42 protein-coding genes, 1 tRNA gene and 1 other RNA gene (2 of these 44 cut by a window edge) are annotated in these 57,671 nt (G+C 46.1%); 25 read left to right on the top strand and 19 right to left on the bottom strand.

The features are described 5' to 3' along the window. The 5 genes from QUB11_RS02500 to QUB11_RS02480 all read left to right on the top strand — a co-directional run. On the top strand, positions 1-2,338 hold the 3' portion of the coding sequence (locus QUB11_RS02500; RefSeq protein ID WP_333202820.1) for a PAS domain-containing protein. Its footprint begins 1,898 nt before the window's first position; only the last 2,338 of its 4,236 coding nucleotides appear in the window; its start codon lies off the left edge, out of view; the stop codon is at positions 2,336-2,338. A 69-nt stretch (positions 2,339-2,407) separates the two neighbouring features. Continuing rightward, positions 2,408-3,592: a magnesium/cobalt transporter CorA gene (corA, locus tag QUB11_RS02495; protein WP_333202818.1), complete on the top strand. Its 1,185-nt coding sequence runs from the start codon at positions 2,408-2,410 to the stop codon at positions 3,590-3,592. A gap of 459 nt (positions 3,593-4,051) precedes the next feature. Continuing rightward, an RNA gene (gene rnpB, locus QUB11_RS02490) (RNase P RNA component class A) lies at positions 4,052-4,485 on the top strand. A gap of 133 nt (positions 4,486-4,618) precedes the next feature. Next, on the top strand, positions 4,619-5,332 hold the full coding sequence (rnc, locus tag QUB11_RS02485) for a ribonuclease III (RefSeq protein ID WP_333202816.1): 714 nt from the start codon (positions 4,619-4,621) through the stop codon (positions 5,330-5,332). Positions 5,333-5,449: 117 nt separating this feature from the next. Beyond that, positions 5,450-6,697: a Gfo/Idh/MocA family oxidoreductase gene (locus QUB11_RS02480; RefSeq protein ID WP_333202814.1), complete on the top strand. Its 1,248-nt coding sequence runs from the start codon at positions 5,450-5,452 to the stop codon at positions 6,695-6,697. Between the two features lie 45 nt (positions 6,698-6,742). Here QUB11_RS02480 and QUB11_RS02475 read toward each other — a convergent pair whose 3' ends face one another. Then, positions 6,743-8,788 (bottom strand): sensor histidine kinase, encoded by a 2,046-nt coding sequence (locus tag QUB11_RS02475; RefSeq protein WP_333202812.1) that lies wholly within the window; start codon positions 8,786-8,788, stop codon positions 6,743-6,745. 733 nt (positions 8,789-9,521) lie between these two features. Between QUB11_RS02475 and QUB11_RS02470 the strand changes: the two genes are divergently transcribed. From QUB11_RS02470 to QUB11_RS02460, 3 genes are all read left to right on the top strand, one after another. Next, positions 9,522-10,097, top strand: a complete 576-nt coding sequence (locus QUB11_RS02470; RefSeq protein WP_333389619.1) for a class I SAM-dependent methyltransferase — start codon at positions 9,522-9,524, stop codon at positions 10,095-10,097. Between the two features lie 104 nt (positions 10,098-10,201). Then, entirely contained in the window at positions 10,202-11,710 is a 1,509-nt protein-coding gene (locus QUB11_RS02465) for a cryptochrome/photolyase family protein (RefSeq protein WP_333202808.1), read from the top strand. A gap of 493 nt (positions 11,711-12,203) precedes the next feature. Beyond that, entirely contained in the window at positions 12,204-12,461 is a 258-nt protein-coding gene (locus tag QUB11_RS02460; RefSeq protein ID WP_050813024.1) for a DUF2811 domain-containing protein, read from the top strand. 401 nt (positions 12,462-12,862) lie between these two features. On the opposite strand, the gene groL is transcribed toward QUB11_RS02460, so the two are convergent. Then, positions 12,863-14,554, bottom strand: a complete 1,692-nt coding sequence (groL, locus tag QUB11_RS02455; protein ID WP_333084624.1) for a chaperonin GroEL — start codon at positions 14,552-14,554, stop codon at positions 12,863-12,865. A gap of 626 nt (positions 14,555-15,180) precedes the next feature. Here groL and QUB11_RS02450 point away from each other — a divergent pair. Continuing rightward, positions 15,181-16,929, top strand: a complete 1,749-nt coding sequence (locus QUB11_RS02450) for an ABC transporter ATP-binding protein (RefSeq protein ID WP_333202865.1) — start codon at positions 15,181-15,183, stop codon at positions 16,927-16,929. A 390-nt stretch (positions 16,930-17,319) separates the two neighbouring features. On the opposite strand, the gene QUB11_RS02445 is transcribed toward QUB11_RS02450, so the two are convergent. After that, a complete protein-coding gene (locus QUB11_RS02445) occupies positions 17,320-18,435 on the bottom strand; it encodes a fatty acid desaturase (RefSeq protein ID WP_333202804.1) in 1,116 nt (371 codons plus the stop codon). A gap of 219 nt (positions 18,436-18,654) precedes the next feature. Here QUB11_RS02445 and QUB11_RS02440 point away from each other — a divergent pair, with 219 nt between their 5' ends. Together QUB11_RS02440 and QUB11_RS02435 are read left to right on the top strand one after the other, a co-directional pair. Then, positions 18,655-18,903 (top strand): hypothetical protein, encoded by a 249-nt coding sequence (locus QUB11_RS02440; RefSeq protein ID WP_333389617.1) that lies wholly within the window; start codon positions 18,655-18,657, stop codon positions 18,901-18,903. Positions 18,904-18,996: 93 nt separating this feature from the next. Continuing rightward, positions 18,997-19,464, top strand: coding sequence for a hypothetical protein (locus QUB11_RS02435; RefSeq protein WP_333051426.1), 468 nt, complete (start codon positions 18,997-18,999; stop codon positions 19,462-19,464). Between the two features lie 336 nt (positions 19,465-19,800). On the opposite strand, the gene QUB11_RS02430 is transcribed toward QUB11_RS02435, so the two are convergent. From QUB11_RS02430 to QUB11_RS02420, 3 genes are all read right to left on the bottom strand, one after another. Next, on the bottom strand, positions 19,801-20,007 hold the full coding sequence (locus QUB11_RS02430; protein WP_333148050.1) for a hypothetical protein: 207 nt from the start codon (positions 20,005-20,007) through the stop codon (positions 19,801-19,803). A gap of 125 nt (positions 20,008-20,132) precedes the next feature. Continuing rightward, entirely contained in the window at positions 20,133-21,230 is a 1,098-nt protein-coding gene (gene thiO, locus QUB11_RS02425; RefSeq protein ID WP_333202798.1) for a glycine oxidase ThiO, read from the bottom strand. A gap of 151 nt (positions 21,231-21,381) precedes the next feature. Further along, on the bottom strand, positions 21,382-21,720 hold the full coding sequence (locus tag QUB11_RS02420) for a 2Fe-2S iron-sulfur cluster-binding protein (RefSeq protein ID WP_333144333.1): 339 nt from the start codon (positions 21,718-21,720) through the stop codon (positions 21,382-21,384). A 75-nt stretch (positions 21,721-21,795) separates the two neighbouring features. Here QUB11_RS02420 and cimA point away from each other — a divergent pair, with 75 nt between their 5' ends. Continuing rightward, a complete protein-coding gene (gene cimA / locus QUB11_RS02415; RefSeq protein ID WP_333389615.1) occupies positions 21,796-23,571 on the top strand; it encodes a citramalate synthase in 1,776 nt (591 codons plus the stop codon). 308 nt (positions 23,572-23,879) lie between these two features. Here the strand turns inward: cimA and QUB11_RS02410 are convergent, their stop codons facing one another. Next, entirely contained in the window at positions 23,880-24,848 is a 969-nt protein-coding gene (locus QUB11_RS02410) for an SPFH domain-containing protein (protein WP_333202794.1), read from the bottom strand. Between the two features lie 190 nt (positions 24,849-25,038). Beyond that, a complete protein-coding gene (locus QUB11_RS02405) occupies positions 25,039-25,470 on the bottom strand; it encodes an NfeD family protein (protein ID WP_333389614.1) in 432 nt (143 codons plus the stop codon). 334 nt (positions 25,471-25,804) lie between these two features. On the opposite strand from QUB11_RS02405, the gene QUB11_RS02400 reads away from it, so the two are divergent. From QUB11_RS02400 to QUB11_RS02380, 5 genes are all read left to right on the top strand, one after another. Continuing rightward, entirely contained in the window at positions 25,805-27,946 is a 2,142-nt protein-coding gene (locus tag QUB11_RS02400; protein ID WP_333389612.1) for a protein phosphatase 2C domain-containing protein, read from the top strand. A gap of 532 nt (positions 27,947-28,478) precedes the next feature. Next, the gene (dxs, locus tag QUB11_RS02395) at positions 28,479-30,386 is read left to right on the top strand and encodes a 1-deoxy-D-xylulose-5-phosphate synthase (RefSeq protein WP_333202790.1); all 1,908 of its coding nucleotides are present in this window, start codon (positions 28,479-28,481) and stop codon (positions 30,384-30,386) included. A gap of 109 nt (positions 30,387-30,495) precedes the next feature. After that, positions 30,496-30,813 (top strand): hypothetical protein, encoded by a 318-nt coding sequence (locus tag QUB11_RS02390; protein ID WP_333202788.1) that lies wholly within the window; start codon positions 30,496-30,498, stop codon positions 30,811-30,813. Next, complete coding sequence (locus QUB11_RS02385) at positions 30,810-31,178, top strand: aspartyl protease (protein WP_333202786.1); 369 nt, start codon at positions 30,810-30,812, stop codon at positions 31,176-31,178. The genes QUB11_RS02390 and QUB11_RS02385 overlap by 4 nt, the downstream gene beginning before the upstream one ends. A gap of 7 nt (positions 31,179-31,185) precedes the next feature. Next, positions 31,186-32,406: an NAD(P)/FAD-dependent oxidoreductase gene (locus tag QUB11_RS02380; RefSeq protein WP_333389610.1), complete on the top strand. Its 1,221-nt coding sequence runs from the start codon at positions 31,186-31,188 to the stop codon at positions 32,404-32,406. A gap of 227 nt (positions 32,407-32,633) precedes the next feature. Here the strand turns inward: QUB11_RS02380 and QUB11_RS02375 are convergent, their stop codons facing one another. From QUB11_RS02375 to QUB11_RS02345, 7 genes are all read right to left on the bottom strand, one after another. Beyond that, positions 32,634-35,051 carry a sulfotransferase gene (locus QUB11_RS02375; RefSeq protein ID WP_333389608.1) on the bottom strand — a complete coding sequence of 806 codons (2,418 nt, stop codon included), beginning with the start codon at positions 35,049-35,051 and terminating at the stop codon, positions 32,634-32,636. A 131-nt stretch (positions 35,052-35,182) separates the two neighbouring features. After that, complete coding sequence (locus QUB11_RS02370) at positions 35,183-37,255, bottom strand: Wzt carbohydrate-binding domain-containing protein (protein WP_333389606.1); 2,073 nt, start codon at positions 37,253-37,255, stop codon at positions 35,183-35,185. After that, on the bottom strand, positions 37,256-38,047 hold the full coding sequence (locus QUB11_RS02365; protein WP_333389604.1) for an ABC transporter permease: 792 nt from the start codon (positions 38,045-38,047) through the stop codon (positions 37,256-37,258). Next, entirely contained in the window at positions 38,044-39,294 is a 1,251-nt protein-coding gene (locus tag QUB11_RS02360; protein ID WP_333389602.1) for a glycosyltransferase, read from the bottom strand. The genes QUB11_RS02365 and QUB11_RS02360 overlap by 4 nt, the downstream gene beginning before the upstream one ends. Before the next feature lie 256 nt (positions 39,295-39,550). Continuing rightward, the gene (locus QUB11_RS02355; protein WP_333389600.1) at positions 39,551-40,861 is read right to left on the bottom strand and encodes a glycosyltransferase family 2 protein; all 1,311 of its coding nucleotides are present in this window, start codon (positions 40,859-40,861) and stop codon (positions 39,551-39,553) included. A gap of 74 nt (positions 40,862-40,935) precedes the next feature. Continuing rightward, positions 40,936-42,126: a glycosyltransferase gene (locus QUB11_RS02350; protein ID WP_333389598.1), complete on the bottom strand. Its 1,191-nt coding sequence runs from the start codon at positions 42,124-42,126 to the stop codon at positions 40,936-40,938. Positions 42,127-43,133: 1,007 nt separating this feature from the next. Continuing rightward, positions 43,134-44,570, bottom strand: a complete 1,437-nt coding sequence (locus QUB11_RS02345; protein WP_333389631.1) for a transposase — start codon at positions 44,568-44,570, stop codon at positions 43,134-43,136. A gap of 1,485 nt (positions 44,571-46,055) precedes the next feature. Between QUB11_RS02345 and QUB11_RS02340 the strand changes: the two genes are divergently transcribed. Beyond that, positions 46,056-47,693: an MBL fold metallo-hydrolase gene (locus tag QUB11_RS02340; RefSeq protein ID WP_333389629.1), complete on the top strand. Its 1,638-nt coding sequence runs from the start codon at positions 46,056-46,058 to the stop codon at positions 47,691-47,693. 322 nt (positions 47,694-48,015) lie between these two features. Here QUB11_RS02340 and QUB11_RS02335 read toward each other — a convergent pair whose 3' ends face one another. Further along, positions 48,016-48,327 carry a DUF6679 family protein gene (locus tag QUB11_RS02335; RefSeq protein ID WP_006633466.1) on the bottom strand — a complete coding sequence of 104 codons (312 nt, stop codon included), beginning with the start codon at positions 48,325-48,327 and terminating at the stop codon, positions 48,016-48,018. An 833-nt stretch (positions 48,328-49,160) separates the two neighbouring features. Here QUB11_RS02335 and QUB11_RS02330 point away from each other — a divergent pair. From QUB11_RS02330 to fba, 5 genes are all read left to right on the top strand, one after another. Then, positions 49,161-49,316, top strand: a complete 156-nt coding sequence (locus tag QUB11_RS02330; protein ID WP_158307982.1) for a hypothetical protein — start codon at positions 49,161-49,163, stop codon at positions 49,314-49,316. 12 nt (positions 49,317-49,328) lie between these two features. Then, entirely contained in the window at positions 49,329-51,407 is a 2,079-nt protein-coding gene (locus tag QUB11_RS02325; RefSeq protein WP_333389596.1) for a CapA family protein, read from the top strand. Positions 51,408-51,541: 134 nt separating this feature from the next. Continuing rightward, positions 51,542-52,411 (top strand): aldose epimerase family protein, encoded by an 870-nt coding sequence (locus QUB11_RS02320; protein ID WP_445300847.1) that lies wholly within the window; start codon positions 51,542-51,544, stop codon positions 52,409-52,411. A 68-nt stretch (positions 52,412-52,479) separates the two neighbouring features. Then, a tRNA-Lys gene (locus QUB11_RS02315) sits at positions 52,480-52,551 on the top strand. 627 nt (positions 52,552-53,178) lie between these two features. Next, on the top strand, positions 53,179-54,255 hold the full coding sequence (fba, locus tag QUB11_RS02310; protein WP_333151971.1) for a class II fructose-bisphosphate aldolase: 1,077 nt from the start codon (positions 53,179-53,181) through the stop codon (positions 54,253-54,255). Between the two features lie 192 nt (positions 54,256-54,447). Here fba and QUB11_RS02305 read toward each other — a convergent pair whose 3' ends face one another. From QUB11_RS02305 to QUB11_RS02295, 3 genes are all read right to left on the bottom strand, one after another. Beyond that, the gene (locus QUB11_RS02305; RefSeq protein ID WP_333389593.1) at positions 54,448-54,795 is read right to left on the bottom strand and encodes a DUF5615 family PIN-like protein; all 348 of its coding nucleotides are present in this window, start codon (positions 54,793-54,795) and stop codon (positions 54,448-54,450) included. Positions 54,796-54,798: 3 nt separating this feature from the next. Further along, on the bottom strand, positions 54,799-55,140 hold the full coding sequence (locus tag QUB11_RS02300; protein WP_333389591.1) for a DUF433 domain-containing protein: 342 nt from the start codon (positions 55,138-55,140) through the stop codon (positions 54,799-54,801). A 125-nt stretch (positions 55,141-55,265) separates the two neighbouring features. Beyond that, positions 55,266-56,648 (bottom strand): NB-ARC domain-containing protein, encoded by a 1,383-nt coding sequence (locus QUB11_RS02295; protein WP_333389588.1) that lies wholly within the window; start codon positions 56,646-56,648, stop codon positions 55,266-55,268. A gap of 197 nt (positions 56,649-56,845) precedes the next feature. Here QUB11_RS02295 and QUB11_RS02290 point away from each other — a divergent pair, with 197 nt between their 5' ends. After that, on the top strand, positions 56,846-57,328 hold the full coding sequence (locus tag QUB11_RS02290) for a tetratricopeptide repeat protein (RefSeq protein WP_333389587.1): 483 nt from the start codon (positions 56,846-56,848) through the stop codon (positions 57,326-57,328). A gap of 50 nt (positions 57,329-57,378) precedes the next feature. Then, a protein-coding gene (locus QUB11_RS02285; protein WP_333246884.1) for a hypothetical protein crosses the window boundary here: on the top strand, positions 57,379-57,671 show its 5' portion. The gene runs 58 nt beyond the window's last position; the window shows 293 of its 351 coding nt (coding positions 1-293); the start codon lies at positions 57,379-57,381; the stop codon falls past the right edge of the window.

Raw genomic sequence — 57,671 nt, 5'->3', positions numbered from 1 at the left:
GACAATCGACGAGATTTTTCCCCATCTGCGATCGAAAAACATTCCCCAAGCATTTGCTTCGGTAATTCGCACCCAGAAAGCCGTAGAACTTGAAGATATTGAGTGCGATGAAGGTGGCCGCATAACTCGCGCTTTTTCTATTAAAGCTTTTCCATTACCCAACAACTGCGTCGGTGTTGCTTTTGAAAACATTACTACCCGCAAGTGCCTAGAACTAGAACTGCAGGCGTCTTTGGAAAAAACCGAACGTTCCGAACAACTCCTGCGTACAGTAATAGACAAAACTAGCGACTGGATTTTGGCAAAAGACAAAAATTTTCGCTGTATTTTGGCAAACAAGAGTTTCGCTCAAGCAATTGGTAAAACCGTCGAAGAAATTATTGGCAAATCTGATTTAGAATTAGGATTTTCAGAAGAACTCGTGTTTGGGAATTGGGCCAAAAATATCCGAGGATTCCGCACAGACGACTCTGCTGTAATGGCCGGCGAAATCATCCACAATCCCTGCGATCCGGCAACTCTTGCTGACGGTTCAGTACATATTTTTGATACCCAAAAACTTCCCCTGCGCGACGCTGAGGGTAATGTATTTGCAGTGCTAGCTTTCGCTCACGATATTACAGAACGACATGAATCGGAAGCAGCTTTGCGTAGAAGTGAATCAAGATTTAGGTCTTTGGTAGCTAATATTCCCGGAGTGGTTTATCGCTGGAAGTGCGATTTTTCGACTAATTTTATTAGCGATGCCGTTTACTTATTAACGGGCTACCATGCGGCAGATTTTATTTGGGTTTTGGACAGGGGAAACCGGACTTTTGCTAGCATTATTTACGCGGAAGATTTGGCAAAAGTAGAAGCAACTATGCGGCAAAGCATAGAAAAAAAAGAGTCTTATAACTTGGAATATCGCTTGCTAGCAGCAGACGGCACGGTTAAATGGGTGTGGGATAAAGGTTCTCCTATGTTCGACGCAGATGGAAACGTTTGCTATTTGGACGGGGTGATTTTTGATATTAGCGATCGGTACTACGCCGAGGAAGCATTGCGCCAAAAAACTTTAGAGTTAGAAGCTGTTTTTCGCGCTTTACCTGATTTGTATTTTCGACTAGATGCTGACGGTATAATCGTGGATTATTTGTCAGGAACTTCCTCGAGTTTATACGTACCTCCCGAACATTTTATGGGTCAACGAATGACAGACATATTGCCACACAATGTCGCCTGCCAATTTGCCCAAGCAATCTTTGAAGTTTCCGAAACAAGAAATTCCATCGATATAGAATATTCGCTTTCCATGTCGGAAGGAGAAACAACTTATGAAGCCCGACTGTTGCCGTTTAATTCCGATCAGATTATTATTCTAGCTCGCAATATTACCAAGCGCAAACAAGCCGAAGCTCAATTAAAACATAAAAATCGCCAGTTAGAGCAAACATTGAAACAATTAGGTAGGACTCAAGCTCAACTAATTCAAGCGGAAAAAATGTCTGGTTTGGGACAGCTAGTGGCGGGAATTGCTCACGAAATCAATAATCCTGTCAGTTTTATTTATGGTAATATCACTTACGCTAGTGAGTATGCGAAAAACTTGCTGGAACTGTGCAGTTTGTACCAGGCACACTACCCGGAACCTGTTGCGGTTATCCAAGATTTGGCAGAAGAAATAGAACTGGAATTCATGAAAGAGGATTTCCCGCACCTCCTGACTTCAATTCAAACTGGAGCCGATCGCATTCGCCAAATAGTTCTGTCTTTGCGTAACTTTTCCCGCCTGGAAGAATCAGATCTTAAGCGTGTTAATATTCACGAAGGAATAGACAGTGCTCTGTTGATTTTGCAACACAAGATTAAAGAAAATGGCAGAACTCGTCATATTCAAATAGTTAAAGAATATGGGAAATTGCCGCAGATACAGTGCTACGTGGGACAGTTAAATCAAGTGTTTATGAATATTTTAAATAATGCGATTGATGCTTTAGCGAATGTCAGGCATAGGAAGTTGGAATTGGCGAGTTATTCGGAAGAGGAACGGCAAGATTTTGATAGTTTACCTTTAAGTTGTGAGACATTGCCTTGGATTCGGATTCGCACGGAGGTGTTGGAGAATAATCGGGTGGCGATCGTAATTTCAGATAACGGGTGTGGCATGGCAGAGTCTGTTAAGTGTCGGGTATTTGACCCGTTTTTTACTACTAAACCAGTAGGCAAAGGTACAGGTTTGGGACTGTCTATCTCCTATCAGATTGTGGTGGAAAGACACGGAGGGACGCTGCAGTGCATTTCCGCGCCGGGTGAGGGAACTGAATTTGCGATCGAGATTCCAATTCGGCAGAGGTAATGGGTAATGGGTAGTTGTACGATAAAAATGATAACCTAATTAAAGATACTAAAAGTCAGGAATATTAGCATGGTATACAAAAGCATACATACTTCTAGTGCAGTTGCAAAACAAATTAAAGAAGAAGAAGATGATGATGATTCCTATGTTGACTATTTTTATGATGATCCGGGGGCTCCGCCGGGAACTCTCGACTTAGAACCAGATGCGCCGCCCCCGGAGATTGTATTAATTGACTATTGCGACACAGCAGCTACTCGCGCCAACTTGGCAAACCCTCAAGAAGCTTCGGCCTATTTAGATACAGCATCTGTTTCTTGGGTTGATATGTTGGGATTAGGAAACAAAGAAACTTGGCGCCACCTGGGCCAAGTATTTAATTTGCATCTTATGGCTCAAGAAGATGTGGTTAATGTACCACAGCGCCCTAAAGTGGTAGATTACGAAGATCACATTTTAATCATTGCCTGGATGGTGATACTTAAGCCGAATTCAGATAAGTTTCATAAAGAACAAGTTAGTTTAATTTTGGGTAAACATTACCTCTTAACAGTTCAGGAAGAACCGGACTATGATTGCTTTGGCCCCGTGCGCGATCGCATTCGTAAAGGACAAGGAAATATTCGGAAACACGGAGCCGATTATCTGGCTTATACTCTGTTAGATTCGATTATAGATGGATTCTTCCCAGTATTAGAAGTCTACGGAGAGCGCATAGAAGAACTAGAGGATGAAGTGGTGGAGAACCCCACCCGCAGAACCCTGGAAAAAATTTATAAAATCCGGCGAGAACTGCTGACGCTGCGCCGCGCAATTTGGCCGCAGCGGGATGCAATTAATGTTTTGATTCGAGATAGCAGTGATTTGATTAGTCCAGAGGTGCGAATTTACCTGCGCGACTGTTACGATCACACGGTGCAGGTGATGGATATGGTGGAAACCTATCGAGAGTTGTCTTCGGGTTTAATGGATGTTTATCTGTCATCTGTGGGAAATAAAATGAATGAAATTATGAAATTGCTGACAGTAATTTCTAGTATCTTTATTCCTCTAACTTTTGTGGCGGGAGTATACGGGATGAATTTCAATACAGAGAAATCGCCCTTGAATATGCCGGAACTGAATTGGTATTTTGGCTATCCGCTTTGTTGGGCACTTATGCTAGCGATCGCCTCGGCTTTAGTTTACTTCTTCTGGCGACGCGGCTGGTTTGATAATTTTTCTACTGTGGTGAAAGATGACTCAGTAAAGTAACCGGATTTAAGAGTTGAGGTTTGAGATTTTGGATTGAGGATTGAATAATTCAAAATCCTGTTAGGTAAAAAGGTTTCCTGTCTCTAGTTGAAGCCGTTTCATAAATCCTTGCATCATAATTCCCAAATTTTCAGCCTCCTGATTCATCCGTGAGTGAATTTAAGGGGATTTGCATGGCAATTTAATTGTTGGGCGGGCTTTCGTGGCCACCGCACAAGAGTTTGAATGGGAGCATCTCAATGAAAGCAGCCTAGCCCAAAATTGGAGTTAGGAGCCAGGAGTCAAGAGTCAGGAGGAAAGAGTCAGAAGGAAGGACGAAGAAGAAGTGTTTTTACAAATATGAGATGCTCCCAGTTTGAATAAACACAAATTTTCAAATTAAGTGGGCGACAACTTAAAATCGTAAATCTAAAATTCCAAATTGATTGACGAACGATCGCGTACAATAAATCTGGGGAAAAAGTAGGCGCAGGCGGTTGCGGATTAGCGAAAGCTTGTCTGAGGAAAGTCCGGGCTCCCGAAAAACCAAACTTGCTGGGTAACGCCCAGTGCGAGCGATCGTGAGGATAGTGCCACAGAAAGATACCGCCCCCCGATTTGAGATTGGAGATTGGAGATTTGAGATTGAATCAAAAATCAAGCATCGAAAATCGCAAAGTGTTAGGGGGTAAGGGTGCAAAGGTGCGGTAAGAGCGCACCAGCAGCATCGAGAGGTGCTGGCTCGGTAAACCCCAGTTGGGAGCAAGGTCGGAGGGACTATGGTTGGTTTTTTACCAGTTCCGTTTTTTGGTACCGCTTGAGGCGTCTGGTAACAGGCGTCCCAGATAGATAACTGCCCTCGAAAACTGCTTGCAGTTGAGAGAACAGAACCCGGCTTATGTCCGACTTTTTCCCCCCCAAAAATCCCAGACTTGGGGAGGGGGAGAGTGGGAGAGTGGGAGAATTTTTAGATATTTTTAGAATAAGGTGAGATACACCAGATACATCCCCAATGCCCAATGCCCAATGCCCAATGCCCAATGCCCTATGAATCTAATTTATCCGGGTCGCCAAAAGCAACTTGAAACAGTAATTCAAAAATTGGGACTGACGAAGAATGCTTCGATAAAATGGCATCTCCTCGATTTAGCTTTGACTCATGCGAGCGCGTCAGCTAAGGCGAATTACGAGCAACTAGAGTTTGTCGGGGACGCAGTTGTGCGGCTGGCTGCGTCGGAATTGTTGTTTGAGACTTATCCTGACTGTACAGTGGGAGAATTTGCTGCTATTCGATCGATCTTGGTGAGCGATCGCATTCTTGCTAAAATCGCTGAAAGTTACGGGTTCGATCGCTATTTAATTGTTTCCAGCAGCGCCGCCTCGGACAAAACAGGCGCTGAACCCCGACTGGCCGATGCTTTGGAAGCGGTACTGGCTGCGCTTTATTTGAGTACCCAGAGCTTAGAATTAATTCGCCCTTGGCTAGATTTTCACTTTCAACGCTTAGCGACAGAAATCCGCAGCGATCCGGCCCGCCAAAACTACAAAGCTGCTCTCCAAGAGTTGACTCAAGGCAAATACAAAACTTTGCCCAAATATAGCGTGCAAGAAACCGGGACAGTGCAGGGCGGGGAGGATCGTTTTACCGCAGCAGTTCTCATTCAGGGAAAGTTGGTAGCAGAGGGAAAAGGTCGATCGATCAAAGCGGCCGAACAAGCAGCGGCTCAGGTAGCTTTCAATAAATTAGTTGGTAGTCAGTAGTCAGTTGACGGTTGACTGTCAAGAGTCAACAGTCAACAGTGATTTTTTTGAGTTAAAACATAGATAATAATAACAAAATATGCTATAATTAATGTGCGATTTTTGAAATTATAATTAATGAAAATCGGAATAGCTGTATTGGGTGCAGGCCGCTGGGGAGTTAACCTCATTCGCAACTTTCTAGAACATCCCAACAGCGAAGTTTTAGCGGTGGTAGACCCGAATCGAGAGTCATTGGCGGCCGTTGAAAAACAGTTTAATCTTGATGCCTCGGTGATTCTAGCTACCGATTGGTCTCAAGTGCAAGCCTTGCCGGGACTGCAAGCTGTGGCGATCGCCACTCCAGCTTCCACACACTACACCCTCGCAGCAGCAGCGCTGAAACAAGGCTACCACGTCTTAGCAGAAAAACCCCTCGCCCTCAACCTCACTGAAGCCATAGAACTCTGTCAATTAGCCGAAAAACAGCAGCGGCAACTCTTCGTTGACCACACTTATCTGTTTCATCCAGCAGTCGATCGAGGCCAAAGAATTATTCAACAGCATCAACTGGGAAAATTGCGCTACGGTTACGCCCAGCGCACGCATTTTGAACCGGTGCGCCATGACGTTGATGCCCTTTGGGACTTGGCAGTTCACGATATCGCTATTTTCAATACTTGGTTGGAACAAACGCCAATTGAAGTAAGGGCGATCGGCACTGTTTTTCCAAAGGAAGAAGGAAGTTGGGCAACGGATTCTGTAACGGATGTAACGGATGTAACGGATGTAATGGATGTCAGGAACAAGGAACAAGGAACAAGGAACAAGGAACAAGGAATAAATAAAGAAGCAGCAGAAATTGAAAATCAATTTTCTCATTCACTGCTGACTACTAATCCTGCAGAAAAACTAGCAGATTTGGTTTGGGTAACGCTTACCTATCCCGACGGATTTCAAGCATTTATTCACCTGTGCTGGCTAAATCCCGACAAACAACGGCGCTTAACAGTTGTTGGCAGTTTGGGAACCTTGATTTTTGATGAAATGTCGCCAGAAACTCCCCTGATTTTGCAGCGCGGCAATCACAATTGCGGGGGGGAAGAGAATAACTCTTTTGAAAGTGCGTTAGCGAAGCCCGCCCCTACGGGGGCTACGCCAACGAAGAGGATCGCGCCGCAGCGAACAAGCATCAGACACCGCGAAGTGTTGAGTTTAGAACCAGTAGAACCGCTGAGGAGAGTGTGCGATCGCTTCCTCAACTGCGTGCAAACAAATACCCCCTGTCTTACCTCTTCCGGCTCCGCCTCCGTCGAATTAATCCGCATTCTCAGCACTTTGAGCAAATCCCTCGAACTCGGCGGACAGCCCCTAATACCATTTTAGATTTTAGATTTTAGATTTTAGATTTTAGATTGGGAAAATCACTCCTCAACTTTTGAAATGTCCCTTTTCCGTTACTAAGTCCGGGCTGTGAAAATAAAAACTTGACTGCTGATTAACAGGCAAAGAAATCATCACCGTAGTACCTTGATTCACGCCCGCGCTGTGCAGGGTAATGCTTCCGATCATAGATTCCATTATCCTTCGCGAGATAGCCAAGCCCAAACCGTTACCGCCAAACTTGCGAGTTGTAGAACCATCAGCCATCACAAAAGGTTGAAACAATTTCTGCTGGTGCTCGGGATCGATACCAATTCCCGTATCTTTAATTTTCACCACCACCCAATCGCTTTGACCGCTGATGCCAGTCGTAGTTTCCCCACTGCCGTTAAAACTACCAGAATTAGTCCTCGATTCTAGTCGCACAGATATATTAATGCTCCCCGACTCTGTAAACTTAACGGCATTGCTCAAAACATTTAAAAACACCTGTTTTAGCTTCTCCGGATCGGCATGAACAATAATCGGATCATGAGGCTCTGGCAAACTTAACTTCAAGCCTTTTTCCTCGATTGGAGCCGCTTGCAAATCAATCGCGTCTTCAAGTACCTGGGTAATGTCAACTACTTCTAACATCATGGAGAAGGTGCCGGATTCTATTTTAGCAATGTCCAAAATATCATTAATAATATTGAGCAATTGCATTGACGAGTCGTGGGCCCGCTGTAAAAATTCCATTTCTTCATCTCGGTCATCGCAGTAGCCGTCCCGCACAATTTGAATAAAACCAATAATCCCGTTGAGGGGCGTTCTCAACTCGTGAGAAATATTGCCCAAAAATTCATTTTTTAATTGATTGGCAACTTGCGCTTCCTTGGTTGCGACTTCCAATGCTTTTGCCCTGGATCTGAGACCCTGCACCATGCTGTTTAGTGCTTCTGATAGTTGATTGAATTCCCTAATTTGGAAATTTTGTGGCACTGTCTGCGACGCTTCTGTATCTACTTTCATCGCGTAGTCTCTCAGTTTTTCCACAGGACGCGCCAAGTCGCGAGACAGATATAAAGTCGCGATGATACTAGCAGCAACCAAACCTACAATTAAATTAAATAAAACTTGCTGAATTTCTTCCAAACCAGACAGAGCGTAATCTAAACGAGAGACAGCTAAAATAATCCACTTGCTGTTCTCCTGTGTAGTTGAAGGACTCGGGATAGCGGCGTATCCTGCTAGCAACTCTACACCATTTCTTTCAAAGGAAAATAGGTGGAGAAAAGCTTGTCCGCCGGCGATCGCCCTTCTGACAATACTTTTTAGTCGAGCGGCATCTGCCTCTTGGTCAATATTGCGGCCCACGCGATTGATATTCGGGTGCGCCAAAATCGTCCCATCTTGATCGATCGCCACCGTATAGCCGGCTAAAGAACCCTTGGGAGCGCTGGTTTGCACAGGCAATGCCGACTGCAAACTCAAAGCATAACTCAACTGCAGGGTATTGCCACGACGAATGTAAACAGGAGCGCTCAACACCAAACTCGCTTGGCTATCGGAGCCTTCTTTACCCGCATCGGGAAAATCCTCAGCCCCCAAAGCCACCTTCTGATCGTTTGCTGTCCCCTGTCGCTGCGGAGGTAAGGACAGACTGATGTAAACGCTCTTCTCGTCCAGCAGCGTTTGCTGCTGCTGTACGGGCGGCCAAAATTTTGCCGGCAACGACTGAATCGGCTGCTGCCCGCAAGTGCTTGCTATCACTTGATTTGTCTTTAAATTAGTCAATTGCAAGCAATCAACCTGCGCTGGCAACCGCTGCCCTAATTGGGCGATAAACTTTTGATAATCCTTCGGATCTACCGACTGCAACATCGAGCTTTCCGAAGCGCCGATCAGATTCGACTTCAGCGATTTCGCCCACTGTTCAATAGTTTCTGCTTTTCTGACTGCACTTTCTGTCAAGTTTTGACGAGCAGTTTCCAGAAGCGTCGAGCGTGCCTTGCGATAGGTAACATACTCCCCCACCAGTAGAACCGGTACGCTGAGCAACAAAATCCGCGACAGTAAAATACGGCGAAAGGAGGATTGACCTAACTTAACCATAGGAAATATCTAAATTAAGGTGCAACACCCAACAGCGACCATTAAAGTGAAATAAACCAGACCGAAAGCGCGAATCTGTCTAGGGGGCTCTGCTGACTGGACAACACAGCTTCAGAACAACATTTAAACACAATTATAGAAGCCACTGTAGTAATCTCGATTCTAAGTGTGTGGACTTAAAGATACTCAGCAATTTGTTTGGCAACTGCCTGTGATCTAGGTCACACTTCCCTCTTCAATTCTCGGCTCGACTTGCGCCCCATCGCCCCAAGGCACATTTTTCCGGCTGGAAAAAGCGTCGGGTGGACATACCGCAGTTGCTTGAAGCTAGAATCGCATAGATGCCTTCACCCCAAATTAACAGGCAAAAAGTTCGGTTTCCGGCTAGTGTACAGAGATAATTCTTGCTAGATCGGACTTTTTCTTTCCGAATGCCTTCGAGAGATGGGCCAGAGATGGGCGATGCGAGATTTGGCATCCTGTCAAAGATTTCTTTTGCCATCCGATTGATTCGGTGACAATAATTCACCGGTCAAACAAAAAGAATGAGACGATCGAGCTGCCGATCGACTCTGACAACCCTAATGTGGGGAACCTTGGCCCAAACAGTGCACCCACGCTCCGTAAATTCGCGGTCTCGGCAATAATCTCCATAGCTTAATCAATGAAAAAAAACTTTAGCAATTATACGTATTATTACACAAACAACCGTCCGAGATATCATCACGCATATTTGATATCTCCCCTTTTAGAAATGCTGGCGACACTTCAGCAGACCAGCAAGACAAAACTCCGAGTTTTGGATCTCGGCTGCGGCAATGGCAGCCTCAGTCACGTTATCGCAGAGCACGGCTGCGAAGTTGTCGGCGTTGACACTTCTGCGCCCGGAATTGCCATCTCCCGTCAAAGTTTCCCCGATTGTCAGTTTATCCAAGCAGATATTTACGACCTTCCAGATACCGATATTCTGAACTCATTTGATGTTGTCTTAGCTATTGAAGTAATCGAACACTTGCTTTATCCTAAAGAACTAGCAAAAACTGCAAAAAAATGCCTCAATCCGGGAGGAAGACTAATTATTTCCACACCCTATCACGGCTATTTAAAAAATCTGGCTTTAGCGGTTTCTGGCCAACTAGATAAACATTTTACCGTGCTTTGGGATAACGGTCACATTAAATTTTTCTCAGTAGATACGCTGACCAAGTTATTAACATCTGAAGGATACACGGACATAAAATTTAAATTTGCTGGTCGGTGTCCCTATCTTTGGAAATCAATGTTATGCTCTAGTAAGTTTTCAGGATAACCTGAAAACTTATGAGTTGTGAGTTGTCAATAAATTAAGTTTCTTGACTAGACCACCAGGCATCATAAAAAGTAAAAAATAAGTTTCACTAAAAAACAAGTAAAATGACTGTTGGCGTTTGGATATTAGGCGATCAACTGTGGGAGAACCAAGCTGCTCTCAACCGCACAGATGATAAACCCTCCCTACCGATAATTTTAATTGAATCTTGGCAGCACGTTCAACAGCGGCGCTACCACCAACAAAAATTAGTATTAATTTGGTCGGCCATGCGGCACTTCGCTAAAGAATTGCGCGGCAGTGGATGGCAAGTTACTTACACAAAATCGGAGGACTTTGAAGCACCTCTCAAAGCTTGGATACAAGCTCACAACATCACCGAAGTGCGGGTGATGGCTCCGAACGATCGACCTTTTTTACAGCTCGTTCAAAACTTGCAACTCCCCTGTCAAATAACCCTAATTCCCAACAATCAATTCCTCTGGACAGAAACAGAATTCAAAGATTGGGCTTCAAGCCGCAAACGTTTGTTAATGGAAGACTTCTATCGAGCCAGCCGCCAACGTTTTCAAGTTTTAATGGATAGCAGCAATAAACCTGTGGGAGGGAAGTGGAATTTTGACAAAGAAAATCGTCAGCCACCCAAAGGAAAACTGGATACCCCGAAACCTCTCTGGTTTGAACCAGACGCCATAACTCAAGAAGTTATCGCACAAGTTAAGTCTCTATCTTTCCCAACTTACGGAAACATTGAACCTTTTCGCTGGGCGGTTACACGAGAGCAAGCACTGCAAGTATTAGATAATTTCATCGAACAGTGTCTCCCCGCTTTTGGCCCTTATCAAGACGCGATGGTAACGGGGGAGGAAACAATGTGGCATTCCCTAATTTCTCCGTATCTCAATATTGGATTACTTCATCCTTTAGAAGTTATTCAAGCCGCCGAAACAGCCTACCTCGAAAAAAACTTAAATTTAAACGGCGTCGAAGGTTTTATCCGCCAAATTATGGGCTGGCGAGAATACATTCGCGGTGTGTATTTTTACGTGGATGCTGATTATTTTGAAAAGAATTGGTTCAACCACACTCAGCCGCTGCCGGAGTTTTTTTGGGACGCTAGTAAAACAGATATGAACTGTTTGCGCCAAGTTTTAACTCAAGTCGAAGGCAGCGGTTACGCGCACCATATCCAGCGGTTGATGATTTTGAGCAATTTTGGTCTAATTGCGGGAATCTCGCCCCAGGAGCTAGAAAAATGGTTCCACAGTGCGTTTGTGGATGCCTATGACTGGGTAATGCAGACTAATGTGCTGGGCATGGGTTTGTTTGCTGACGGCGGTGTGTTGGCCTCGAAGCCCTATGCTGCTTCTGCCAATTACATTAATAAAATGAGCGATTATTGTCGGGGGTGCAAATTCGATCGCACTGTGCGATCGGGCGAAAATGCCTGTCCCTTCAACTTCTTCTACTGGGATTTCCTAGCGCGCCACCGGGACAAACTTCAGTCGATCGGTCGCATGAGCTTTATTTTAGCCAATCTCGACAAAATGCCGCCGGAAGAATTGGCAACCATCCGCCAAAAAGCGGCAGAGTGGCACTTAGGAAGTCATTAGTCAGCAGTCAGTAGTCAGTAGTCAGTAGTCAGTAGTCAGCAGTCATTTGTTATTTGCTACCCATGCCCCATGCCCCATGCCCTTTGCAATTCTTATTTTTTCCCTGACTTTTCCCTAAACATTCCACAGCGTTTCCACAGGCAAGTCTGAGGTTTTCCACAGATCCCACAAAGTTTTCCACAGAAATTAACGGCACGGTAGCATCTTGCTGGGGAATTGGGGATTTCCTTAACTTGCTGGCTAATTGCTCATAAACCGCCCAACACATAAAGATATGTAACAAAAAATGCCCTAAAAAGCTGATTCTTTGGTAAACCTTTTTTTTATCTAAAGGACTTTGTAATATTTCGCAACATTGACAAACCCACCCCCTCATAGCGCACAATGATGCGACCGACCTAAAAAAAAGCGCTCTGATTTCGGCTGTGCCTGCACCTGTATCCGGCCGAAGGGGGGTTCTGTTTTCAATTTATTAGCGAGACTAAACAAAATGATCAACCCAACAGTCAGTATTTTTGCTGAAATTCCCGAAACGCTGCACGATTCTCTCAAAACTTACCTAGAAACCCATCCCGAATGGGATCTAGACCGAGTATTTTGCGCGGCCCTGTCGCTGTTTTTGTTGCAGAATGCCGATAGCGGTACGCCTGAAGCTTCGCGCAGCTATCGCCAGGCTGCGAGAGTTTATCTCGAAACTCTGTTTCAATCTCCTCAAGACTTGCACAGCAACAATGTAACTCCCTCGTCCTGAGAACTATCGCTTATAGCTTAATGCCGAGCCCCATTGCATGTCCCTTAAGAAGCAGGGCGGTTTCATTCTCACGAAAATCGCGATTTTGTAGGGGTAGTGCTACCCCTACTCCCCGTGCCTACCCCCTCCACTGACGAGGGAATCGGTGTTTCAAATATTGGGGCAACCACGGGGGGATTGGGGCAACCACGGGGGGATTGGGGCAACCACGGGGGGATTGGGGCAACCACGGGGGGATTGCCCCTACAAGAGAATGAAAAATCCCCCCGGACAATCAGGGGATGCCGGGGGGATAAACTGCCTTAATCGTCAAACAGTAGACGGGTAGTACATAAGACGCGCTTGTTTACACGCATGGTGCTTATGGCGCAGTCTACACACTACAAACTAATGGCTGAAGACTACATCATGCCCATGCCGCCCATGCCGCCCATGCCGCCCATGCCGCCCATGCCGCCCATGCCGCCCATGCCGCCCATGCCGCCCATGTCGCCCATGTCGCCGCCGGCTTTTTTCTTCTCGGGTTTTTCGACAATCACAGCTTCAGTGGTCAAAACCATACCAGCGATGGAACCGGCATTTTGCAAAGCCGATCGCACCACCTTAGCCGGGTCAATAATCCCGGCGGCAATCATATCTTCGTACACGTCGGTGAGTGCGTTGTAGCCAATGTTGAATTCGCTCGCCCGCACTCGTTCGATGACGATCGAACCTTCAACGCCGGCATTATCAGCGATTTGACGCAAAGGTGCTTCCAAAGCTTTCTTCACCAAGTCAGCGCCTACTTGTTCTTCGGCGTCTAAAGTATTTCTGATCGCATCTATTTTTGTAATCAGGTGAATTAGCGTCGTGCCACCGCCGGCAACGATACCTTCTTCCACAGCAGCTTTAGTAGCGTTCAAAGCGTCTTCAATACGCAGTTTACGGTCTTTGAGCTCGGTTTCGGTAGCTGCGCCGACTTTAATTACAGCGATGCCGCCGGCGAGTTTGGCGATGCGTTCGGTTAGCTTTTCCTTGTCGTAGTCGGAATCCGTCGCTTCTAGCTGCTTGCGGATTTGCTCGATCCGTTTTAGCACGTCAGCTTTGTGTTCTTCGCCAGCAACAACGATCGTGTTTTCTTTGTCGATCGTAATTTTGCGGGCGGTACCGAGCATTTCTAGGGTTGCGGTATCGATGCTGAGTCCGACTTCTTCGGAGATCAGTTGACCGCCAGTGAGAACGGCGATATCTTGAAGCATAGCTTTGCGCCGCTCACCAAAACCAGGAGATTTCGTTGCTGCGATGTTCAATACGCCGCGGGCTTTGTTGACTACCAGAGTTGCCAAAGCTTCGCCTTCAATATCTTCGGCGATAATTAGCAGCGGTTGACCGGTGCGGGCGATTTTTTCGAGAACTGGAATTAGTTCTTGAATCGAGCTAATTTTTTTGTCGGTAATCAGGATGCGAGCGTTTTCGTACTCAACTTCCATGCGATCGGTGTTAGTGACGAAATACGGAGAAAGATATCCGCGATCGTACTGCATCCCTTCGACCACTTCCAATTCCGTTGTCAGAGATTTCGACTCTTCAACAGTAATTACGCCGTCTTTCGTGACTTTTTCCATGGCTTGGGCAATCATGGCGCCGACTTCTTCGTCGTTACCGGCGGAGACAGTGGCGACTTGAGCAATTGCAGCCCCTTCGACGGGTTTCGCCAATTTCTCGATTTCCAGCACCAAGTGGGCGATCGTTTTTTCAATACCCCGGCGCAGCGCGACTGGGTTTGCGCCTGCAGCGACATTCTTCAAACCTTCGCGAATGAGGGATTGAGCTAGAACCGTTGCGGTTGTTGTGCCGTCGCCTGCGATATCTTTAGTTTTGGAGGCGACTTCTTGAATTAAGCGAGCGCCAGCATTTTCCAGGGGGTCTTCGAGCTCGATATCCCTAGCAACGGTGATACCGTCGTTAACGATTTGGGGAGCGCCGTATTTCTTTTCCAATAGGACATTCCGGCCTTTCGGGCCCAAGGTGATGCGGACAGCATCGGCGAGTTGATTGACGCCGCGTTCTAGTGCCCGCCGAGATTTGTCGCTAAATGCAACTATTTTGGTCATGTTTGTCTCCAATCACTTACATTAGCAAATTTAGCACTCTCTGAGTCTGAGTGCTAAGTCGATCGATTTTTGATTGTAGCGCGACTCAACGCTCGGCGGGATTGCGGGGGCGGATTGGGATTTGGGCGATCGTTCCGGGTGGCTAAGGACAGGGCATTGCCGTGTCCCCACATATCTCGTGTCCCCACAGATATAATGTGGTTTGTTACATATCGATATACTCAGGTTTTGGTTGAGGTCAAAACCTAATTTTGATGGCGCGTTATCCCAAAGCAGAATTTTTATTAAAAATTTCTTAACTTGTGTTTTCCGTCATCTACCTTTCGATAGAGCTTCTATTCTTTTTTCAGATTTCTACCTTCTATGGATCGTCAATTAAATAATTTCCCTTTTTTCTTGTGGGATGGGCGTCCCGCCCGCCCCAAATACACGGGCGCCACCCCCACCCCACAACAGTCATGAAAAGTGGATTTTATTTAATTATCATCCCTATAGCAACCGCCAAGACTATTAGCACGTTCTTAATTGCTGAAAACCTTGGGGAAAACTCCTTCTTCCTTCAGCATCCATCCGTTACATCCCGTACATTGCTCGTTGCCGAACCTTCTTCCTTCTTCCTTCTTCCTATGGCTCGTTATTCTCGACTGCAAAAACTCGGCTCTTATATGCGCCCGCACTGGAAACCAACCTTCTGGGGCGTTTTTTCGCTATTAGTTGTCAATGCTGTGGGCGTTTACATTCCCCTGCTGATTCGGAATTCAGTTGACACTCTGCAAATTGCGACAAAATTTGACGAAGTTTTCAACTTCGTGGGACTAATTCTGATTCTCGCCTCAATTATGTGGGTAATTCGGATGGTTTCGCGGATTCTGCTGTTTGGCGTCGGGCGTCAAGTCGAATTTGACCTCAAACAGCAAATATTTAATCATTTATTAACATTAGAACCGTCTTATTTTGCAGCCAATACGGTAGGAGATTTAATTAACCGCGCTACTTCCGATTTGGACAATATTCGGCGCTTGGTGGGGTTTGCGGTGCTGAGTTTGGCGAATACAGCTTTTGCTTATGCTTTGACTTTGCCGGTGATGCTGGGGATTAATGTAAGGTTGACACTGTTTGCGATCGCCGTTTATCCTTTAATGCTGGTTTTGGTACAGTTATTTAGCGACAAACTTCGCATCCAACAGTTAGCCGTGCAAGAGGAATTGTCGGCGATGAGCGATTTAATTCAGGAAGATATGAGCGGGATGTCCGTAATTAAAATCTACGCTCAAGAAGAGAACGAACGCCGAGCTTTTCGCAATTCCAATGCGAAGTTGCTATCAGCAAATTTAGAATTAGCAAAAACTAGAAACTTTATTTTTCCGCTGCTGGGCGGTTTGGCAAGCATTAGTTTGTTGGTGCTGCTTTCTGCTGGTGGCGGGGCAATTGCTAATGGTCAAATTAGCATTGGCGATTTTGTGGCGTTGCTGATTTATGTCGAGCGTTTGGTGTTTCCGACGGCGCTGTTGGGTTTCACAATTACTGCTTACCAGCGGGGAGAAGTGAGTGTCGATCGCATCGAATCAATTCTGACTGTGGAACCGCAAATTAAGGATACTGCCGATGCAGTTGAACTGGCAACTCCAGTCAAAGGAGAAATTGTGGCTCGCCATCTAAATTATACTTATCCCGGTGCTAAGACACCCGCGCTTAAAGATGTTGATTTTACCATAAAACCGGGAGAAACTGTCGCAATTGTGGGAGCGATCGGCTCAGGAAAATCAACTTTAGCTAATGCACTGCCACGCTTGCTAGATATCGATCCGGGCGAGTTATTTGTAGACGGACAGGATATTACCAAGGTAAAGTTGACCGAATTGCGCGGGGCGATCGCCTACGTTCCGCAAGAAAGTTTTCTGTTCGGCACTACCATCAAGAATAACATCCGCTACGGAAACCCTTTAGCGGAACAGCCGGAGATTGAAGCCGCGGCAAAACAAGCACAAATTCACGCCGAAATCCTCAACTTTCCGCAGCAGTACAAAACAGTTGTCGGCGAGCGCGGCATTACTTTATCCGGCGGACAGCGGCAGCGGACAGCACTTGCTCGCGCTTTGTTAGTTGACGCCCCGGTGTTAATTTTGGATGACGCTCTTTCCAGTGTTGACAATCAAACTGCTACCGACATTTTGCGAAACTTGGCAACGGGAACCGATCGCAAAACAGTAATTTTTATCTCCCATCAAATGTCAGCGGCGGCCAGTGCCGATCGCATTTTTGTGATGGAGAGAGGAGAAATAGTTCAGAGTGGCACTCACCTTGAATTGGTAGGGCAAACAGGGCTTTATCAGTATTTGTGGAACCAGCAAAAATTAGAGGAATTGCTGCATTGACAAAGGATATCATGTCCGGTCGATTACCCTGATTCCTGTAGGGGCGGGTTCACCAATAATATTTGCCAAAAACGGACAATCTCACAAACCCGCCCCGGCAATTGTATTATGGGCGATCGGACATCATATGATAAATACTTTTAGTCATCTATACTTAGACCCTAGATAAGTAGGTTGGTGCAAATAAACTGGTCACGAGGAGGGCGGGTTTTGTGAGAATAAATTGGCTGCTAGCATAGCTCCCGGCTAAACCCGCCCGACCCATCTAATGTTTATTTGTAACCACCTAGTTAACTAGGAAAGTTACTGTTAAAATTGCTCCCACTAACTGCATCCCTAATCATAGGATTTTGGTGCTAAAAAAGCGACCAAATTTATTGCTAACCGATTTTAATTAGCTACATTACTGAATGGAATTTCTTCTGCTTCTTGAAATAATTTAATCGATTGCAGACTATCTGAAGCAGCATCCCAAAGAATGAATTGGAAGCAGTCAGGAATATCGCGAATTGTTAGGGATTTTGAATTAGCCAGCAGGTGAATATTAGCATTGTGACAAGCCCGAAGATTATAGTTAGGTATTCGCTCAGAGAGATGATGAATATTGTGGTAAGCAATATCAGCAGAAAACCAATTGAGAATAGTCGGTAATTTTAGGTAACTACTGCCTTCTATTGCGCCCAGCAGATAGTCCCAGCCCTCTGTTTTGTGGGCGTAAGAACCCTCAAAGTTATGCTGTACAAAGAAAATACAGATAAATATTGCCGCAGAACAGGTCATGACAATTGAGTAAACACTCCAGAAAAAGCCAAACCCCAGTAAGTTGCTCAGATAAATCCAGCTACCAACAACACAAATATTGTTGAACAGTAAATCCCAAAACTCAGCCGTCGTATACCAATGTTTGGATTTATAAGAAGCAATGATTGCAGATATACCCATGCCCAAATCTTGATTGAGACAAGCAAAAATATGTCTGATAAAACCAGTAATTCCCAAGATTAGCGCGAGTCGGGGCTTAATAATTAGATAGAAAAAGCCACCGGGAAACAGCATCAATGGGTATCTGAGTAACTGATATATCTTTTGACTAAAGGGGCTTAGCGCCGCAAATTTTTCGGTGGAGATCAACGCCGAAGGGCCTCGGTACATATCCCAATTACCATTATGTTTGTGGTGATAAGCGTGCCCCCTCGACCAGGGGTACTGAGGAATCGCATTGATGATACCTAGCAGAAAACCCATAAGGCGATTGACTTTTTTGGAACTAAAAAGAGAATAGTGTCCGCAATCGTGCATCAAAGAGAAACAACGTCCTGAAAAAAGTGTCATCAACACCATTATTGGCGGCAGCAGGAATACAGAAATGGCAGCAGCTTTAAAGGCTAAAAACCATAAAAATGTATAAGGAATCACTGTATTGAGTATTTGGCAACTAGCTTTAAAGTTGTTGCTTTTCATATAAGGAGTTAGCACAAAATCCGACTTTTTAATCGCGCTTTTCATTCAGGATATCTATGGTGTGTGGATAAGTGCTTAGCTTAGCATCACAGTTGGGGGACAGCGACGGATTTACCCCGGACTTTCCCCGTTTCTTCCAAAGGTTTTTTTTGTGGGAACCGATTTTTGCACATTTATGAGGTTATCACAACTCTGGTTTGTTTACAAAAAAAACTGTGAAGCCTGTTAGCAGCCGAACAAATAGCTGCACCGGAAGGCATTAATATGATTGATTGGTTGCCCGATCGACCTTCGGTGATGTATGCCGCTATTTTTGCTTGCATCGTCTGTGCCACACTTTACTGTACCGGGTTCTACCCCCAACTCGATCGCACGCTCAAAAGTTGGGATACTGGCGAAAACTTTTTATTGGCGGGCTATAGGGGCGATCGACAAACCGCCCGCCCCGGAAACCAAAGCTGGCACAACATCCAGAAGCGCAGAGGATTTTGGATCAACTCCTTGAGAATATAATTTGAAGGACGATCGCAATTGCCTGCGTTTTTTGTGCTCGGAGATAGCTCGGATTTGCTACAATCTAATCGCACACGCGACTAGAAATGGGTTATGACCGAACTATTAGATGAGGCGCTTTCTATTGAAATGGCGACTCGCATCAAAAGCAACCGTAAAAACTGCTTTGACAACGCCTGTAAAGCAGCGTTGGCCACAGAGGGCGCAATTTATGTTCAAGGCTTTTTAGCTGTGCCGGGAGTGCCATATAAACCCATCGAGTATAGCTGGATTGAACTCGACGAGCGAATTGTTGACCCAACCTTTCCCCATCTCGGTTTCATCGCTCAAGACATTCATTACTTCCCAGTCCAGCGCTTCAGCGTCAAGAAACTCAAAGCAATCCTAGAAGAATCAAAAGAAGATTATCCTGAAGACGACCCGCTGCCGATTTATGGCAATCAACCTTATGAATATTACGGCGATTTGATGTTAGGCGGTAGCGATTACCAAAATGCTTACGATTTGGCTGCCGCTAAATGCAGAGAATTAAACCAACCCAAAAAACAGGATGCAAACTAATTGAGGACTTACAAAAAAATGGTTAGGCGCGCTACTTACAGCGGTACTTTAGCCACTGTTGTGTCGATTAATATACTTCATCATGACTTCCCAAATCTACAAACACGGCTTTTCCGTCTTCTGTAAAGTAGAAAAGTACCCTTTCGTCGTAATCTACGCTAAAGCTCCAAAAATCCTTGAGCCTACCGGACAATTTATGAGTTTTTAAGCTTGGTTCAAACGGCTATCTGATGAACTGTTCCAGCTTTTGCCAAAACCTAGCCTCCAAATCAGCATCGCCTTTGATCCGCTTTTTGAAAGCACGCTTGAATGAAGAACTGAAACTGACTTCCACGATTATTCCTCTATCATTACTCTGAGTTCATTGATGTTAGCCGAAAATTTCAGTTCACCTTTTTGTTGTTCAATCTGCGCTGACTTAAAGTTTTGATATATCTCTTCGCGACGTTCTTCCCGGAGATATTGCTTCAACAACAGTTGAAGCTCTTGCTTTTCGTCAGTAGAAAGATTTTTGATCGTCTCGACCACATCACTGAAAGTCATAACTTACAAAACCCTATTGTGCTGATTAGATTATAGCAAAAAATATCCTTTTGGTTGACTTTTGTTTCTCGTTATGCGGCTCTGCCTCGTCTTAAAAAAAGCAACAAATCTCACTATTTACCATTTTAAACCTTCCAAGATTCAGGAAACCTCGAATAATGAAAAGCAGCCAATAACGGATCTGATTTCTGATTCCCAATCAAATCAGCCAACAATTTAGCCGTCACCGGAGCCAACAAAATGCCATTGCGGTAATGCCCCGTAGCCCATGTCAAATTCTCCCAAGCACTATCACCCAAAATCGGCAATTCATCGGTCGTAGCCGGCCGGAATCCCCACCAAAACTCCAGAATCGGATAATTTTGTAATTCGGGATATAACTTAATCGCTCCTGCTAGCAAACTTTGCATTCCCGCAGGCGTATTTCCCGGCGTGAAATCGACATTTTCGCTAGTTGCGCCAATAATAATTCGGCCATCTTGACGTGGCACAATATAAATGCCAGTCCCGAATAGAACGGTTTGCAGGGGCTGGATAACTCCCCTATCTTCTGGTACACATACTGACAGCATTTGTCCCTTTCTTGGAAAAACAGGAATATCCAATAATTTCTCAGACCAAGGGCCCGCAGCCAAAACATAACGGTCAGCTTGTAATTTTCCTGCCGTTGTTTCCACTCCAAAAACTCGGTTTTTCTGCCGAATGATTTCCTCTGCACTGCCTTGAATAATCTCAATCTGCAATTCTTTAGCTGCGGTCTGAAGCGTCCGAAATAAAGCGCGGTTGTCTACTTGAGCGTCGTCAGGATACCACCAACCGCCAATTACTTCTTGACCTAATCCAAACTGGTGCTGGCGAACAGTATCTCTGTCCAACCATTGATAATTAAGGTTTGACAAAAGTGGCTTTTCTTGAGGCTCATTTTGACAAACTGGTGCGAGAATTCCCGATCGCCAATATCCCGTTTTTAATCCGGTAATATCTTCTAGCCGTTCCACCCAGGCAGGATACAGTGCGCGACTTTGCACGCACAAATCCAACATCGGACTGGGGGGAATTCGTTCGGCTTGCGGGGCAAGCATTCCAGCGGCAGCCCGGGCCGTCGGTTGTTTAGAATCGGCGGTGAGAACCGCGACAGATGCCCCTCGCAATTTCAGTTCTACTGCTAGCGAAAGACCAATTATTCCGCCGCCAATAATCAGAATATCTTTAGATGAATTCATTAACTTTTATATGGACTTTCTGGCTTTTTTGACCTCTCGGCTTTCTTTAGGGTAAGGTGCGCTAAGCACACCTTACAGTTAGAATTATTATGCAAGTCTTACAGATTATCTGGCAGGGCGATCGTCCTATCAGCCTTTCTTAACAAAAAATCTATGCTTGGGGTTTCCACACAGTTTCAGAACCCTGACCCCAGAAACCGTCATATTTTGTCACCTTAATATCGCCTAAAACCTTGGTTTGGCAGGACAAACGGCGGTTGGAGGCGGGAGAATGGGGAGGAACCGAAAGTCGGGCTTTTTCGCGCCACTGGGACTCGGAAACTTCGCCCTCGACGGTGACGGCGCAGGTGCCGCAAGTGCCGAGGCCGTGGCAGTTGATGACTTTGGCGTTGCCGTTGTAGAGATCGATGCCGTTTTTGAGCAATACTTCACGGAGATTGGCTCCGCGATCGCACTCAAATGTTTTTCCTTGCGCTTGTACCTTGACCACAGCAATTTACCCCAGTTAGATTTATGTTAATTTTCCTATATATTATCGCATTAAATTCAAATAAATTCATCTAATATGGTAAGTGATATATTACCAATTTCTCGATCGCAATTTCCCATGACAAATCGGCTCTGGATCTACGATACCACGCTGCGAGACGGTGCTCAGTGCGAGGGACTCTCCTTATCTCTCGAAGACAAACTGCGAATTGCTCGACAGTTAGACAGTTTAGGAATTCCCTTTATTGAAGGCGGCTGGCCGGGGGCGAATCCTAAAGACGTACAATTTTTTTGGCGTCTCAAAGAACAGCCCCTAACTCAAGCAGAAGTTGTAGCTTTTTGTTCGACTAGGCGGCCGGGAACTACGGCAGCTAATGATGAAATGTTGCAGGCTATTTTGTCCGCCGGTACTCGCTGGGTGACGCTGTTTGGTAAGTCGTGGGATTTGCACGTTATTGAAAGTTTGAAGACGACGCTAGAAGAAAATCTGGCGATGATTCGAGATACAATTGAATATTTGCGGAGTCAGGGAAGGCGCGTTATTTACGATGCCGAACACTGGTTTGACGGCTACAAACACAATCGAGATTATGCTATTAAAACTTTAGAAGTGGCCGCGGATGCAGGTGCAGAATGGCTAGTGCTTTGCGATACTAACGGCGGTACTTTGCCTCACGAAGTCAGTCAGGTTGTTGGCGAGGTGGCAGAAATAATAGAAAGTTGGGATATTTCGGAATCGGAAATTCACCCCCCCCTTATTAAGGGGGGGAGAAAGCCTCAAATTCAACCCCTTATTAAGGGGGGGAGAAAGTCTCAAATTCAACCCCTTATTAAGGAGGGGAGAAAGTCTCAAATTCAACTGGGAGTTCACACTCACAACGACTCAGGAGTTGCGGTTGCTAATGCTTTGGCTGCTGTGCGGGAAGGAGTGAGGATGGTACAGGGAACTATTAACGGTTACGGCGAACGCTGCGGCAATGCCGATTTATGTTCCTTGATTCCTAATTTTCAGCTAAAATTGGGTTATGATTGCATTCAAGATGAGCAATTAGTTAGATTAACTCAAGTCAGTCGATCTGTCAGCGAAATTGTCAATCTTGCTCCCGATGACCGTGCTCCTTTTGTCGGTCTTTCGGCTTTTGCTCACAAAGGCGGAATTCATGTATCGGCGGTTGAGAAAAATCCGTTAACTTACGAACATTTGGAACCGGAAAAAATTGGCAACAGGCGGCGAATTGTGATTTCGGATCAAGCTGGTTTGAGCAATGTTTTGGCGAAGGCGCGCACTTTTGGCATGGATCTCGATCGCAAAAATCCTGCTTGTCGCCAAATTTTGGAAAAATTGAAAGATTTGGAAAGTCAGGGATATCAATTTGAGGGTGCTGAGGCTTCTTTTGAATTGTTAATGCGGGAGGCATTGGGAAAGCGCAAGCGTTTATTTGAAATCAAAGGTTTTCAAGTTCACTGCGATAAAGGTAGGGAGGAAACAGTTAATTCTTTAGCAACGGTGAAAGTGACTGTTAACGGTCAAGATATTCTGGAATGCGCGGAAGGAAACGGGCCTGTTTCGGCACTTGATGCGGCTTTGCGGAAGGCTTTGCGGAATTTTTATCCGGCAATTACTGATTTTAACTTAACAGATTATAAGGTGCGGATTCTCGACTCCGGTGCGGGAACTTCTGCTAAAACTCGCGTGTTGGTTGAGTTTAGCAACGGTCAAGACCGCTGGACGACTGTTGGGGTTTCTGGTAATATTTTGGATGCTTCTTATCAAGCGGTTGTTGAAGGTTTGGAGTATGGTTTGGTGTTGGGAGATAGGGAGGCGATCGTTTTAACTGTGTCGAGTTATTAGACTAACGGCGAAGAGAAGTTGCCTGAATATCGATGTTTAAATAGATACCAAGGGGAGCATCTCAATGAAAGCAGTCAAGCTAGAAAATTGGAGTTTTGAGGCAGGAGGAAAGAGTCAGAAGGAAGGAGCCAAAAGAAGTGTTTTTACAAATATGAGATGCTCCCCTACTTTTGGGAGCATCTCAATGAAAGCAGCCAAGCTAGTCGAAATTTGAGTTTTGAGGCAGGAGGCTCTCTTGCTGCGAGGCAGGAGGAAAGAGTCAGAAGGAAGGAGCCAGAAGAAGTGTTTTTACAAATATGAGATGCTCCCTACTTTTTTACCTCATTATTATTACCTTCCCCAACGATCGATCGCATTCCTTCGAGCGTAGCCGGAATGCTGCGCGGGTCCATAAACATCACCTTGCTGCTGTCGCTGGTGCCAATTTTTAGACCCATATCCAGATAGTTTTGAGCTAACAAAAATTGTAAAGCTTCCCGGGCATTGGGGTCATTTTGCAGAGTTTTGCCGATAATTTGCAAGGCCTCAGAAGTAGCTTGAGCTTTCAAAACCTGACTTTGGCGTTCTGCTTGAGCTTTCAGGACGATCGCCTTTTGTTGAGCTTCCGCTTCCAAAATAGTCGCTTTTTGGCGCGCTTCTGCATCCAGAACTTGCGCTTCTGCTTTACCTTTGGCGCTGTTAACTGCTGACTCGCGTTCGCCCTCGGATGTCAGAATTGCCGCCCGCTTGCGTCGATCGGCTGCCATCTGCAATTCCATCGATTCCTGTACAGTTTTAGAAGGGATAATATCGCGCAATTCTACCCGCGTTACTTTCACTCCCCAAGGATCGGTAACAATATCTAAATCTCTGAGCAAGATTTCATTAATTTGAGAACGAGCAGTAAAGGTTTGTTCTAGATCCAGTTGACCCATTTCGGCGCGAATTTGAGTCAGCACCATATTTACCATTGCTGACTGGAGATTTTCTACTTTGTAACAAGCTTTTTCCAAGTCTACAATGCGCCAGTAAACCACAGCATCAACGGTGAAGGAAACGTTGTCGCGGGTAATACAAGCTTGCGGAGGAATATCTAAGACTTTTTCCCGAATTGTTTGCTCGTACACGACGCGATCGAGAAACGGCGTGACAAAATTTAAACCTGGTTCCAGTTTCTTGCCACTGTATTTACCTAAAGTTTCCACCAGCGCTTCATTTCCCTGATTGATAATCTTGACGGAACCTGCGAGGGCTGAGCCACCGAGTGCTAAAAATACAAGTAAAAAAAATTGTTCCACGGTTGCCTCCTATAAATGTTGACTGTTGACTGTTGACTGTTGACTGTTAAATGTTTGTGGACTAATGACTAATGACTAATGACTAATGACTGATGACTAATGACTAATGACTAATGACTGATGACTAATGACTACTGACTAATGACTGATGACTAACTACTAATTGCCTGTGATTAATTACGCATTTTGTTTAAGAATGCAATAAATTTTCTGGCAAAACTATCAGAGTAGTGCCTTTCCGTCCCACGACAATTACGTTTTGGTTGGGGGGGATAGTGGCCTTCGTGTCTTCGCAGCGAGCTTGCCAAGAATTCCCCTCATAAATGACTCTGCCGACTTCTCCGGGGGGAATTTCTGTTAAAGTTTTTGCTTCCTGAGAATCTGCGATCACCCTTGCCGTGCCTTTTGGTATCAACCGCCGAGACAGCAGCACAAAAACTGTCGAAAATACCATCCAGAGGAATATTTGTAAATTAACGTAAGGTAGAACTAGAGAGCATCCAGCTACGGCGAAGGCGCTCAGTCCCATCATAAAAGCGACAAAAGCAGTGGGGAGAAATATCTCTGCCAAACAGAGCAAAGACCCAGCTATCAGCCAAAGGAGCGTCGGAGTCCAGATCATAAAAAGAATAGGTGATACTATTTAGATCTTAGATTGGAAATTTAAGATTTAAGAAATGCAAACAACTGACTCTGCAAGGGTTTGCGACTTGCTGGCCCTCAGAGCGATTTTTCGCGCCGTGGTACCAGGTTGAGGATTCCATCGTACTCCAAGTCTGAGTTAAGTAACTTAAATTACAATTTAAGCCGGTGCAGGCTGGCAGAAACTACAATTTCTAGGGGCCCAAAGGCAGTTAAGAAATTGATAGGGGCTAAAATCAGTTTATTCTCAAGCTCATGAATTTGGGCTGGCGAATCAAATATCTTCAGAATGTTTTTACACAAACTATTTCGATATGATCAGCAGTTTCTCCGAACCCATTTATTGCCCGAATCTTAGCTGTCCCGATCCCCGCAATACCTTTGGCCGCCAGCACTGTGCAGCGTGCGAAACGGATTTAATTTATCGCTATGTGTGGGCGGTGGGGCAAGCAGCCGAGGAAGTGCCGGCGGGTAAGGTAATAGCCGATCGATACTTTGTCATTGCACCCCAAATCTGGCTCGACAGCCGTCCAGCTTTGCCTCCCAGCGTCCCGGAACAACTGCCGGATAGCATTATGCCTTACCTGCATTTGTATCCCCAACGGCTGCATACGCCGGAAGTATACGGTTTTTGTTCGCTAGGGGAAGCACCGGAAGCGACAGAGGTGCTGTTGTTGGAAAATGTGCCTATCAATAATTTCGGCAGCCTGTATCCTTCTATTTTACAAGCTTGGTCGGGGACAACCGCCGCGCGCCAAGTTTACTGGCTGTGGCAAATGCTCCAACTGTGGGCGCCGCTGTCGGAACAGGGAGTCGCTTCGAGTTTGCTGGTACCGGAAAATTTGCGGGTGGAAGGTTGGCGGGTACGCCTGCTGGAACTGCACCGGGGCAATTTTGTACCGACTCTGCGGGATTTGGGAGATGTGTGGTCAGGTTTGGTGGAATCAGCGCAACCCGAGGTGCAGTCGAAACTCGGAGAAATTTGTCAGTTTATGCGCCGCAGCAGCATGAATTTCGACGCGATCGCCCTGGAACTAAACGATTTACTATTAGAACAAGCCGCTAAATTGCCTCTGCACTTAGAAGTAGTCGGCATGACTGATACCGGGCCACAGCGCTCCCAAAATGAAGACAGTTGCTATCCGGTTGCTGCTGATTTTCAATTTAGCAAAACTTCAGGGGGCGAGAAATTAATTCCTTACTTAACAATGGTTTGCGACGGGGTTGGAGGCCACGAAGGAGGAGAAGTTGCCAGTCAATTAGCCGTGCAATCCCTGAAAGCTTTAATCCAAAATTTGCTCTCAGAAATTGCTCAACAAGAAGAGTTGATGACGCCAACAATGGTAATCAAGCAACTCGAAGAAATAGTCAGAGTTGTGAATAATGTGATTTCTGCTCAAAATAATGAGCAGGGAAAAGAGTTGCGGCAACGGATGGGGACGACTTTGGTGATGGCCCTCCAGTTGCCTCAAAAAGTGAAAATTTCCGAGGATTTGCCCTCGAATAACAGCCACGAACTTTATTTAGTCAATGTTGGAGACAGCCGCGCTTATTGGATTGGCAAAAATTACTGTCACCGGCTGACTGTGGACGACGACGTAGCCTCAAGGGAAGTCCAGCTAGGACACAGTTTATACTGGGAGACTCAACTGCGATCGGATGCCGGAGCCCTGACTCAAGCTTTGGGCACGCGGGATGCCGATTTCCTGCGCCCGACGATTCAGCGATTTATTGTCGAAGAGGAAGGCTTACTGCTGCTGTGTTCCGACGGTTTGAGCGACAACGACTGGGTAGAGAAATCTTGGGAGAATTATGGCCCAGAGGTGCTTGAGGGCAAAATGTCTTTGGAAGCGGCAGTTCAGTCTTGGATTCGTCTCGCCAACGAGAAAAATGGTTATGACAACACCTCCGTGGTGGCGACTCACTGTCGGATGTCGCCGGAGAGATTGGTACTGTTTGATCCGGCGGTGGCCTCAGCGCCGGCGTCAGCGCCAGTGTCAGCCTCGGTGTCGCTGCCGCCTTCCCTCGTCGCTGCGTCCCTCCAGAAGTCCGGGAGGATTCCAGAATCTCAGCTTTCAGAATCGTCCAAACAGTTGTTGTACCCCGAAACTTCCCCCGCCCCGGAACCCGTTCAAAAACGGCGATCCAACCTGCCGCTGCCCCTACTGGCGGTGTTGGGGCTGATATTAGCCGCCGGCGGTTTAGGTTTGTGGGTGCAAAGCCGCCAAAGCCCCCAGCCAGAGCCCGCACAACTTCCACCACCGCCGGAAACTCCCGCCCCAAGTCCTTCGGAGACTCCCTCGCCCGGGGCCGAGAGTCCCTCGCCGTCGCCGGAATCGACTCCAGCAGAAATTCCGCCCCCCGATAGCGAGAGTCTCTCGCCGTCGCCGGAATCGACTCCTGCGGAAATTCCGCCGCCCGAAGAAGCGGAAACTCCTTTGCCATCAGCGGAGTAAGGGAGATTAGACCTCTTGCAAAAATCCTTTCCCTCAATTGATGGGACGGGCTCTGGGGCCCATCCCACAAGAGTTATTTTTTCTTGTGGGATGGGCCCCAGAACCCGTCCTCATTATTTTTGCAAGAGGTCTATTGAATTAATTTGAGGCAGAAGGAAAGAGGCAGAAGAAGTGTTTTTACAAATATGAGATGCTTCCATCACAGTTAATGATTTTGTATCATAGTCCGCTTGCAGAAACAAGATGGCTAAAAAGTCAGCCATTCACTACAAAAAGTAGTTAAAAATGCTTAAGAATCTCCATGCAGCTAACAACTAGCCATTAGCAACTAACAACATAAGCTTTTTTTATCTTGACGGCGCACAATTTATTAACTATAATTACCAGGCCAAAAATAACAAAAATCTTACGCCTAACAGTTTTTCTCAAATAACCGTTAAACTATTCTAACGTTTGCGCGTACCCAACCTCGCAGGCACAACCTATATCTGTTAAGGATTCGTCCTGATTCACAGGAGCAAGATTTTAAAATATGCATCTCAGCGAACTGACTCACCCAAACCAATTACACGGCCTCTCGATTCATCAACTCGAACAAATTGCCCGACAAATTCGAGAAAAGCATTTAGAAACTGTAGCCGCTAGCGGCGGCCACCTCGGCCCAGGATTGGGTGTAGTCGAACTGACCTTAGCACTCTACCAAACACTTGACCTCGATCGCGACAAAGTTACTTGGGATGTCGGGCACCAAGCTTATCCTCACAAATTAATCACCGGGCGCTACAACCAATTCCACACCCTGCGCCAAAAAGACGGCGTTGCAGGCTATCTCAAGCGCTGCGAGAGCAAATTTGACCACTTCGGCGCTGGCCACGCTTCCACAAGCATTTCCGCAGCGTTAGGGATGGCGATGGCGCGGGACCTCAAGGGGGAAAACTTTAAAACTGTAGCAGTCATCGGCGACGGCGCATTGACGGGCGGCATGGCACTCGAAGCGATTAACCACGCGGGCCATATGCCGAAAACCAATTTGTTAGTTGTGCTCAACGACAACGAGATGTCAATCTCGCCCAACGTCGGCGCAATTACGCGCTATTTGAACAAGATGCGATTGTCGCCACCGGTGCAGTTTCTCAAAGATAACTTAGAGGAACAATTCAAACACATTCCCTTTGTCGGCGAAACTTTTACTCCAGAAATGGAACGCCTCAAAGAAGGGATGAAACGCTTGGCTGTCTCGAAAGTTGGAGCAGTAATTGAAGAATTGGGCTTTACTTACATGGGCCCGGTAGATGGACACAATTTGGAAGAGTTAATTACCACTTTCAAACAAGCTCATACCATTCAAGGGCCGGTGCTGGTTCACGTTGTGACGGTGAAAGGCAAAGGATATGCGATCGCCGAAAAAGACCAAGTAGGATATCATGCCCAAAATCCCTTTAACTTAGCCACCGGCAAAGGCATTCCCTCCACTAAACCCAAGCCTCCAGCTTACTCGAAAGTCTTTGCCCACGCCCTAGTCAAGCTAGCAGAAGATAATCCCAAAATTGTCGGCATTACCGCTGCAATGGCAACCGGAACAGGCCTGGATAAACTTCATGAAAAACTGCCTAAACAGTACATTGATGTCGGGATTGCCGAACAGCACGCCGTGACTTTATCCGCTGGTTTAGCCTGCGAAGGAATGCGCCCAGTTGTGGCAATTTACTCGACATTTGTCCAGCGGGGATACGACCAAATAATTCACGATGTTTGTATCCAAAATTTGCCCGTTTTCTTCTGTTTGGATCGCGCCGGCATTGTCGGTGCTGACGGCCCAACTCACCAAGGAATGTACGACATTGCCTTCTTGCGGTGCCTGCCAAATATGGTAGTTATGGCACCAAAAGATGAGGCAGAATTGCAGCGGATGATAGTCACGGGAATCAACCACACCAGCGGCCCGATCACCATGCGTTACCCGCGCGGCAACGGTTACGGCGTGCCTTTGATGGAGGAAGGTTGGGAAGAATTGCCGATCGGCAAAGCCGAAATTCTCCGCAACGGCGACGATGTGCTGATTTTGGGTTATGGTTCAATGGTTTATCCGGCAATGCAAACTGCCGAGATGCTGAGCGAGCACGGTATTGAAGCAACTGTCATCAATGCGCGTTTTGTCAAGCCTTTGGACACCGAATTAATCTTGCCTTTAGCACAGCGAATCGGCAAAGTTGTCACAATGGAAGAAGGCTGTTTGATGGGAGGCTTCGGTTCAGCAGTAGCCGAAGCTTTGTTGGACAATAATGTTGTTGTTCCAGTGATGCGGTTGGGTGTACCCGATACATTGGTAGATCATGCAACGCCTGAACAATCATTTGCCAGTTTGGGATTAAATCCATCGCAAATGTGCGATCGTATCTTAGCAACCTTCAGCCGCAAACAGTCTCCTGTTAGCGTGTAATTAGCTAGAATCGTAGGGTGCGCCTAGCGCACCTTACTCTTGATTCGATCTATGACAGTGAAAGAGCAGCATGATTGAAGGAAGATTTGAGGATAAGGGAGAAATAATAATGACTAACGTGAAACCAAATCGTACCGTTCGGCGGGGAAGATTGTTCCCAGAGATTCAGTGGTCCGAAGAAAAAAAAGCCCAGTGGCGAGCCGAAAGAGCGGCATTTCGCAAGCGTTGCAAAGTAATTTTCGATCGCCTTAAACCAGAATTAATTGACACTCACTACAACTGGTACATGGCGGTTGAACCTGATAGCGGGGAATATTTTATCGACAAGGATGATATGGCGGCTACCAAAATGTGCCGCCAGAAACACCCAAATGCTATCCCCTACCTTTTCCGCATCAACAATACAGGGACGTGCGGCTCAATATGATTGAAGGAAGATTTGGTGATGAGGACGAGCTATTTTTTGAAGTTGAATTGATTGCTAATAACGGCTTAGAATTACCTGTTGATGCTCTGCTCGATACAGGTTTTTCGGGCTGGTTAGCAATGGACGAGCAAGATTTCGAGGGACTTGATTGGATTTATATTAGGCGACAAGAAATGCGGACAGCAAAGGGAGAATTTGATTTCGATCTTTATGCAGGAAAAGTACGCATAGATGAGCAAGAATTTGACATTCCCGTTCATGTGGGTGACGGAGTACCGGAAATTTTAATAGGTCGCCAGTGGCTGAAAACTCGGCGGTTAGTAGTTGATATGTCTGCGGGTATTTTGACATTGGAAGCGAATTAAAAGCAAAATGAATTTAAAAAGTTTTGACATAGTAATAGTAGGAGCAGGCCCTGCAGGCGGTCACTGTGCGAGAATCCTAGCCCAATCCGGCCACAAAGTCTTGCTGGCAGAGCAAAACGACAATTTTAATAAAAATGACTTTTCTAGCGCCGCTACACCTCTAGAAACCCTCTCTAAATTCGATTTACCTGAATCCGTTATCGGCAGTTTTTGGCACAAACTTACTATTGAAACTAGCAAAGTCAGTCAAACTTGGGAGTCTCCCGAAAGCTTGGGAGTTGTTCTCAACTTTGCTAAATTTAGAGCATTTTTGGCTAGCGAAGTTGAGGGATTTGGCGGTGAAGTTTGGCTTGGTTATCGCTACATTCGAGACTCACAAGAAAACGGCGAAACAACAGTCGAATTTAAACAGTTATCCGACGGTAAACTTATCACAGTTAGCACGAAAGTATTGGTTGATGCTACTGGCTTTGCTAGGGCGATTATGTACGAAAAAGAGAATGATAAGCCCGATTTTTTGTCGGGAACCGGAATCGAATATTTAATTGAAGTTGAGCCAGAAATTTACAATAAATACAGCGGTGATTTAATCTTCTTTTTGGGCGATAAATGGATGCCGAAGGGTTATTCGTGGATATTCCCAATGGAACAAAACAGGCTGAAAGTTGGTGCGGGGCGCATTTTTTTAGATCCGAAAACGGTGAGGCATTTGTCACCGCTGAAAAAATATATTGATTTACTGATTGATGAATATCTGAAGTCTAAAAATTATAAAATTATTGACAAACACGGTTCGACGCTGCAGTACAGTCGCGGCTTGAAGGATATTTATTGCAAGGATAATATAATTGCGATCGGCGATAGTGTTTCGACAGTAAATTTTTTGGGTGGCGAAGGGATTAGACACGGGATGGATGGTGCCCAAATCGCGGGGAAATATATTCAAAGGTATTTGGAGGGGAAAATCTCAGATTTTCGGGATTATGAGACGGAAATGCACCGCAAGTTTGATCGGAAATGGAATATTTCGGAAAGGTTGGCGGTGAGAAAGTATATCGATGATGTTAATGATGAACTAACCGATAAAATGATTTCTTATTTAAAGTATATGAAAACTGAAGATGTTATGGATATTTTATTTTATTATAAATTTGAGAAAATTTCCAGAGGGTTAGGCGGTTATTTGCAGAGAAAAATCAAGGGATTGATTGAGAAATTTCACTTGTAAGGTGCGTCCGTTGAGAGATTGTTAGTTTAGGAGAAATTTTGGCTGATTGACCGAAAGCATCCAGGATACCCGCCACGTGATTCATTCCTTCGCAGACTCAGGACCCAGGAATAAAAAACCTGTATCCAATGAAACTTGCCGAACGTATTTATCTCGCGCAAGTCAATGCTTCAATCCTTTAATCTAAAATCTAAAATCTAAAATCTAAAATCGATTGACGTACCTTACTAAGCTAATCTTAAGGCATTTTCTGCGGTGACTTGAATGCGCGGCAGCGACAATAAAGAATCGTCAAAACTGCTAAAATTTAATGTATAGGATACACCAAAAGTATATCCACTCGCTCCAATTAAATGCGCTACAATGGGATCGACATCCCCGTAAGGATAGGCAAAACATTTAACAGGTTTCTCTAATCCCCGTTCCAAGATAGCACGGGATTTGCCTGCCTCCCGCACAATTTCTGTCGGCGACAATGCAGTCAAAGGTTGATGAGTAGCAGACATAGAACCGAATTCAATCCCTGCATCCCGCAGTTGCAAAATTTCCGGCCATCCCATTAACTGCACTTCTTCAAATTCGGCTTTTTCCCAACTATTTGTCTTTCCTATTGACTCCGCTACGAGAAAAACAGTTGCTGTAAAATCAAAGCGTTTTAGCAGAGGCCAAGCATATTGGAAAAAGTCGAGATAGCCGCCGTCAAAAGTCATCAATATAGCTTTACCGGGTAAAGGAGTTTTAGCCTGTTTCGCGTTTCGCCAATTTTCCCAACTCGCACTGTAATAACCCAGATTTTTGAGATTGTGTAACTGTTGTTCAAAAATCTGGGGAGTAACTGCGTCTAAACCGTCAGGAGAAATGCGGCGGTAGGAGAGAATCGGGAGTTTGTGTGTACGGCTATGATTGTCCAAAACTTGAGGTTTCACCGAGTGAGAAACTTCCCGATAAGAAGATTTTGAGCCAATGATTTCCGGTGCGTAAAATACTTGCTTTGGAAACTCGTTTTCTTGGGGAATTTGCATTGTCGGTTCCCCAGCGATTGCCGCGGCTGACTCGATTTCCGGCAGCGCCGCCGCCGGGAGTGCGGCCCGGCGGCTGACACTCGTCCCGATCGCACCCGATCGCCTGCCGAACATCACCGCATTTTGGGGATAAATGCCCCCAGCACCCGGTGCATTCAAACTGTCGGGCAAATTAGATCTTTGTTGAGCACAAGAGGCTAAGCGCGATCGTAGCCATTGCTTGCCGTTGAGTGGTTTTCCCAGCAAAGCTTCTCGCACGGCGGCGACGCACAACTCAAAACCCATATTTCGAGTAATTGTCGATCGCAATTTTTGAGCCGAAACAAAATTATTTTCCACCGCAACAGTGACAATACCGACAGCAACGCCGCCTACTTTCACCAGCACGTCAATTTCCGAAAGCTCAACTTTTATATTAGCAAAATCATCGCTAATTTCTAAGACAATCAAATCTTTTTCGAGGGTAATTGTTGAGACTTCCTCAGCTATTTCTGGCTTGTAGAAATCCTCCAACTGCAAATGCGGGCGCCCCCATAATTCTTGCAGAAATAGCCTCCAGTCATGTTTACGGTGCAATGGTTCTAGCAAAGTTTCCCACAATTTATTGCCTTTTTCGCAGCGATTGCGTCGAAAGAAGCGATCGAGAATTGGCCAAGCAAACTGGGCTGCCACCGCATCCGCCAACACCGAAGCCGCAACCATACCATCGCAAATCGGCAATTCAATAATACCGAGTTGAATTCCTTCTAGTTTGATCGTACAGCACAGGCGATCGCATATTTGCAAAGCGTAAATATCCGAAATTGGTTCGCTCACTTCCACTGTAACTTTCCCGGCAATTTCACCATTGACGCGCTGAATTTTATCTAAAATATATCTGATTTCATTCCTATTAAAAATTTTATGACATTTGTGAACGTTACTACTTTTGACATCTCTCTCAATTCCTTTGTGCCAAGGTAGATTTAAACTGAGCTTCGCCGCTTTTTCTTGATAGTTAACAAGCATTGTACCGTCATATTCAATGCCCATGAAGTTACAAATTTCTCCTAGAATTTGTGTTTTGTTATCTAAAAGCTCCTCATATTTAACTAATATATGATTGGATTTATTAATATATTTGTGGCTAGTTAACATCGCGTGTTCCCAGCGATTGATACAGTGGTTTAAATCCCAACCCGCGCCCCACAATTCGTTGAAACTCCTAGTAGCATCATACATAGAAGCTATTGTATCCATACCGTTTCGCAAAATATGTATGAATTTCGCATCCGGCAAAAAGCGCTCTATGTCATCAATAAAATATATGTGTTCCGGCGTTTTTTCCAACCAAACGCTGTTTTTTTGTTCAGCAGCCAAACCATCCAAAACTCTCACAAACCAACTAGCTTTAGCTTCCACAGTTTGGCTGTCATCAAAATCTTTCAAAAGTTCAGGACGTTTAATCTCATCCTTAAAAAAAGCTTCCATTCTACCTGGCAACTTTCCCGCAAACTGATCGTACAGCAAATAGTGAAAAAACTTAGATTCTGGAAAAGAAATAACTTCGGGATGAGCGGCTAATAAGCTTTGAAGAATTGTTGTGCCGCTGCGAGGAGATCCCACTAGAAATATTCGTTTCATTTTTATACTTTATAAGTTGTTTGTGAATGAGATTTTTTTAACCGCAGAGAGCGCAGAGGGCACAGAGGGAGAGAATAAAGAGGTAGGATTCCTGTTCCTCTGTGCCATGTCTGCGGTTAAAAACTCTTTTCCTAACTCCAAGTAAAATCCTGTTTTAACAAATCCGAAAGTTCCTGATTGTAAGGCTTGAAATAATCTCTCAGTTGTTGTTCGATTGCTGGTGGTATTTGGCTGTATTGCTCGATCGTATTAATCTCATATTCTTTACTTGCGATCGCACTAATCTCCAAGAAATCTAACACCTCGGAAAAAACTTTGTCGGTATGTGCCTCAAAATCTTCGCTTTTGAGAATTAGCAACTGTTCTCTCGGAAAATAATCGAGCCAATTCTTGATTTGTTCAACATAAATTCCTTGCGATAAATAAGAATAATGTTGGTGGTTGAAACTATAATAACTGCGATCGGCTTTGATGTTTTCAATTTCACCTTTTAGGCGATCGGGCTCGGAAGCGATCGCCTTTTCAAAATCCAGCTTTTCGCAGCCGAGCGCCACTTCTAAATGATAGTGCAGCCAAGCTCGTTTTACCGGGTTTCGCAGCATTACAATTAGCTTAACATCCGGGAAGCACTTGTAAACCCGCTCTGCCACTAACGGATGATAAATATAGTAAGCAGTCATCTCCCACAGCAACACCTTTTCACCCGCCACACTGCGAGTCAACTGCTTGCTGTACCAATCAACGCCCCGCTCAAAATTCAAATCAAAAAAGTGAATTTCGCGGGAACCTTCTTTGAGAATTTGCAAGTGATTTGCGAGATAGCCGGAGAGAGGTTCCGTGCCACACTTTTGAGCGCCAATAATTAAAAAATCTGGTTCCTGCTTATTTTTCAACTGATCCGAAATTTTGGCATAGGCGGGATTATCATTATTCAATGCGTGAACTTTCTCGGCTGGTTCTGGTAAATCCGCCACCTGCATTTTGCCATCAAATTCCCAGCGGTAGGGCGGACAAAGAATCGTTTTTTGGCTTACAGTCGATCGCACGTACAGCGGATAAAGGTGCCAATGATAATCATAGGCGTAAGCCAAACTCTTCTCGTAAACCCCAGCATTCACGTAATACTGACCATTGCCTAAATCCAACCTGTCTACGTGCAGGCGGATTGTGCCTTTACCTTCCGCCAGTGGCAGCAATCTGCCCATTTGATTAGTATTAGTCTCAAAACAACTTTGACCGTCTTCCCGGCTGATTGTCACGCCAAAAATAGCAGCCGAAATTGGCTTCGTGGCAGAATAATTAATTTCCACAGTAATAGGATCACCACTGTTTATCTCCTCATCCGGCAACACTTTAACATCCGTAATTTCTACTTCTAAAGAACCGAATCGATTGTCATTAATTCGCAGTTGCGAACCCGTACTCGTCACTTCAGGAGGACGCATGGGAGTGCGTTTTTCGGTTGCTGGGCGCATTTCCGACAAATACTGACCGACTACCACTTCTGGTTCCCCGTAAGCCACGATTTCACCTGATTTCAGCCACAAAGCCCGATCGCACAGTTTATGAATTTGCGCCGCGTTGTGAGAAATCAAAACAATCGCGCATCCTTGATTCTTAAACTCCGTGATTCTGTTCAAACATTTATTTTGAAAAGCCACATCACCAACCGACAAATGTTCATCAACTAACAGCACTTCTGGATCGGTGTGTACCGCCACCGAAAAAGCCAGCCGCATTTGCATCCCGGTACTGTAAGTCCGCAGCGGACTATCAATAAACTGTTGCAATTCCGCAAATTCAACAATATCATCAAACCTGCGGGCCGCTTCCCGACGAGTCAAACCGGCCACCACCGCACCCACAAACACATTTTCTCTGCCCGTTAAATCCCAGTGAAAACCCGCACCCAAATCCAACAAACCACCAATTCTGCCATTAACTTCAATAGTTCCTTCTTGAGCATGGCCGATACCGCCAACAAGTTGCAGCAGCGTCGATTTTCCCGCGCCATTCTTGCCGAGAATTCCCAGCATTTCGCCGGGAGAAACAGTGAAATTGATATCCCGCAGGGCCCAAAAAGTCGCCTGCGGTTTCATCCGCCGAAAACCCGCCAAAGCGGCCTGCATAATCGTATAAGGTCGATCGGCAGAGTAGCGGTTGAAACGTTTCCCCAAACCCTTGACCACAATAGCTTGACGCATTTACAATTCCTCCACAAAAGTATTGCTTTGCCGTCTAAAAATTCCCAGTCCGATCGGCAAAAGAGCAGCCACAACCAAGCTAAGAATTAACAGCGCCAGCCAATCCGGCTGCGTACCTTTGAGCAGTATGGCGCGGTAAGCTCCCAGCAGTGGCACCATAGGATTTAACTGATAAAGAGGCTGAAATTGTTTCGGTACGCTGTTGAGGTCGTAGAAAATCGGAGTCAGGTAAAACAGCATCTGCAAAACTACGCCCAAAGTGTGCTGAGTATCGCGAAAAGTGACATTCAAAGCGGCGAGGGGGTAGGCCAAACTGACAGTCAAAATAAACTGAATAGCCATCAGCAGCGGCAACACAAACAGCACTGCACTCGGCGGAACTCCATCAAGTGCCAGAAAGATAATTAACACCGGCAAAGCTAACAGAAAGTGAATTAGCCCCGTCATAGTCGTGACTACCGGCAAAATTGCCGTGGGAAAATTAGGCTGTCTGATTAGCGCTTTATTGTTGGTAATTAATCCCGTTGCTTGAAATAATGCGGTTTGAGACCAACTCCAGATTAACAAACCGCTGAAAGCAAAGGAAGAAAATTTCGGAACGTTAATCGGTATAACAGAACGAAATACAAATGAAAATACAGCTAACTGCAACAGCGGATTGATTAAAGTCCAAGCAATCCCCAAAGTCGATCGCTTGTAAAGTAATTTTATATCGCGATCAACCAACACCCGCAGCAAATCGAAGAAATGAGCGATTTTGCGCCTGTAACCCACCCTTGGAACACTTCTCATCGCACACCTCCGGCGACTTGCTCAGGTTCCGACTGTAGCTGCTCTTCCGGCTCAATCTCAGCTAACTGCTGCGCCTGCAACTGCGCTTTTCTGTAAGCAAAAGGACTGTCGAGAGCTCCCAGCAACTCGCTGACTACCAACTTGCGCGGCAGCAAACCCGGAACCCCCAAGCGGCGCACCAGCCACCAACCAAGCCACTGAAACATAGCAAATTTCCAAATTTCCCAGCGCGGCACAGTGCGGTTGCGATCGCACGTCAGTAAAAAAGCCCCAAAGCTGCGCCCGTTGTCCTGTAACTGCCGGCTCAAAGCCTCGGCGCTGCGTCTGTGGCGATGCCACACAAAAGCTCTCGGCTCATAAAAAGTCGAGTATCCCTTCGCCAGAATCCGATGAAACATCTCAATATCCCCAGCACCGCAAGTCGCAGTACCCACATCGAGAGCAACGTCAAAATTGCCCACAGCCTCGAAAACTTGCCGCCGGAAAGCCATATTCGCCCCCACCCCGTATTTGCTCGCCCACAGCAACTCCCGCGTCGAGAGCTTGCTACCATCAAATTTAAAACTGTCGAGGTATTGCAGCATTCCCCCGTAGCGGAGTTCAAATTGAATTTGAGCCTCTGTTTCTAGTTCCGCCGGCGCGACTAAACCGCTAACTGCCATAATTTCTGGGTCAGCAAACGCCGCAGCAATACCCCGCAGCCAACGGCGATCGGGCCGCACGTCGTCGTCAGTAAAAGCAATAATCTCATGCCGCGCTTCCGCGATCCCGCGATTGCGCGCCCAGTCCAATCCGGGCCGTTCTTCCTTGACGTAGCGTACCGGTAATCGCGCGACTAATTCAGCGGTGCTGCTGGTTGCAGGAGCGTTGTCTATAACGATAATTTCGCGGTGCGGATAGTCGAGGGCGAGCAGAGCTTCCAGAGCGCCTTTGAGCAAATCTGTGCGATCGCGCGTGCAGATGACAACGCTAATTGACGGCAGGTAGCGATCCGCCACTGCTTGAGAAACAGCGCCGAACTGCTCTCCTAAAGTCGATCGCACCAACTCTTTTCCTAACTGATCCACAATTGTTTGTCGCACTCGCTCAGCGGAAATTGTTTGTTCCCAGGGATTGTTACTAACAGAAGCCCAGCCCAGAAGCCGTCCCCGGTAGCGAACTAAAATGCGAACTCCTTCGTATTGTTCGAGTTGCCTAATCGGATTAATCTGTTCGGTAAACTCAATCTCCATCACTTTTATTGCCATAACTTGCTCCTGAAAATTTTGCAGCGGGCACTAGATAGAAAACTTTTGACTTGGGACTTTTAACTTTGGGGTCGCAACTTTCCAATTTCCCAACTTTTGAGGTTTGAGTTTTTGGCTTCACTTCCCCGAATTCAGTAGATATGAACGAAAAAAAAATCTTCTAGAGGCTAGTTTAGCTAAGCATAACCAGATATAAGCGAGAAGATGAAGGCACTCACCTGGCCGAATCATGTAATCTTTATTTGTACCTATTTACTTAGCTCTTAATTGCTAACTCGTAACTTTCAAAAGCAACTAAAGGTTTTTCTTCAAGCGTTTCAGCAGTGCGGGGCATACCGTTAACCGCGATCGCCCCAGCCAGCGGTTGAGCAAAGTGAAGCGCCAGAATCGATCGCAAGTGAGCGCCTCGCAGCGGTTCCGCGCCTGCTTGCGGAAAAATATGGCCGACTGCTAGTTGGTCGTAATACAGGTAAACCCCAGCAGGTCGTTCCGCATCCAGCAGACTTTCTGCCACTTCCCAACCTTGCTGCAAATCAATGTTAATTTCATATCCGCCCAAATCAGCACGGGCCGGGCCTCCTTGCATAAAACTAGAAATAGCAGAGCGACTTTTTAGCTCATCAATCACACCCCGCAAATACCAATAACCGCGCAATTTTGCCCGCAACCACCGCCAAGTTCCCCGCATCCCCAAGCTTTCCAGCAAATCCAGAGATTTCCTGACTCCTACAGCCAGCCAATCCAGAACCGCCGGCCAGAAAAACGCGATCGCCACCACAATCTTGTCTACCAAAAAAGCAGGAGTTTCGTAGTCTTTTATTTGCAGCGTCGGTCTGAGTTCGGGGTGTCGGCGGCCGATTAAAACATCAGATCGCCCTTCCTGACGACATCGGCCAAAAGAGCGATCGAGATTATTAGTTTCGTGTTCGTAATGATAGCCCACAGCATCCTCCGCTACAGCAAAAGGTACACCAGCTTTCAGCAAACGCATCCCAAACTCGTAATCTTCTCCGCCGCAGTTCCCAAAAGCCGAATCAAACCCATCGACACGAGCAAACAGTTCTGCATCCAAAGAAAGGTTGCCGCTGAGCAAATCTAGATAAGTAAATCGGTGATCGGGTTGGCTCATCTGATAAAACTTCTCTTCCCACCACGAGCGCACTTCCACGTCAAAAAACGTAGTTCCTCCGTGCAACTTAGGCGGATAGGGGCCCATGACAGCCGCTCCCGGACGCAAAGAGTGAACCCGCGCATGGCTTTCCACCAAAGGTGGCAGCGCTTCGATATCGTCGTCGAGAAACAGCAGCAATTTCCCGGTAGCCGAAGCCGCTCCCGTATTGCGGGCGATGGCAGCACTCCGGCAATTTACCTCGATCACCTGCAGTTTAAACTGAGGTTTGTAGTCTTGTAGCATTGCCAAAGTATCGTCAATGCAGCTATCTGCCACTACAATAATTTCCATCAGGTCGATCGGATAAGTCTGCGAGTGCAAAGCATCAAGAGCGCGCCGCAGCGAAGAACTTCGATTGTGGCTAGGAATAATTATGCTAACTGTTAGATTTTCCATATTTACATTACAACAATTAACTTCATCTGCATTTCATCTCCCTTCTTCTGCCGTTAAAAATAATCTAAAAATCCCTATTCATTGCTCCCCTTAATTTTTTGTAACAACTTCCGAGAAGCAAAATAAGCCCTCGGCCCGCTAATGCAGCCCCTGAATTGAGCCCACAGCAAATCCCTCGGAACCGCATCCGGTTGCTTTCGCAAAGAAGCAATAAATTCAGGAATTTGCTTATACCGCAGCCATCCCCAAGCTAATAGAGGCACACTGAATTCTCTGTTGATTACAAACAGCCGCGTCCAGAAAGCATAGACTCCGATTCCGTAGCCTCGGAGCGTTTTTTGCAATTCTTCCCAAGTGCGGCGATGGCGGTGCCAGCTCAATGCTCTCGGCTCGTAGACAATGCAGTAGCCCGCGCGCAAAATGCGGGCAAAGAGTTCACAGTCTTCGCCACCCACCGTGGGTGTTCCCGCCCCCAAAGCTTCGTCAAACAGGCCAATGTAGTCGATCGAACTTTTCCGCAAAGCCATACTCGCCGAAACTCCCACAAGATGCACAATCAGAGGATTGCACTGCGCCCCATCAAAAACTCGGCGCTCAAATCCCCGCCCGTGGGGGCTGTACCACTCAAACCATTCTTGCGCTTCGGTTTCCAGTTCCAAGGGCATCACCAGCCCCGTGACGCACATAACTCGCGGATCGCTAAAATTCCACAAGAGCGATCGCAGCCAGTTCGGATCGGGGGCAGCATCGTCATCTGTAAACGCTACGAATTCGTGTTTAGCTTCGCGTAAAGCTCGGTTACGGGCAGCGCTGGAGCCTGGTACGTCTTCGCGCACATAGCGGACTTGTGGGTAATTTTTGATTAGTTCCTTGGTAGCGTCCGTGCTGGGACAATTGTCAATTACTAAGTATTCCTGACCCTCGTCTGGGAGCTGCATCAGCGCGTCAAGAGTGCGCCGCAAATCTTCCGGGCGATCGCGCGTGCAAACTGCTACTGTGGCGATCGGCATTGCCTGCACAGGCCCGCGTTCGTCCCATGCGAGGGTATCGTAGAGCCAATTTTTCCACAAGTTGTCCCCCGCAGCTTTCATCAGTGTTTCCCGCAATTGGGAGCCGTCGGCGCGACCTCCGACGAGCGACAATAGAGCTTGGCCGATCGGTTTTCCGTGCAGTCGAATTAAAACCAAGGCTTTGCTGTAACGCTCCTCAACCGTAATTTCTGGCGGGAGTTTGGAGATTTCCAGCTCAAGAATAGCTGTTGCCATTTTAGATTTTAGATTTTAGATTTTAGATTGCGAAAAAATCCTAGATACTCCGTATATTACCGGATGTATTTTAGCAGAAATTGTTTTAGGGGATAGCAACTTCTCAATGCCATACTTGCCGAGATTCGCGATCGCGAATCAAACATAAAGCCTCATTTTGTTATGGCTATTATTTATTTTTACTTTCGATGACCCGCTGATGTCAAGTTTTTTTCCTACATAATATTTTTTAGCGAAAACCTTCGCACCTCGATGCCCGTGTCAATTGCAGGCGTTATTGGCCGTCTGCGCCATCCCCAGTCTCCCCATTAATACCAAATCTAAAAACCCGATTTTTTGATAAAACCCGGTTTGTGCGATCGCCCCTCATTTCAGCTTTAATTGCGATCGGGTACTATTCTCTAAAACATACCAAACAATTAAACACTCTCGCCCTTAAAACTTTCGCAATTAGTAATTATTCTATAACAATCCCAAGCCCTTTGTTAGAATATAGATGCAGCCCCTTAAACACTATTTTTTTAAAACTAAAATAAATAATAGGTAAAATTGTGCCTAAACAAATACCTTTTACGTCTTCTGTTGCTCATTTGAGCTAAGGATACATCCTATACAACACACTTTCTTAGTTCTACCCTCGACCCACATTAGCTATATTTTTACCTACTTATTTAATCGAAATAAATGAGTTGATATAGTCCCATTCATAGCACGTTAATTGAAGCAATATTATTCACTTATAATGTTTAATAAAGGCTATAAATACCGAGATTCAGCAGGCTAAACAAGTCAGTTCATCCTTCATTCGTTAATAAACTAAGCTCTAGAAACTACTGGTATCTCTAGGTTAAAATTGGCAGAACGACGACGCTCAGCCAGTTATCTAGAATCTGTGCAAAGCGCAGCAGTCATTTGCTGACGGCAGTCAAAAAACTGGAATCTAGCACAACTCCAACGATACTCTTCGAGAACTACGATGTGATGTTTGACGTGAACAAACCTGACGGTCAACTGGGTACAGTTAGACCGCAGGCTTCTTTTTCCTTTTTCGCAAAGGCTTTTTTGAGTGACGAAGTTCCCCCGCCACTTTCGTAATTTAGTCCAATCTTTTTGATAAGTTTGGCTGAATTTTCATCTCGATCTAAAGATTCTCCGCATTGACAGGAATGCCATCGCTCCGACAGTTCTTTAGGTACTTTATTGAGGCAATTCCAGCAGTGTTGAGAAGTCCCCTTGGGGTCAACAAATAAAACGCTTTTGCCCAATTTCCCAGCAACATATTTGAGGACAGTAGCAAATTGACCGTGAGCCGCATCAAGCATTGATTTATTCAAACCACTTTTAGCTGATTGACCGTTTGGCAAATAAACCCAATTGCCATTCTCAATATCAGTCTTAGGCAGGGCGCGTCTAGTCAGATTCCTAATGCTCAAATCTTCAATTATTAAAACATCACATTCACCAAATAGTTCGTGTGCTGTTTTGAACTGAAAATCACGTCTCGCCCTGGCTACAAATTGATGAAGCCTAGAAATCTTACTCTTGATGCTCTGCCAAGGTTTAGAACCCTTAACCCTATTAACTAGCTTCGCTTGAACTCTTGCTAATTTCTCAGCATATTTCCTTAAGAACCTAGGGTTTTCGATTCTATCGCCCGTGGAAAGATAGACATAATTGGTGATTCCCAAGTCAATACCGAGACTGTTTTCTTCGGTCGGTTGAATTTCTGCAACCGTTACGGGAACCGTTTTATGTTCTAGCGTTAGGGAAATATACCACCCATCTGCTTCTTTGATAACCGTTCCGGTCTTAACCTTGAAACCTGTCGGTATTGGACGATGAAAAACCATCGGGACTTGACCTATTTTTTTGAGGTCAATACAAATCCTATTTTGCTCATCCTTGATAATATCGAGATTATCTAATTGAGGGTAAGTAAAAGATTTGTAGTAAGGGAAATCTTTGAATCTTGGTTTACCTCTACGATTACCGTTTTTATCTGGTGTTGTAAAATTTGAAAAGGAAGTTTCCACTCGGTTAACCACATCCTGCAAAACCTGAGAATCTAGGCTTTTATAATCAGGCAATAGCTTCTTGGTATTTTTTAAGTCAGCTAACTGTATGGTTTGCCATTGCACATAACCGCCTTCAACGTTTGAGAAAATATCACCCTTTTTCGTTAAAGGATTACCCAATTCATCTTTTTTTCTGCCATCTCTAGTTTGTACCCTGATCAAAGGGATATTTTGATAGATTTCCTCAATAGGAACTATGGATGCAGTCAGAGGGCAAGCGTTAATAGGCGTTCTCGTTGACTCCCACCATCTAAATCTTTCACTTAGTCGGTAGTTGTATTGCCTACGGCAAAGCTCTAGGTGTGTTGTAATGGTTGTTAGTTGAGCTTTTGTGGGTTTAAGGCGGTATTTGTAAGTTAGCTGCCTCAGAAACTTCCTTTTTCGACCTTTTCATAGTATAGTTGGCGTCTCTCACAATTGCAATACTGATAACAAGAAATAATCAAAATTCGTAAACAATATAAGTCTGTTGCAAGTTGTTAATCTGGAAACAGATTTCCTGCGAGAGTTAAAAATTTTTTCAACAATTATGAGGTATATTAGCAGTCATGTGTTCCCGGTGTATAATTGTCGGTCTTCGTCCGCGACGACCGACGCTTCTGGACATCACGCTCGGTAATTTATTCGGGGTACTCCGTGCAAGCACTCCGATACATCCCCTCTAAATATACGCCCGGGACTTCCCGGCTGTTAGTTAAAACCCAGCTATTACACTCTGTTTAAGCCACCACGGCTTAGCTGACAAACAACTCAAAAACCCCCACCCCAAAAAATACCCAAATGATAAAAAACCGAAGATTACCGACTGGTTGGAGACTCATAGACCTGAGATTATTTGTGGCAAGTTAGTGGGATTTGTACAGAATAAATATCCTCCATTGTCGGGGGATTGATCTGGCTATGTTTGGGGTAAAACAAAAAAACACATCGTTTTGTCCCCTAGTCAAGGAGCGGAGTAAACAAACCTATTATGGGGCAGTCAGCCGATTTTAGATTTGAGTTTTGAGACTTCGGCGAGACGTTGGGTGAGCCGTCGAGTCGCCCTCAGTCGAACGATTTGAGATTTACTCTACAGATGAATCTGGAGCTTGAACAAGAGTCTAAAACTTTGGGCTGCGGGCGATTCCTGTCGGAAACTTATATCCGTTTTTGGGCGGGGTCAAAAAGCCATTTAAACTCTCTCCTCGATAGCCACAAGGTTTGCTTAGAAGAATGTATCAAACTTTTACAAAGAAAGCGATCACACTCATAAAGTCTCTCTCTGCCCTGACAAAAGGAGTTAGCTAGCACGATGCTGGTTCTCCGTTTTTCTGATTGGACTATACACCGCCCTCACCCCTAAAAATGAAGAATTGTAAAGTTTTATCAAGATCTTTGGCCATCTGAATTAAAATCTTCTCATAAAAAAGACTAGCTTTTAGCAGGCGCAAATTGTGAAAAAAGGTTTAAAACTCAGAATATGAGATCGAGTTCACTACTCTTACATGGTGCAATAAAATGTAACTTTTGATGCCAGAACCAGTAGCATGAACTTTGTCGAAGGCCGAATGCCCGTCCGGCCAATGCCTTCGGAAAATCGCTTTCTTGGCGCTGCATCAAATCTTAAGTGCAATTACTTTCCTTGCACGAGAGCCGGAGCCTTGGAGCAAACATTTAACTCCAGGGCTTACGCACCACAACTTTAGATAAACCGGGTTTTTTTACCGGGAGCGAGGGCGGCAACAAAGTGTTTTCGTTCATCAAACCCGGTTTCTGCGTCCGAGACTGAACTCGATCGAATGAATGCAGTCGCAACCAATGTTTAAATGTGGCGATACTGCAAGTTGCGTGCAAAGCAGGGAGCTAACCGCAGTGATGGATCTCGATTGTTTACCTTACGGCGCAGGCCACGCACAGGAAGGGGTCTGTCTGCTAGTCCGAATGGGGCCGCACCGCATTTTACTCGACTGCGGTATAGAGGATATTGCACCGCTGTCAGCGACACTAAATCGATCGCTGCCAGCCGATTTTGTGGTGTGTACCCACGCCCACTCCGATCATGCCAGAGGTTTGCTAGCACTCCATCAATCTTTCCCCCACTTGCCAATTTACGCCAGCGAAGTGACAGCGCGACTGCTACCGCTCAACTGGCCAGAACTGGCTCAACAGCCAGAGTCCCGGTTCTGTCAGGGACTGCCCTGGCAGTCGCCGCTCGAAGTGCGCCCTGGACTGAGCGTGCAGTTGTTCCCGTCGGGTCATTTGCCCGGAGCGGCGACTGTGCTGCTGACTTATGCCGCCCCGCACCGCACCTACACAGTGGTTTACACCGGCGACTTTTTCCTGTCCAATTCTCGTTTGGTGGAAGGTTTGCCCCTGGGAGAACTCAGGGGCATGAAGCCGGATGTGTTAATTTTGGAAGGCAGTTACGGCACGGCGCGCCACCCTCACCGCCGACAGCTAGAAAATCAGTTAGCCGATCGCATCCACCGCGCCATCGCCGACGGGTACTCCGTACTGCTGCCCGCGCCGGCCCTTGGTTTGGGTCAAGAACTGCTGATGCTGCTCCGCAGCCACCACTACTTCACTGGCCGCGACTTGGATATTTGGGTAGACGGCACTGTCGCCGACGGGTGCGACGCTTATCTGGAACTGTTACCCCAATTTCCCACCGCCGTCCAAAATTTTGCTCTGCACCAACCTTTGTTTTGGGACGAAAGGGTGAAACCCCGCGTCCGCCGGCTCTCTGCCGAACAACGCCCCGGATTGGGAGCCACGCCCTGTATTGTAATTACAGACAAGTTAGCTGATTTGGGTTTGTATGTTGCCGATGGCACAAATCCTTGGATTTTGCTCGCCCCTCAAAAACCCGGATATCCCGTCAGCGACTGGCTAGGCAACAGGCCCCAATTTGGAGTCACAAGTGTCGAAACTTATCTGCTAGCCGAACACTGCGACGGGCCGGGGACTACCCAACTCATCCACAATTTGCGCCCCCAGCACGTAATTTTACTCCACGGTTCCCCTGCATATTTGGCTGACTTGGCTAACTTGGACGAGCTGCGAAACCGCTACCAGTTGCACACTCCGGCGGCAGGAACACTTGTCGAATTGCCGATCGGGGAAATGTTTTTGCAGCCCGCTATCCCAGAAACTAACTATGAGGGAGAACTCAGCGAATTGGGGACAGAGGTAGCAATTAGCTTGCCGAGTCCGATTACAGCCGATCCTCGGTGGGCCAATTTTGCCGATACCGGTTTGGTAGAAGCGCGCTGGCAAGGCGAAGAACTGGTACTGCGGGGCATCTCCCAGCGGGAACTCCTTTTTCAAGGCAGCGCCGTTCAGGCAAACCTCGAATGCTGCGGCAATTGCCAGCACTACCGCAGTCAGCGCTGTTGGAACCAGTCCAGTGCTTTGTTTGGCTTTAAAGTAACCCCCGACGGTTTCTGTCCGGTGTTTAAAGCGATACCGGAGTCGGAACTTTTCCTAGAAGATGGCGAAACAGACGGCGAATAAGCTGTCTGGCACCTCTAAACCAGCCTGCAGGCAAAGAAAACAAAAGAACAGTCCTCGACGCACCCCGACAAAAAACCCGGTTTAAGCAGGGGTAAACTGTCGCGTATTGAATTTTTAAACTACTGTGTACTTACGCTCTTGTGAGGTGGGCAGGAGATTCCGCCATCAAGCTTAAATTTAAAGGCAAAATAGCTTATGTGGTCACAACCCAGAATATGTTTGGCCTAAACCGGGTTTTTTCCATAATTTCTCCACAAAAAAGGGAGAAAAGTCGTTTTCTTTTCCCCCAAGTTTTCCTTGTGCCTCAAGCGCGAGCTCAAAACTATTCCAAATTCGAGTCCGGGTAGTGATTGCGAATTTGTTCGGCTTCGGGACAATCGTCAGAAACTAGGGGTTCGCAGTTAGTTCGGGATACCGAAGCCAACTTCTGGGACACAGCTCCAATACTTTCGAGACGCACCATTTCTTCCCAGGAGCTGATTTCGTCTTCTTCGTCGGTTTCGTAGCGCAGCGTGACTAGATCCCCTTCAATATCTAGGATACGAGCGCGCTCTATCCAACGTTGCTGATCTCGAAGAAAAATAGAAACCTCACGACCATCACAACAGAGTTGATAGATTTTGCGCTGTAGCATTTGTCAGTTCTCCTGCGCAGTGTAACTTGCTTAAAATATGGTCTGTTTACCGTAACGTACTTTGGGTTTTACATCGGAAGGCACAGCCGTATGGACTGGCCAGTTTCACGTTTTCCGCAACTTTTGTACCGATGGGAGTTACCAAATTCGATTTTACCACCAAATCTATCTAGTACGCCATTTATCCAATTACAGGTTTTGCAGTCAGTGGCATCCCTCGTGAGAGGCATTTGCCAGCATAGATCGAAGCATTAGGAGTTGACGACGGCAGGCGATTAACAGCGACAATAACAACAGACTCTGCCTCAAAAATCTCGCTCTCTTATGCCTCAAGTCCCCCATAAACAAGAGTGTTTCGACGTTTGTTCGATCGCCCACTAACGCCGTCAAGGCTCAATCTCAAATCTCAAATCTCGAAACGAAAGCTCTAAAGCGACACTCAAACAGCGACAATAAAAACAGACTCTGCCTCAGATATCTCGCTCTCTTATGTCTCAATTCCCCCAGAAACCTCTTGTTTGGAGGTTATTTCTAGCCCCCAGTACCCTCTGTGAACTAAATCTAAAATCTAAAATCTAAAATCTAAAATTTAAAATCGATCGCCCACTAACGCCCTCAAGGCTCAATCTCCAATCTCTAATTTCAAAGCGAAAGCTCTAAAGCGACACTCAAACAGCGACAATAAAAACAGACTCTGCCTCAGATATCTCCCTCTTTTCTGCCTCAAGTCCCCCATAAACCTTTTGTTGCGACGTTTGTTTGATCGTCCACTAACGCCGTCAAGGCTCAATCTAAAATCTAAAATCTAAAATCTAAAATCCATTGCTCGGAGTGTGATAAAAATCACTGACAGCAGGCAGCCCCTAAATGTAGAAAATGGTGGCGGCCAACAACTAGCTTCAAAACGGGCAGCGGAACCTGTGGCGGTTAAGCTAAAAGAATTGCGGTTCCGTTCAAAACAAATTGGAGTCATCGCTCGTGCGTATTAAGGAGGCTAATTGATGGTGTACGCAGAAAATTGGTCGCAGCCGTCTATCTTGGAGCTAGCGCGATCGGGCAACTTTCAAGCCCTAAATTACTGGATTGACAGCTTGCTGCGGCCCGAAGGGATTTATGCCCGCGTCGAACAGGCTCAGGCCGGCTGCGTCCAAATCCTCGTAGAATTCCAGCGCGAATTTGCGCCAGATACTACATTACTCGGGAGCACTCTCCGGGAAGGCTTAGTCAAATTTATTTGCCACCAACTCTGGAGACTGAACTCGCCAGCAGTAGAAGGAGTGCGAATTCACGCGCGCTTGGCTGGGGATGCAGACATTCTCTGGAAACAGTCAGTGCGAATTGTGACTCCGGCAAACCGCCAGCGACGGCGTTACCGTTCCCTACCGGCCGTCGATTGGGTTAAATTTAAAACGTATCGTTCTCTGCTGCTAGTGGGATCGGCATTTGCCTCATTTATTTTAGGGTGTTGGGTCAGCTACCACGAAGCTGTGACCCTGCGGTCAGTAGCCCCAGTATCCGGGTACCAGCAAACTGGGGTAATGTCGGGGCCGCCTCCAAAACGTGCGGATACCGTGCAAGCGGCCTTAGAAGTGGTACCAGTAGTACAGCAAAAGCAAGTTGCTAATCCTTACGACCCAACAGTAACGCTGATGTTCGGAGGAAATGTGAATCTATCGGATGCGCTCGGAGCATCTGCTGCCAACGATCACCAATGGGCTTTCGCCAATATGGACGAGTACCGGCAAGCAGATGTGGCGATGGTTAACCTAGAAAACTCCCTGACTCGCTCTACATTGGGGTCTGGCAAAAAACAATTAAATTTTAAAGCCGATCCAGAATCGGTGAAAGTATTAACAGCCGGAGGAGTGGATATTGTCAATCTGGCAAATAGCCGCGTTATGGATTACGAGGAACCGGGGCTGGTGGAGACGATGAATACTCTAGATAATAGTGGGATTCAACACCTGGGAGCCGGCAGAGATATTAAAGAAGCGAGGCGTCCAGATATTATTGAAGTTAAGGGTCAGCGGATTGCCTACCTCGGTTATTACGATGCCGAGCTTCACGTCGCTGACCAAGGGAAAGCGGGCACTAACCCCCGCCGTAACAATCGCGTGGCCGAGGATATTCGAGCTCTTAGGGGTCAGGTAGACTGGATTATTGTTAATTACCACTGGGGAGTCGAATTGGCCGATTATCCGGGCGACTGGCAGATTGATTTGGCTCGGTTCACGATCGACCAAGGAGCTGATTTGGTAGTGGGACACCATCCCCAGGTACTGCAAGGTGCAGAAATTTACAAGGGCCGGCCCATAGTTTACTCGCTGGGTAATTTTATATTCGGCGGCAATGCTCGCAGGGATTACGATACCGCAGTCCTGAAAGTATCGCTCAAAGACAGGAATATGAAGGTAGAGTTTCTGCCTGTGGAGGTGAAAAATTTTCAGCCGAAGGTGGTGAAGGGATCCGCAGCCGATCGCATCCTCAAACGTGTCGAGCAAATTTCTAGTATTTTCGATCGACCGATGCAATCTTCTGTAGTTCTCGATGCCCTAGTTCAGCCAGGAGCGGCATCAAAAACTCCAAATTCGACCTTGCCAGGAGCAGCCAAGAGCGGTACATACCAGCCTGGGCGAGGTTCTGGGGCCAGCGACGGTGAAAGCACTCAGCAAGGCCCCGGACAACCCAAACCTACTTTGATTTTGCCGGCTTTGCCGGCTGCGCCCCAACAGCCGGACAACTCCTCATTTTTCCCGAACGGGACAGGGCCTGCAATTGAGTCAAATCCGCCTCCGAATCAAAATTTGCCGCCGCGCATCTACCCCACTCAACCTCAAAATCCCAGCCGGGAACCAGAGCCGTTTACAAAAGAGCCATTCATCAAAGAGCCGTTTATTTCGCCCCCATCTCCCAGTCAAGGAGCAGTGCCGAGTCCCCAAAGCTATCTTCCCCCGAATCGGGCTGTATCTTTTGAAGTCGCACTCAAAGAGCAGCCGGCCTCGGCGATCGTTCCAGCTACCACCAGCAACCGCTCCAAGCAGCGGATCGCCCTGCCTCCTATAGCTGGGAGCATTGGTTAGCCGGTGGGGGCCGGAGCGAGGATGCAGGGGGAGGATAGGGGCGGTAATGGGTGAACATCAACATACCAGCGACCAATTATTAACGATCGATTTACTGACAACCAATGATCAATGACCTACTACCGATGACAAATGTGTTTGCGATCGCGCTCAAGCAAAAGCAGTACAAAACCTATATCCTCTCCGACGAAACCGCTAACTCTACTCTAGAAGTTGTGCCGGAACGGGGCGGTATTGCCACTAGCTGGCTGGTTGAAGGCAAAGAAATCTTCTACTTGGACGCGGAACGGTTCGCCAATCCCGAGCTAACTGTACGTGGCGGGATTCCCATCCTGTTTCCCATCTGCAGCAATCTCCCCGACAATACTTACACCCACAAGGGAGTGGAGCGTAAGCTCAAACAGCACGGCTTTGCTCGAGACTTGCCTTGGACAATAGGTGAACAAGTTACGGAGGGTTGCGCCGCTATTACGCTGATTCTCGACAGCAGCGACAAGACGCTGGCTGTTTATCCCTTTGATTTCCAACTAGCCTTCACTTATCAGATTAAAGGCAATTCTTTGGAAATTTTTCAGCGATACACCAATCTGTCTGACGAACCCATGCCGTTTTCTAGTGGTTTGCATCCCTACTTTTTGGCTACGGACAAATCTAAGCTCCGCTTTGAGATTCCGGGGATGCAGTACAGAGATCAGAACACCCATTCCAAGGGTTACTTCACTGGGGTTTTTGACCCGACGCTGGATGAAATTGATGTTTCCTTTGACGAGCTCACTGGTCTGGCTGCTACTGTCACTGACGCGGCGAGCGGCTTGCGGCTGACCCTGAGTTACAACTCCAGCTATGGGAAGTTGGTTTTCTGGATGGTGAAGGGCAAGGATTTTTACTGTTTGGAACCTTGGACTGCTCCTCGAAATGCCCTCAACACTGGCGAACACTTGATTTATTTGCCGCCGGGAGCGACTTGCGAGATGCTGGTTCGCATGACTGCAAATTTTATTTAACAAAACACTTGCTATTTCAAATGAGGGGTGCTACTATTAGAAATTGTGTGCGGTAACAATGTTTTCGCGGGTCGCTAGCTCAGCGGTAGAGCATTCGGCTTTTAACCGATTGGTCTCGGGTTCAAATCCCGGGCGACCCATAAAAAATTTGTGAGTTAAGAATTTTGAGTTTTGAGCTGAATGCTCGGAACTCAAAATTTTGTTTTTTGAACTTTTAACTCTTTTGGCGTAAGTCCCGCGCTGTAATTGTACTCAATTGGGCGTCGGGATATAAGCCAAGCAAGGCTTGTGAAAAAGATCGACAAGTTCCTATTTCTGTAACAAAAAACGTGTAAAATATAACTGGTTGCGACCCACCCACTCGACTGCAAACAACAGGCTACAGTAGCAGTAAGATGCTTGGCCCCGGACAACTGCGAGAGAAAGGGGGAAAGAACAGACCGCTGGTTGACAAGGTACGCCCTGTTATGAAATATAATCCATGTTTGTTGTACGAAATAGTTTTTTGCCTTGGGAAACAGGGTTTCTGCGTGGGTTCCCTAGGAAGGGATAAAGGGTGTAAAAGCCCAGAGATGCTGTGTCAGACTCGGATCGTCTTCAGTGACGAATCTCTGTAATGAGATACCCAACAGAGCAACGGCAAACGAGACACGAAGCCCGAACTATAACGGTATTCCGTTTAGTTTGGGTATTTCACTATTATCCTAAGAATTGAGCTTGTCCAAAATTCACTGCCCAAAAATCACAAATAATTAGGAGGAATATCTATGGCGCTTGTACCTATGCGATTGCTGCTCGACCACGCGGCTGAAAATGGTTACGGCCTACCGGCTTACAACGTCAACAACATGGAGCAAATCCAAGCGATCATGCGCGCTGCTGACGAAACCAACAGCCCTGTGATTCTGCAAGCTTCTCGCGGCGCTCGTTCCTACGCTGGCGAAAATTTCCTGCGCCACTTGATTTTGGCAGCAGTTGAAACCTATCCTCACATTCCCATTTCCATGCACCAAGACCACGGCAATGCCCCCGGTACTTGCTATTCTGCCATGCGCCAAGGTTTCACCAGCGTGATGATGGACGGTTCTCTGGAAGCGGATGCTAAGACTCCTGCTAGCTACGAGTACAATGTTCAAGTTACTCGCGATGTGGTGAATGTTGCTCATTCGATCGGCGTTAGCGTTGAAGGCGAACTGGGTTGCTTGGGTTCTCTGGAAACAGGAATGGGCGAAGCAGAAGACGGCCACGGCTTTGAAGGTGCGCTTTCTCACGATCAGTTGCTGACAGATCCTGAACAAGCTGTTGATTTCGTCGAGCAAACCGGCGTTGATGCTCTAGCAGTCGCCATTGGCACTTCTCACGGCGCTTACAAGTTCACTCGCAAGCCGACTGGCGAAATTTTGGCAATCAGCCGCATTGAAGAAATTCACCGCCGCTTGCCGAATACTCACTTGGTGATGCACGGTTCTTCTTCTGTGCCCCAAGAATTGCTGGAAATCATCAACAGCAACGGCGGCAAAATCCGCGAAACCTACGGCGTACCTGTGGAAGAAATCCAAAAGGGTATCAAGTGCGGTGTTCGCAAGATCAATATCGATACTGACAACCGTTTGGCGATTACCGCTGCGGTGCGCGAAGCTTTGTTCGCCAAGCCCGATGAGTTTGACCCCCGCCACTTCTTGAAGCCGTCGATCAAGTATATGCAGAAGGTTTGTAGCGATCGCTATAATTCTTTCGGTTGCGCCGGTCACGGTACAAAGATTAAGCAAGTGTCTTTGGACGATTTTGCAGCTAAGTATGCTAAGGGCGAATTGAGCGCTCCTAAGAAGGCTGTAGCTGTTTAAGAATTTTAGGTTTTAGATTTTAGATTTGTCTGAAGTCTAAAGTTAGGATTGCCGGGTAGCTTTGAAGTTGCCCGGTTTTTGTTTGTGCGATTTTATGTATAGCAGTAGTTGATTATTCCCTCGATCAGCGGTTGAAACAGATCCTACACAAACTTTCGTCCCTCTCTCAGAGACTAAAGAATCAACGGGGTATTACGGTGACAAAGCAGGGCGCACAACGCGAATCAGTTTACCTTCCAAAGGTTCTGCGGCGACGATCGCGGTGTGGATTCGGTTAGCCAGCGCTTCCCAATTGCGATCGTTCGTACAGGCGATAATGCCAGCATGAAGGGGCTGTATGCGGTGCAGCCGAAAGAAATCTTTACGATTTTCGGTAAGGACGGCACGTTTTTCGCTAGTAGCAAAAGCTAAAACATCCGGGTCAGGAATTTTCTGATTGGCTCTGCCTGCTTCTTGAACAGTCAAAACATCATGTCCTAAAGCTCTCAGTAATTCTACAACAGGATAGGGATATTGCTCATCGGCATAGAGACGTGCCATCTGCTACAAATCCTCGTCCATCACTTCATCGTTTTCCCGAATTTCTGTTTCAATTTCATCGGAGAAAGCTTCGGCGTATGCCCAAGCGTTAGCAATATCAGTCGCAGATAGCGATAGATAGCTTGTGAGTAAATCAGCTTCGCTGTAGCCAATGCGACGAGCTTCTACAAGTCCCCAAACGGTGATGCGAGTTCCAGCAATGCAGGCACTCCCGCCACAAACATCAGGCGTTTTTTCAATACCGCGCCAAGGAGTAATTTTACCTTGAGATAGGAGTTGAACGACTTGAGCTTTTTCGTCGTCAGAGAGTGCCAGGAGTTGAGGCTCTAATTCTTTTAGCGTCATGGCAAACAATGGAATTGCGACTACCGATCATTCTATCGAACCGATCGCCCCATTTACCCGATCGCCCATTGCCACTCCTAGTAATTTGGGTGAAGGGCGGGGAATGCAAGCAACGGTTGTATCAATTACACTGCACGGGCGATCGCATATTGCCTCAGTACAGGTGAAATCGTGTAAAAATTTGCTTGTTGTTCAATCAAGCAGCGCCGCGATAGAGATTGCAGCGCATTTGGTAAATCTGAAGCCGGAATTCTGTCATTTTCTAGCAATTTTGCCCGGTTGATTGGCTGGCTTCCTTTCGCTAACAAGGATATTACTTGTTTTTCTAGTTCGGATAGGCGATCGAACTGCTGCTGTAAAACATCTTTCAAATCTTCCGGCAACAATATGGTATCATTTGGTAATAACTCTGTCACGCCTCCACCCAAGTCTTGAATCAGATTCGCCACGCTTTTTAACCATAGGGGGTTGCCTTGGTAACGATGAATGAGAGTTTCAGTGTTGTCGATTTCTTCTAACCCATAATCTCTGAGTATTTCCCGTCCGGCGGCGATGTCTAAACCTTTGAGTTGTAATGTACGAATGGCAGTATTTTGGCTTTTAACTTGAGTCACTTCTCTGGGTTGTTCCCAACCGATTAACAGAAAGCAGCTTTGATGGGATAATTTTTCTATTTGTTTGAATAAAGAGCGATATTCTTCGGATTCTGGTTTATATTTTCCTGCCAATTCGCCGCAACAGAAAAGGTTGTGAACGTCATCTAAGACGATTAAACAGCGATGGTTTTGTAAATACTTAATCAGCGGTAAGCGGTTTTGGTTTGTTGGGGATGAATCTTGTTTTTCGGAATGGGAAAAAAGCTGTATTAGGTTAGATTGAAATTTTTCTAGGGTTGGGAATTCGTCTAGAGTATACCAAACTGCATACTCAAACTCGTCTTTAATTTGTTGTACGAGTTGTACTGCTAGGGTGGTTTTGCCGATACCGCTGATGCCGGTGAGGGTGATGAGGCGGCAGTGTTGTTGTAGAATCCAGGTGGTGAGGGTTTGGAGTTCGGGCGTGCGATCGAAGAAATCACCCAACTCCGGCATTTCGCTTAAATCTTGATGTAGAGTTTTGGTTTGTTTTGGGTTAGCTGTTTCCTGATTTGGTGGCTGTGAGTTTGGTACTTCTGGTGGGTGTCTAGCTTGTCCGCAAATGTTGAAAATACTGCTCACTACAACATCTTGTGCAAAGTTTACGACATTAGAGTTTTGCAACCTCTCCATTGTGGAGCGAAAATTCGATTTACTGACTTTTTCCCCAAACTCTTCTGAAAGTATCTGCCATAATTCCGATCCGATTTCCCTGATGCGACTTTCAGAACAGTTAAAATCTTTTGCTATTTCTTTGTATGTCTCGCGTTGTAAAGTTCCCCGCAGTACCGCTTCCTGTAAATCGTCAAGGTGCTGACCTGTTTTCTCGAAAACTATGCGATCGGCGACATTTAACATTTCTTTAAGATTCATCTGGCAGGGAGATGCGAGAGTTTTGTGTATTGTAGCTTAGATTTCCGGCTTTTTAGTACATTTTCGTACAAAACTAGATAAGACAAAATGAAAGCAGGAGAAAATTGTCTGCAAAATAGAACATTTTTTGACTAGACAAAGTTTTAATTTATAAGGATAATTAGGAGAACTACAAAGCATAAATAAAGGTGTTTACCATGACAAGCTATGAGAGCGTAGCTAAGGCAGAACTCTTGTACTACCAAGGAAATGTAAATGCAAGAATGGGAAGGTTTCAGGATGCTTTATACCTCTACGATCAAGCTATAGCAGTCGATGGTAATAAGCCAATGTATTACAACAATCGTGCTGGCACTCTCAAGAGGTTAGGAAGATTGCAGGATGCAATCAAGCAATATGAAGAAATTATCCAGAAGTTTCCTGACTATGGAAAAGCTTTCCTTTCTATAGGCAGCACTAGCATTGAGACTGGTGACTATCAAGGAGCTATTTCTAGCTATCGTCGTTTTCTTTCTGCATACGAGAAGGGACAGTTCACCTTTAATCCGATAGTGGGAGGAGTCAATCATAGTGTGTACGGTGATGACTTACTAGAAACTGCACTGCTTACATCAATCAATTACCTTTCTGAAGAACAACAAAGGCTTGCACTTCAAGCTTTTCAGGAAGCACATAACTGAATCGAGTTGACTGAAAGCTGTCTATCTCAAAAATACTGAAAGTGGTAATTATGTGTCAACCAATTAGTGAAATTTCTTACAGGCTGTGGTTACTTACAAACCTTGAAAATGAAGGAAAAGGAGGCGAACTTCTAGTCGATTCCTATACTTTTGATCCCAATTTATCTCAAGGAGATGTCGTTCATATCGAGAAATGGAGGGTAGGAGTTAGAACAGATGATACATTACAAAACCAATCTTTCTCTTTTGAAGCAAGAGTTATGGAAATAAAAAAGGAGGTTGTGCGGAATCACAGCTTCGTTGTTAATATCATTTTGGAGTCACATAATAGAGAAACCATATC

The sequence above is a fragment of the Microcoleus sp. B6-A1 genome (assembly GCF_036705085.1).
Taxonomy (GTDB): Bacteria; Cyanobacteriota; Cyanobacteriia; order Cyanobacteriales; family Microcoleaceae; genus Microcoleus.
The sequence above is the reverse complement of the archived record's forward strand: the minus strand, read 5'-3'. Positions and strand labels throughout refer to the sequence as shown.

Coding starts and splice junctions, on each gene's coding strand:
- corA (WP_333202818.1), top strand. CDS start 2,408: ATGGTATACAAAAGCATACATACTTCTAGTGCAGTTGCAAAACAAATT.
- rnc (WP_333202816.1), top strand. CDS start 4,619: ATGAATCTAATTTATCCGGGTCGCCAAAAGCAACTTGAAACAGTAATT.
- QUB11_RS02480 (WP_333202814.1), top strand. CDS start 5,450: ATGAAAATCGGAATAGCTGTATTGGGTGCAGGCCGCTGGGGAGTTAAC.
- QUB11_RS02475 (WP_333202812.1), bottom strand. CDS start 8,788: ATGGTTAAGTTAGGTCAATCCTCCTTTCGCCGTATTTTACTGTCGCGG.
- QUB11_RS02465 (WP_333202808.1), top strand. CDS start 10,202: ATGACTGTTGGCGTTTGGATATTAGGCGATCAACTGTGGGAGAACCAA.
- groL (WP_333084624.1), bottom strand. CDS start 14,554: ATGACCAAAATAGTTGCATTTAGCGACAAATCTCGGCGGGCACTAGAA.
- QUB11_RS02450 (WP_333202865.1), top strand. CDS start 15,181: ATGGCTCGTTATTCTCGACTGCAAAAACTCGGCTCTTATATGCGCCCG.
- QUB11_RS02445 (WP_333202804.1), bottom strand. CDS start 18,435: ATGAAAAGCGCGATTAAAAAGTCGGATTTTGTGCTAACTCCTTATATG.
- QUB11_RS02440 (WP_333389617.1), top strand. CDS start 18,655: ATGATTGATTGGTTGCCCGATCGACCTTCGGTGATGTATGCCGCTATT.
- QUB11_RS02435 (WP_333051426.1), top strand. CDS start 18,997: ATGACCGAACTATTAGATGAGGCGCTTTCTATTGAAATGGCGACTCGC.
- QUB11_RS02430 (WP_333148050.1), bottom strand. CDS start 20,007: ATGACTTTCAGTGATGTGGTCGAGACGATCAAAAATCTTTCTACTGAC.
- thiO (WP_333202798.1), bottom strand. CDS start 21,230: ATGAATTCATCTAAAGATATTCTGATTATTGGCGGCGGAATAATTGGT.
- cimA (WP_333389615.1), top strand. CDS start 21,796: ATGGTAAGTGATATATTACCAATTTCTCGATCGCAATTTCCCATGACA.
- QUB11_RS02405 (WP_333389614.1), bottom strand. CDS start 25,470: ATGATCTGGACTCCGACGCTCCTTTGGCTGATAGCTGGGTCTTTGCTC.
- QUB11_RS02400 (WP_333389612.1), top strand. CDS start 25,805: ATGATCAGCAGTTTCTCCGAACCCATTTATTGCCCGAATCTTAGCTGT.
- dxs (WP_333202790.1), top strand. CDS start 28,479: ATGCATCTCAGCGAACTGACTCACCCAAACCAATTACACGGCCTCTCG.
- QUB11_RS02390 (WP_333202788.1), top strand. CDS start 30,496: ATGACTAACGTGAAACCAAATCGTACCGTTCGGCGGGGAAGATTGTTC.
- QUB11_RS02385 (WP_333202786.1), top strand. CDS start 30,810: ATGATTGAAGGAAGATTTGGTGATGAGGACGAGCTATTTTTTGAAGTT.
- QUB11_RS02380 (WP_333389610.1), top strand. CDS start 31,186: ATGAATTTAAAAAGTTTTGACATAGTAATAGTAGGAGCAGGCCCTGCA.
- QUB11_RS02375 (WP_333389608.1), bottom strand. CDS start 35,051: ATGAAACGAATATTTCTAGTGGGATCTCCTCGCAGCGGCACAACAATT.
- QUB11_RS02370 (WP_333389606.1), bottom strand. CDS start 37,255: ATGCGTCAAGCTATTGTGGTCAAGGGTTTGGGGAAACGTTTCAACCGC.
- QUB11_RS02365 (WP_333389604.1), bottom strand. CDS start 38,047: ATGAGAAGTGTTCCAAGGGTGGGTTACAGGCGCAAAATCGCTCATTTC.
- QUB11_RS02360 (WP_333389602.1), bottom strand. CDS start 39,294: ATGGCAATAAAAGTGATGGAGATTGAGTTTACCGAACAGATTAATCCG.
- QUB11_RS02355 (WP_333389600.1), bottom strand. CDS start 40,861: ATGGAAAATCTAACAGTTAGCATAATTATTCCTAGCCACAATCGAAGT.
- QUB11_RS02350 (WP_333389598.1), bottom strand. CDS start 42,126: ATGGCAACAGCTATTCTTGAGCTGGAAATCTCCAAACTCCCGCCAGAA.
- QUB11_RS02340 (WP_333389629.1), top strand. CDS start 46,056: ATGGATCTCGATTGTTTACCTTACGGCGCAGGCCACGCACAGGAAGGG.
- QUB11_RS02335 (WP_006633466.1), bottom strand. CDS start 48,327: ATGCTACAGCGCAAAATCTATCAACTCTGTTGTGATGGTCGTGAGGTT.
- QUB11_RS02325 (WP_333389596.1), top strand. CDS start 49,329: ATGGTGTACGCAGAAAATTGGTCGCAGCCGTCTATCTTGGAGCTAGCG.
- fba (WP_333151971.1), top strand. CDS start 53,179: ATGGCGCTTGTACCTATGCGATTGCTGCTCGACCACGCGGCTGAAAAT.
- QUB11_RS02305 (WP_333389593.1), bottom strand. CDS start 54,795: ATGGCACGTCTCTATGCCGATGAGCAATATCCCTATCCTGTTGTAGAA.
- QUB11_RS02300 (WP_333389591.1), bottom strand. CDS start 55,140: ATGACGCTAAAAGAATTAGAGCCTCAACTCCTGGCACTCTCTGACGAC.
- QUB11_RS02295 (WP_333389588.1), bottom strand. CDS start 56,648: ATGAATCTTAAAGAAATGTTAAATGTCGCCGATCGCATAGTTTTCGAG.
- QUB11_RS02290 (WP_333389587.1), top strand. CDS start 56,846: ATGACAAGCTATGAGAGCGTAGCTAAGGCAGAACTCTTGTACTACCAA.